General features: G+C 45.4%; 36 protein-coding genes. 14 read left to right on the forward strand and 22 right to left on the reverse strand.

Features of this window, described 5'->3' with window-relative positions; translation table 11 throughout:
- Positions 1-433: 433 nt before the first annotated feature.
- Entirely contained in the window at positions 434-1,861 is a 1,428-nt protein-coding gene (ccoG, locus tag L865_RS0116055; RefSeq protein ID WP_028774171.1) for a cytochrome c oxidase accessory protein CcoG, read from the reverse strand.
- 94 nt (positions 1,862-1,955) lie between these two features.
- Here ccoG and L865_RS0116060 point away from each other — a divergent pair, with 94 nt between their 5' ends.
- The 7 genes from L865_RS0116060 (at position 1,956) to pstB (ending at position 7,544) form a co-directional block, all read left to right on the forward strand.
- On the forward strand, positions 1,956-2,309 hold the full coding sequence (locus L865_RS0116060) for a hypothetical protein (protein WP_028774172.1): 354 nt from the start codon (positions 1,956-1,958) through the stop codon (positions 2,307-2,309).
- Positions 2,310-2,402: 93 nt separating this feature from the next.
- Positions 2,403-3,305: a 1,4-dihydroxy-2-naphthoyl-CoA synthase gene (locus tag L865_RS0116065; protein WP_028774173.1), complete on the forward strand. Its 903-nt coding sequence runs from the start codon at positions 2,403-2,405 to the stop codon at positions 3,303-3,305.
- A gap of 181 nt (positions 3,306-3,486) precedes the next feature.
- Positions 3,487-3,684, forward strand: coding sequence for a DUF2061 domain-containing protein (locus L865_RS0116070; protein ID WP_028774174.1), 198 nt, complete (start codon positions 3,487-3,489; stop codon positions 3,682-3,684).
- Between the two features lie 453 nt (positions 3,685-4,137).
- Entirely contained in the window at positions 4,138-4,947 is an 810-nt protein-coding gene (locus L865_RS0116075; RefSeq protein WP_028774175.1) for a phosphate ABC transporter substrate-binding protein, read from the forward strand.
- A gap of 82 nt (positions 4,948-5,029) precedes the next feature.
- The gene (gene pstC, locus L865_RS0116080) at positions 5,030-5,932 is read left to right on the forward strand and encodes a phosphate ABC transporter permease subunit PstC (protein ID WP_028774176.1); all 903 of its coding nucleotides are present in this window, start codon (positions 5,030-5,032) and stop codon (positions 5,930-5,932) included.
- 2 nt (positions 5,933-5,934) lie between these two features.
- A complete protein-coding gene (gene pstA / locus L865_RS0116085) occupies positions 5,935-6,783 on the forward strand; it encodes a phosphate ABC transporter permease PstA (RefSeq protein WP_037471380.1) in 849 nt (282 codons plus the stop codon).
- An 11-nt stretch (positions 6,784-6,794) separates the two neighbouring features.
- Positions 6,795-7,544, forward strand: a complete 750-nt coding sequence (gene pstB / locus L865_RS0116090; RefSeq protein WP_028774178.1) for a phosphate ABC transporter ATP-binding protein PstB — start codon at positions 6,795-6,797, stop codon at positions 7,542-7,544.
- On the opposite strand, the gene L865_RS0116095 is transcribed toward pstB, so the two are convergent.
- The 5 genes from L865_RS0116095 to cobA form a co-directional block, all read right to left on the reverse strand.
- Positions 7,541-9,280 (reverse strand): bifunctional protein-serine/threonine kinase/phosphatase, encoded by a 1,740-nt coding sequence (locus tag L865_RS0116095; protein ID WP_028774179.1) that lies wholly within the window; start codon positions 9,278-9,280, stop codon positions 7,541-7,543. The two genes, pstB and L865_RS0116095, sit on opposite strands and share 4 nt — an antisense overlap.
- Positions 9,281-9,292: 12 nt before the next feature.
- Entirely contained in the window at positions 9,293-10,768 is a 1,476-nt protein-coding gene (locus L865_RS0116100; protein WP_028774180.1) for a NarK family nitrate/nitrite MFS transporter, read from the reverse strand.
- A 122-nt stretch (positions 10,769-10,890) separates the two neighbouring features.
- Entirely contained in the window at positions 10,891-11,223 is a 333-nt protein-coding gene (nirD, locus tag L865_RS0116105) for a nitrite reductase small subunit NirD (RefSeq protein WP_028774181.1), read from the reverse strand.
- An 8-nt stretch (positions 11,224-11,231) separates the two neighbouring features.
- On the reverse strand, positions 11,232-13,772 hold the full coding sequence (gene nirB, locus L865_RS0116110; protein ID WP_028774182.1) for a nitrite reductase large subunit NirB: 2,541 nt from the start codon (positions 13,770-13,772) through the stop codon (positions 11,232-11,234).
- Positions 13,773-13,794: 22 nt separating this feature from the next.
- Positions 13,795-14,646: a uroporphyrinogen-III C-methyltransferase gene (gene cobA, locus L865_RS24040; protein ID WP_051484657.1), complete on the reverse strand. Its 852-nt coding sequence runs from the start codon at positions 14,644-14,646 to the stop codon at positions 13,795-13,797.
- Positions 14,647-15,048: 402 nt separating this feature from the next.
- Here cobA and L865_RS0116120 point away from each other — a divergent pair, with 402 nt between their 5' ends.
- On the forward strand, positions 15,049-17,760 hold the full coding sequence (locus L865_RS0116120; protein WP_028774183.1) for a nitrate reductase: 2,712 nt from the start codon (positions 15,049-15,051) through the stop codon (positions 17,758-17,760).
- 159 nt (positions 17,761-17,919) lie between these two features.
- Here L865_RS0116120 and yghU read toward each other — a convergent pair whose 3' ends face one another.
- From yghU to L865_RS0116145, 5 genes are all read right to left on the reverse strand, one after another.
- A complete protein-coding gene (gene yghU, locus L865_RS0116125; RefSeq protein ID WP_028774184.1) occupies positions 17,920-18,777 on the reverse strand; it encodes a glutathione-dependent disulfide-bond oxidoreductase in 858 nt (285 codons plus the stop codon).
- Between the two features lie 231 nt (positions 18,778-19,008).
- Positions 19,009-19,956 (reverse strand): NrfD/PsrC family molybdoenzyme membrane anchor subunit, encoded by a 948-nt coding sequence (gene nrfD, locus L865_RS0116130; RefSeq protein WP_028774185.1) that lies wholly within the window; start codon positions 19,954-19,956, stop codon positions 19,009-19,011.
- Positions 19,953-20,525, reverse strand: coding sequence for a 4Fe-4S dicluster domain-containing protein (locus L865_RS0116135; protein WP_028774186.1), 573 nt, complete (start codon positions 20,523-20,525; stop codon positions 19,953-19,955). The genes nrfD and L865_RS0116135 overlap by 4 nt, the downstream gene beginning before the upstream one ends.
- Before the next feature lie 12 nt (positions 20,526-20,537).
- Positions 20,538-22,814 (reverse strand): thiosulfate reductase PhsA, encoded by a 2,277-nt coding sequence (gene phsA / locus L865_RS0116140; RefSeq protein ID WP_028774187.1) that lies wholly within the window; start codon positions 22,812-22,814, stop codon positions 20,538-20,540.
- Positions 22,815-23,109: 295 nt separating this feature from the next.
- Positions 23,110-24,897, reverse strand: a complete 1,788-nt coding sequence (locus L865_RS0116145; RefSeq protein ID WP_157577625.1) for a sensor histidine kinase — start codon at positions 24,895-24,897, stop codon at positions 23,110-23,112.
- A gap of 149 nt (positions 24,898-25,046) precedes the next feature.
- On the opposite strand from L865_RS0116145, the gene L865_RS0116150 reads away from it, so the two are divergent.
- On the forward strand, positions 25,047-25,676 hold the full coding sequence (locus tag L865_RS0116150) for a response regulator transcription factor (RefSeq protein WP_028774189.1): 630 nt from the start codon (positions 25,047-25,049) through the stop codon (positions 25,674-25,676).
- A gap of 15 nt (positions 25,677-25,691) precedes the next feature.
- On the opposite strand, the gene L865_RS0116155 is transcribed toward L865_RS0116150, so the two are convergent.
- Positions 25,692-26,579: a LysR family transcriptional regulator gene (locus tag L865_RS0116155; protein ID WP_028774190.1), complete on the reverse strand. Its 888-nt coding sequence runs from the start codon at positions 26,577-26,579 to the stop codon at positions 25,692-25,694.
- Positions 26,580-26,736: 157 nt separating this feature from the next.
- On the opposite strand from L865_RS0116155, the gene L865_RS0116160 reads away from it, so the two are divergent.
- Positions 26,737-27,807, forward strand: a complete 1,071-nt coding sequence (locus L865_RS0116160; protein WP_028774191.1) for a linear amide C-N hydrolase — start codon at positions 26,737-26,739, stop codon at positions 27,805-27,807.
- A gap of 53 nt (positions 27,808-27,860) precedes the next feature.
- Here L865_RS0116160 and L865_RS0116165 read toward each other — a convergent pair whose 3' ends face one another.
- Positions 27,861-28,397 carry a GNAT family N-acetyltransferase gene (locus tag L865_RS0116165; RefSeq protein ID WP_028774192.1) on the reverse strand — a complete coding sequence of 179 codons (537 nt, stop codon included), beginning with the start codon at positions 28,395-28,397 and terminating at the stop codon, positions 27,861-27,863.
- 69 nt (positions 28,398-28,466) lie between these two features.
- Positions 28,467-29,165 carry a helix-turn-helix domain-containing protein gene (locus L865_RS0116170; RefSeq protein ID WP_028774193.1) on the reverse strand — a complete coding sequence of 233 codons (699 nt, stop codon included), beginning with the start codon at positions 29,163-29,165 and terminating at the stop codon, positions 28,467-28,469.
- Positions 29,166-29,432: 267 nt separating this feature from the next.
- Here L865_RS0116170 and L865_RS0116180 point away from each other — a divergent pair, with 267 nt between their 5' ends.
- The gene (locus tag L865_RS0116180) at positions 29,433-30,416 is read left to right on the forward strand and encodes a helix-turn-helix domain-containing protein (protein ID WP_028774194.1); all 984 of its coding nucleotides are present in this window, start codon (positions 29,433-29,435) and stop codon (positions 30,414-30,416) included.
- A 52-nt stretch (positions 30,417-30,468) separates the two neighbouring features.
- Here L865_RS0116180 and L865_RS0116185 read toward each other — a convergent pair whose 3' ends face one another.
- Positions 30,469-31,365 (reverse strand): LysR substrate-binding domain-containing protein, encoded by an 897-nt coding sequence (locus L865_RS0116185; RefSeq protein WP_028774195.1) that lies wholly within the window; start codon positions 31,363-31,365, stop codon positions 30,469-30,471.
- 139 nt (positions 31,366-31,504) lie between these two features.
- Here L865_RS0116185 and L865_RS0116190 point away from each other — a divergent pair, with 139 nt between their 5' ends.
- The 3 genes from L865_RS0116190 to L865_RS0116200 are packed head-to-tail and all read left to right on the forward strand — an operon-like array spanning position 31,505 to position 33,714.
- Positions 31,505-31,951 carry a DoxX family protein gene (locus L865_RS0116190; protein ID WP_051484658.1) on the forward strand — a complete coding sequence of 149 codons (447 nt, stop codon included), beginning with the start codon at positions 31,505-31,507 and terminating at the stop codon, positions 31,949-31,951.
- A 57-nt stretch (positions 31,952-32,008) separates the two neighbouring features.
- Positions 32,009-32,974 carry a glutathione S-transferase family protein gene (locus L865_RS0116195; protein ID WP_028774197.1) on the forward strand — a complete coding sequence of 322 codons (966 nt, stop codon included), beginning with the start codon at positions 32,009-32,011 and terminating at the stop codon, positions 32,972-32,974.
- Positions 32,975-33,003: 29 nt separating this feature from the next.
- The gene (locus tag L865_RS0116200; protein ID WP_028774198.1) at positions 33,004-33,714 is read left to right on the forward strand and encodes a pirin family protein; all 711 of its coding nucleotides are present in this window, start codon (positions 33,004-33,006) and stop codon (positions 33,712-33,714) included.
- Between the two features lie 45 nt (positions 33,715-33,759).
- Here L865_RS0116200 and L865_RS0116205 read toward each other — a convergent pair whose 3' ends face one another.
- The 7 genes from L865_RS0116205 to L865_RS0116235 all read right to left on the reverse strand — a co-directional run.
- Positions 33,760-34,584 carry an alpha/beta hydrolase gene (locus L865_RS0116205; protein WP_028774199.1) on the reverse strand — a complete coding sequence of 275 codons (825 nt, stop codon included), beginning with the start codon at positions 34,582-34,584 and terminating at the stop codon, positions 33,760-33,762.
- 92 nt (positions 34,585-34,676) lie between these two features.
- Positions 34,677-36,179: a DUF1254 domain-containing protein gene (locus tag L865_RS0116210; protein WP_051484659.1), complete on the reverse strand. Its 1,503-nt coding sequence runs from the start codon at positions 36,177-36,179 to the stop codon at positions 34,677-34,679.
- A gap of 612 nt (positions 36,180-36,791) precedes the next feature.
- Entirely contained in the window at positions 36,792-38,621 is a 1,830-nt protein-coding gene (gene glmS / locus L865_RS0116215) for a glutamine--fructose-6-phosphate transaminase (isomerizing) (RefSeq protein WP_028774201.1), read from the reverse strand.
- Positions 38,622-38,648: 27 nt separating this feature from the next.
- Positions 38,649-39,419 (reverse strand): DeoR/GlpR family DNA-binding transcription regulator, encoded by a 771-nt coding sequence (locus tag L865_RS0116220; protein WP_028774202.1) that lies wholly within the window; start codon positions 39,417-39,419, stop codon positions 38,649-38,651.
- A 142-nt stretch (positions 39,420-39,561) separates the two neighbouring features.
- Entirely contained in the window at positions 39,562-41,673 is a 2,112-nt protein-coding gene (locus tag L865_RS0116225; protein ID WP_028774203.1) for a TonB-dependent receptor, read from the reverse strand.
- Between the two features lie 242 nt (positions 41,674-41,915).
- Positions 41,916-43,280 carry a bifunctional UDP-N-acetylglucosamine diphosphorylase/glucosamine-1-phosphate N-acetyltransferase GlmU gene (gene glmU / locus L865_RS0116230; RefSeq protein WP_028774204.1) on the reverse strand — a complete coding sequence of 455 codons (1,365 nt, stop codon included), beginning with the start codon at positions 43,278-43,280 and terminating at the stop codon, positions 41,916-41,918.
- A 306-nt stretch (positions 43,281-43,586) separates the two neighbouring features.
- The coding region (locus L865_RS0116235) for an integrase core domain-containing protein (RefSeq protein ID WP_028774205.1) at positions 43,587-43,866 on the reverse strand (280 nt) is incomplete at its 5' end.

Consider the following 43,866-nt stretch of genomic DNA (forward strand, 5'->3'; position numbering starts at 1 on the left):
ACGAATAAAGAATGGTAATTTCGAATAACTCAACACCTGTGAGTGTCCACACAGATTTCTTGTTTCATCTTGTTAAAGAACGTTCGCCTCATACTGGAGTCCAGCGGGCTAGGGCTGCGTATTCTACGCTTTCCTTGGTTGGCGTCAAGTGATTTTTTAAAAAGTTTTTTAAGTGGTTACTTACTGCACATCAGTGCGTTAAGTCACAGCTAAAAACCTCATCTCACTTGCTGCCCTGACTCGTCTGTACATCGCTATGCAGCGCTGTTTGCCGTGTCAGTGGGAGCGCATTATAGGGAGCTGAACTTTTTACGCAAGTGCTTTTTGAAAGAAAATGACATTTTTATTACCGAGCGGCCATTTATCAGACGATACGCACAAAAAAGGGGCTAAAAGCCCCTTTTTTAGCGCTTTGCGCGCTGATACCAATGCACTACTGGCTGAAGAAACGTGACTCTTGGGTCGCTTCTATCGTTTTACCATCCGTTGTAGTCGATACTTTGAAGTTAACTTTCAGCATCGACCGAGACAGTTCGTATGGGTCGACCGCAACACTAATAGGTAACGTTAGAATCTCGCCACCTTTCATAGTGACTTGTTGCGGGCCATACCATTCATAGTTAGGTAACCCCTCAATCGTCAACTTATATTGGTGAGTCTGCTCGGTCTTGTTGAGCAGCTTTAACGTAAAGGTGTTCTCTACCAAACCTTGGTTATTTTCACGGAACAATTCATTACGGTCACGAATCACATCAATACGCACCGGAGCGATTGTTGCGCTGGCATAGATAAAGATAGTGATCATGGCTGCTAGCACTGCGCCATAGCCCACTAACTTAGGACGCAGTACTTTCTGCTTGATACCGTCGAGTTTGTTCTCGGTAGTATAAGCAATCAAGCCTTTGTCATACCCCATACGCTGCATCGTGGTATCACATGCGTCAATACAAGCACCACAGTTAATACATTCATATTGTAAGCCGTTACGAATATCGATACCCGTTGGACACACCTGAACACATAAGTCGCAGTCGATACAGTCACCGAGACCAAGGGCTTTAGGATCGGCTTTACGTGAACGTGGCCCGCGGGTTTCTCCGCGTTTGGCGTCGTAGCCCACAATAAAGGTGTTCTTATCAAACATCGCAGCTTGGAAACGTGCATAGGGGCACATATGGATGCACATAATTTCTCGCATCCATCCCGCGTTACCGTAAGTAGCAAAAGTAAACAGCACCACCCAGAAATAGATACCACCACTGGCATTGAGGGTGAACACGTCTCGATAAACTTCAGAAGTGGGCACGAAATACGACACAAAGGTCATGGCGGTTAACAAAGAGATGGCTATCCAGGCCGCGTGCTTTGCAGTTTTGCGCCATAACTTATTAAAACTCCATGGCATCTGGTCTAGCTTTATCCGTTTATTACGCGCACCTTCGAGTTTCTCTTCAAACCAAATAAAGATAAAGGTCCATACGGTTTGGGGACAGGTATAGCCACACCACACCCGACCTAAATAGGTGGTGACAAAAAAGAGCCCAAATGCGGCCACCATTAATAGTGCAGCGAGTAAAGTTAGATCTTGAGGCCAAATGGTCAACGCAAAAATATGAAACTTCTGCTCACCAAGGTTAAACCATACCGCTTGACGGTCTCCCCAGGGGATCCAAGGTAAGATAAGAAAGAACAACATCGCAACCCAACCTAAGCGTCTTCTTAGTTGAGTCCACACACCCTCTATCGCACGTACATATATTCGGTTTCGCGGGTTAAATCTATCTGCCTTACTCGCATCAGGCTGGTGAATCTTAATCCGTTCGGCCTTGGAAAAGTCTTTCTTGGAAGAATTTGAGGTCATCTTTATAGCCTTACAGCTTTAATAATGCATAAAAACTAGCTTATTATACTCACATATATCACATTTTGTTCACCAAAAACTGGGGTTAGATCACATGAAAGGCTGGATTATTTTAGCTATCGGAGTAGGCGTGCTCTATTACCTGGCAACCGAAACCAATGAGCTCGACAAGCCCATCGCGCAGACAGAAGCCTTATTGAGTCAAATCGAAACCAAAATCCATGCGATGACAGGAACACAAATCATCAAAGTCGACAATCGCATTAACAACCTCAAGGATGAAATTAGTGATCGTTTATCTAATGCAGAGCTTGTTGTATTAGATGCCATTCTCGCTTCAGAGCAAAGTGTCGCTGAGTACAAGCAGAGCTTTTGTGGTAGCAAAGCCCCAAGGCACGATGATCTCAGCCGAGATAATCAGCGTTTTATTTGCGATAAAATCAACTAAGCGCACTGCTTTTAGTTGAGACAATTGACCTAAGTAGAGAATAAGCCTAGCCTTTGCAGATTATGTTTTGATAATCATGTTAAGGGCTAGACTATGACTCAGCAGGTTTCCGATATATTTGATCCTACTTTATGGGAACAAGTATCTGAATTTGATTTTGAAGATATCACTTATCATAGAGCCAAAGATCAGGGCACGGTACGTATCGCCATTAACCGCCCTGACTGCCCCAACTCCTTTCGTCCCAAAACCGTTGATGAGTTGTACACAGCATTAGATCATGCAAGGCAATGGTCGGATGTAGGTTGTGTGCTGTTAACCGGTAATGGTCCTTCGGCAAAGGGGCAACATTCATTCTGTGCCGGCGGCGATCAACGCATTCGCGGTAAAGATGGCTATAAATATGAAGCTGAAGAAGCGGGTAAGCCTGATATCGCGCGTATGGGCCGATTACATATTTTGGAAGTACAACGTCTGATCCGCTTTATGCCCAAAGTCGTGATTGCGGTAGTACCTGGCTGGGCAGTGGGTGGAGGTCATAGCTTACATGTAGTGTGTGATTTGACTCTTGCCTCAAAGGAGCATGCGGTATTTAAGCAAACCGATCCAGATGTAGGTAGTTTCGACTCTGGCTATGGCAGTGCTTACTTAGCTAAGATGATCGGTCAAAAACGCGCTCGCGAGATTTTCTTCCTTGGCTTTAATTACAGTGCTGAAGAAGCATTTGATATGGGTATGGTTAATCGTGCCATTCCTCATGCTGATCTAGAAACTGAAGCGCTTGCTTGGGCAAAAGAGATTAATAGCAAGTCACCTACCGCGATGCGTATGCTCAAATATGGCTTTAATTTGCCTGATGATGGTTTAGTCGGACAACAACTGTTTGCCGGCGAAGCGACTCGACTAGCTTATGGCACCGATGAAGCCCAGGAAGGTCGGGATGCATTTCTAGAGAAGCGCGATCAAGACTTTGGAAAATTCCCTTGGCACTACTAAGCCATTAGTTCGCCACCATAGAAAGTCAAATACGCCTGCCAATGCAGGCGTATTTATTTCATCGACCTGAGCCAATCGAATCTATCTATTAATGCTATCGGCACGCTATTAGTCTTTGCCTATTTACAACCCAAATGATAATGATTATCATTTGCAGCATATTCATTAGGAGATAACGGTCATGGCTAAAACACTTACCTTTGCTATATTACATTTCGGTGTTGCATTCACCATCACTTATTTATTAACTGGTAGCGTTGTGATCGGCGGTGCAGTGGCGCTAATTGAGCCCGCTATCAATACCGTTGTATTCTATTTCCATGAAAAAGTATGGAAGCGGTTTGAGAACAAACAAAAACTAAAGCCGTTAGCCGCCTAAATGTGTGCTTGTGCTTGCTGCACATAAGTGTTCAAAAAACAATCAACCACACTTATGTCATAAAAGGTTCATAAAAGGTTTGCTTTCACAATAATAAACTGACTTATTCACAGCCCACCAACGCGTGAGCTTAAGTGAAGATTAATTTGAAATGAACTGCATCGCCAAACACCTAAACCCATTAAACAGCATTAGCCAATAAGTCGCTATTGTACTTATATCAGCGGCTATCCGACTTGTTTTAAGAAATCTTTACTTGCATTTCTAGCAGAAACTCCACCTTTTTGAGTTATCCACATCCTGTAAATCTTTTGCGCTAACTTCATCACACTAGTCACGCGACAACAAAAAACCATCGTAACCAAACTGTCATATTCATCTGTCTTAATGCGCTGGCTTTCAAATTGTTGAAGCAGATAACACCCTCTATAACCATTTTAAGTGGAACTTGTAATGAAGAAAGTAATTGGTTTACTTACAGCTGTTGGTTTAATGGCAACCCCGCTTGTACAAGCAAGCACTGTAACAGTATCTGGCTCAACTTCTGTAGCACATGTGATGGAAGTATTAGCTGAAAATTATCAAAACAGCGCCAACAAGAATGTGGAAGTGCAAAGCACTGGCTCATCAGCAGGCATCCGCGCAGCTAAAGATGGCACCAGCATGCTTGGTATGTCATCACGTAATGTAAAAGATAACGAACTCACTAGCGATATCAAAGAAGTCGTCATCGCTCGTGATGGTATTGCAGCAGCAGTTAACAATGCCAACCCAGTTAAGAACCTAACTCAAGAACAAATCGCCAAGATTTACCGTGGTGAGATTAAAAACTGGAGCGAAGTAGGCGGTGAAGCACGCCCTATCGTTGTAGTAACTCGTGAAGCAGGTTCTGGTACTCGCGGTGCATTTGAAGAGATTATGAAGCTACAACGCACTGTAAACGGCCATAAAGTGACAGCAATTTCACCTACGGCACAAGTGGGTAACGGTAACGGCATGATCAAAACTATCGTAGCTAACAACCCTTACGCTATTGGCTATATCTCACTAGGTAGTGTTGATGATTCACTGCGCGCCATCGATGTAGACGGTGTTGCAGCAAGCGATACCAACATTGCAGCCGGTGACTATAAAATTGCACGTCCATTTATTGTATTAATGGATAAGTCAGCACCAGACAGTGCCAAGCAATTCATCGACTACATCATGTCTAACGACGGTCAAAGCATTGTCGCAGCTGAAGGCTACATTCGCGTTCAGTAATAGGCTTTTCCAGAACGGCAGTGATTGCTCCATCACTGCCGTTTTGCACTTTTTATAATCGGTAAGACATTGAGGCACAGTGATGGATACGGCAACAAAGATCCGCACAGCAAATATTAAAATTAAACCCAATAAAAGCTTTGACCCTATCGGCATGGCTTTTCATGCGTTATTCCTATGTAGCGCGATGGTTGGGGTGATCTCGGTCGCCACAATCGGTTGGTTTGTTTTTCAAGAAGGTTTACCTGCATTTTCAGAAGCAGGCGTCGTTAATTTAATCACCGGACGCGAGTGGCTACCACCAGCACTATACGGCATCTTCCCGATGATTGTTGCATCACTCATATCGACCTTAGGTGCGGTTATGATTGGTGTGCCCATTGCTATATTAACAGCAGTGTTCCTTGCAGAGCTGGCCCCAAAGTGGTTGGCAAATATTGTTAGACCTGCCGTAGAACTACTTGCAGGCATTCCCTCTGTTGTCTATGGCTTCTTTGGCTTGGTCATTATCGTACCCGCCATCGAGACACTATTTAATATCCCCGCTGGTAACACAGTACTGGCGGGTATCATCGTATTGGCAATTATGATTTTGCCAACCGTAATTACGATTTCAGAAACTTCCATTCGCGCACTACCGGCCACTTACAAAGAAGGCGCGTTAGCACTGGGTGCATCGCATATTTACAGTATTTTTAAGGTACTGGTTCCGGCAGCGAAAAGCGGTATTTTAACAGGTGTTGCGCTGGGTATTGCCCGCGCCATTGGTGAAACCATGGCCATTATTATGGTAATGGGTAACGCGCCAGCTATGCCTGGGTCACTACTTGAACCGGCACGTACCTTAACCGCCAATATTGCAATGGAAATGGCCTACGCAACGGGCATTCACGCAAGCGCGCTTTATTCTACTGGCATAGTGTTACTGGCTTTCATTGTATTGCTGAATGCTAGCCTACTGTATGTGAACAGAACACGAGCATAATCATGAGATTAACTAGAGATAATCAAGACAGGCTAATGCTTGTCGCCATCTGGGGCGCTGCCGCAACAACGATTATGTTTTTGCTGTGGGTTGTCTGGCATATTTTAAGTAATGGCCTAGCCCATGTGACTTGGGACTTTATTACTGGTGCCTATACACGTATTGGTGAAGCTTCAGGTATTTGGGCGATGATTGTATCGACTGTGTACATGGTACTGTTGTCGCTGGCAATTGCTGCACCTATTGGCATCATGACCGCCATCTACCTGACCGAGTACGCCAAGCCTGGCAGCAGCGTTGTAAAGATGATTCGCTTCTGCATTGAGTCATTAGCGGGTATTCCATCTATCGTCTATGGCTTATTTGGTATGACTTTCTTCGTCACTACCTTGGGATTGGGCTTTTCAATATTGTCAGGCTCGTTAACCCTAGCCATGTTGATATTACCTGTACTTATCCGTACCACCGAAGAAGCCCTGCTTGCAGTACCACTGAGCTACCGTGAAGGTGGTTATGCACTTGGCGCCTCAAAAATCTATACCATTTGGCGTCTAATTTTACCCAGCGCCATGCCTGGCATCGTAACGTCCGTCATCTTAAGTACCGGGCGAGTGATTGGTGAATCTGCCCCAGTATTCTTAACTGCAGGTATGGTGACCCAAATACCAGAATCGGTACTGGAATCAGGTCGAACCCTAACGGTCCACCTATACAAACTTACACAAGAGCTATTTACCCAATATGAATGGGATCAAGCCTACGCAACTGCAACTGTATTGATTGTGTTAGTGCTAGTGCTCAACATGGCAACGAAATTCATTGCCAGTAAATTTAACAAAGCCTCTCATTAAGGTCAGTAACCATGAATAAATTAGCCGTTAATAATCTCAATCTTTTTTATGGTGACAACCACGCCCTAAAAGATATCTCTTTGCCTATCCCAGCCAAACAGGTCACTGCTTTAATTGGCCCTTCTGGGTGTGGTAAGTCGACGCTATTGCGTACACTGAACCGCATGAACGACCTAGTTGAAGGCGTGAAAATTACCGGTGAAGTGGCCTTTGAAGGTGACGATATCTATCGTGACGTCGATGTGAAGCAACTACGGATGCGGGTTGGCATGGTGTTTCAAAAACCAAACCCATTTCCAATGAGCATCTATGAAAATGTTGCTTTCGGCCTGAAAGCACAAGGGATCAAAGATAAAAAAGTGCTCGACGCCGCCGTTGAAGAATCTCTACGCAGCGCCGCATTATGGGATGAAGTTAAAGACCGCCTTGATGCACCGGGCCAAGGCCTATCTGGTGGTCAACAACAACGTTTATGTATCGCACGTACCATCGCCATGAAGCCAGAAGTCATCTTGATGGATGAGCCTACAAGCGCGTTGGATCCCATTGCGACCCATAAGATTGAAGATCTAATGGATGAACTGCGTAAGAAGTTCACTATTGTTATTGTGACTCACTCAATGAATCAGGCGAAGCGTATTTCAGATAAGACAGCATTTTTCTGGATGGGAGAGCTTGTAGAACATGGTGAAACCACACAAATATTCAATCAACCACAAGATCAGCGCACGCAAGGTTATGTCAGTGGTGAGTTTGGTTAACTAAACGCTATAAGCAGTTGTAGTATCACTATCACCAATAGGATGCCACTAACGCCCTGCCAAAAACGAACCGGATCACGCACCAGCAATGGTGCGTTTTCTGTTTCTGTCAGTACCGCTTGATTTGGCGTCGACAGATCAGCCACCAGCTCTGACATACTGGTATACCGCTCTCTATTGTCTGGATGACAAGCCCGCTTGATAACCTGATCAACCCAAAAAGGGACATCTTGACGATGTCTGCTGAGCGGTTGATATTGCCAGTCATAGGCTTGGCGACTGGATTGGTAAGTCACACTGCGCTTTTTAAATGGCCGCTCACCACTAAGCATTTCATACAGTATCACCCCCATAGAGAAAATATCTGACTGGTGATCGGCACGGCCATCAATGTACTCAGGTGCAATATAGCCTAAATCACCCAGTGGAATAGCATCTGCCGGAGATTCACTATCTGCAAGCCCTTGCGCATCGGCTGCACCATAATCAAGCAACACGATCTCGCCGCTGGGCGTCAGCATCATGTTTTCTGGTTTCAGATCCCGATGAGTGACCCCAATTCGCTGCAAGGCTCGCACGGCTGCCGCCATCGCAGAAAAGACGTTTCTAACTTCAGTTAACGTGGGTTTAGGGTGGTCAAACATCCATTGCCGCAAGGTAATACCAGGCACAAACTGACATAAATGATAAAGAAAACGAGATTCTTGCGGATAAATACGCATTAGCAAAGGTGAACTGGTTCGCTCACCAATCCACTGCTCGCGAATAAATGCTTTGCGATAATCAAGATCATCTTGATAACTGAGTGACGGCACTTTCATCAAATAGGTTTGTTGATACCGCGGAGATTTAACCGCATAAATATGACTTCGACTGCCGCTGTAGAGTATTTTTTCAACCCGCCATTGATCGATACTTTGTCCCTGCTCCAGAACAGGCGGAATAACTCGATGTAACAGTTGCTGATTTAGCTCGCTAATGTCTGCATAAGGTAGCGTATTAACTTTAACCAATAGGCAACTAAGGTTGTCATTGCTGCCGGCCATGGCCGCTTGCGCAACAATGTCGTTGGCGCACTGTTCAAGATCGGTTTGTTGCGACAATAACTCACCAAGCTGAGTATTAGATAGCCAATCATGTACACCATCGGTACTTAACAGGTAAATATCATCACGCTGCAGCTCATGGGTTTGATAGTCGACCTCAACTTGACTATCAATCCCCAGCGCTCGGGTAAGAAAACCTTTATCACCCAATCCCTGGCGGCAATGGTCTTTGGTTATTTGCAACAACTTACCCTGGCGATAACGATATATTCGCGAATCGCCTACATGTAAAAAATGTGCTGTGGCCGACTTGAATACCACAGCACTAAACGTTGATACGAAGCCATTATGACGTAACTGTGATTGTTGAGAATGATGATACAGCCAACGGTTGAGCGAGCTTAACACTCGCGATACCGCCTGCTTAACTCCCCAAGTATCTGGCGTTGCATAATAGTCTTCAATAAATTGGGTAACACAAGTTTGGCTTGCTTGCTGGCCATGCTGACTGCAGCTGACACCATCGGCAATACAAGCACTGGCGCCTTTATGATTAAGCTGCGCAACACGGGTGGGTTTATGAGCCGCAAAAGCATCCTGGTTGTGCTCACGTACACCGGCACGAGAGCAGCCACCAAAACTGACATCTAGCTGATTTTCACTGACTAAACTCGGCTGCTTTTGCGTCATCATTAACCTTCACTAGTGATGTGAAACTTGAATCAGTTCAACACTACCATCTTCATTCACTTCTGCAATTTGACCTTTAGGCTCTTCCATAAACAGTAAGATAATAAAGCCAAGTACAGCGGTCGCTGAAATCACATAGAAGAAAGTACTGTAGTCGACAAATGACAACACCGTTAGGTAACATACCGCTCCCACGTTACCGTAAGCACCTGTCATGCCAGCAATTTGCCCAGTCATACGGCGTTTAATTAATGGTACCGTGGCAAACACCGCGCCCTCTCCAGATTGCACGAAGAATGAACACACCATTGCTGCAGCGACTGCGACCCAAACAGGCCATTCACTGTTAACTTGTCCCATCAAGAAATAACCTGCCGCCAATCCTGCTGTGAGAATCAATAGCGTCGGCTTACGACCAAATTTATCAGAAATCCAACCACCGCCAGGACGAGACATGAGGTTCATAAAGGCATAGGCCGACGCGACCATACCGGCTAACACAGGCGATAAGGTAAAGGTTTCGGCGAAAAACAACGGTAACATCGACACCACTGCCAGCTCTGAACCAAACGTGGCAAAGTACAACACATTAAGTACCGCAACCTGCTTAAACTTGTAACGATGAACTTCAGGCACCGGCTGGGTAAAGATGTACTTATTCACTTTCCACACTTGTGACACTTCGTACAAATAAAGTAAGGCTAAGCCAAGGTAGATGAAGTTAACTGCCATCTCACTAAGCATCGAAACGCCACTCGGAGACAGCTTCCATGCTAACAATGCCAAAGCGCCGTACATTGGTAATTTCATCAGTAACAATAGGTAAAAATCACCTTTAGAAGTGACTTCCATTGCAGTTAAGTTTTTAGGCTTGAAATAGGTCGCGCCTTTAAGGGTATCTTCAACATTGGCATAAAACACAAACGAGAACACTAGGCTCACTAGACCGGTAATCGCCATCGCATAGCGCCAGCCATCATCACCGCCAAACATCAAGGCTACAGTGGGCAGTGTAAAAGCGGCTGCCGCAGAACCGAAGTTACCCCAGCCCCCGTATATACCCTCAGCAGTACCTAGCTGGTTGTGGGGAAACCACTCTGAAACCAGACGAATACCAATGACAAAACCCGCACCAATAAAGCCCAGTAAGAAACGAGCTATAGCAGCTTGGGTAAAGGTGTCGGCCAGTGCAAAAGCAAAACAGGGTAAGGAACAGATGGCCAATAATGCCGAATACACAACACGTGGACCAAACCGGTCAGTTAGCATGCCGATGATCACCCGCGCCGGAATAGTAAAAGCGACGTTAAGGATCAACAGGGTTTTTATTTCTGCCGTTGTTAAGCCTAAGGTCTCTTTGACCGATTGCAGCAAAGGTGCAAAGTTAAACCACACCACAAAAGTGATGAAGAAAGCCATCCAGCTAAGGTGTAACACCTTCATTTTTCCACTGAATGACAGCAGGTTAAAGCGGTTATCCGTGCTCATAAGTTCTCCGTTAGATGCCAAGTTACCTACTCAATAGGCCGCAAGAAGCTAGGCCGCTTGCGTAGCAGCATTAAATTAATAAAAGGGTTAACTAGGGCTGCCAGTAGGCAACCCACATCAATCTAGGCTGCGCTTAGCAGCTGTATCTGTTCACCTGCGTACCGCACAGGGTAGGTTTTCAGTTTGTATTGCGGTAATTGCAAACAACTGCCGGTATCTAAACAAAAATGCTGTTTATAAAGTGGCGACGCGACAACCACTTGTCCGGCAACGCACCCCATAATGCCCCGCGATAGCACATTGGCTTGGCCGATGGGGTCGTAGTTAGATACGGCATAGAGCTCATCGGTGCTACGGCAGCGAAATATCGCCACTTGCTCGTTGTCTACTAACGCACACACACCTGTTCCGGCTACCACGTCATTGCGATGACACACATCAATCCAATTACTCATATCGCCTCCTAATCAACCAGCTCTACTATTTTAATCTGCTCCGCTTGGGGCTTCTCTCTCGGTACCCGTTGCTCACGCTCTCGAGAAAATGCCAAGCCATCATCGCCTAATTCACTATTAATAAAGTGTTGGAAACGCTTGAGCTTTTCAGGACTTTCTAAGGTAGTTTTCCACTCGCACTGATATTGCGCGATACAGTGAGCCATTTCCGACTCTAGCTCAGCCGCTAAGCCCAGTTTGTCGTCAATCACCACCTCTTTAAGGTAATCCAGACCGCCAGGTAAATTTTCCAACCACACCGAGGTACGCTGTAAGCGCTCGGCACTGCGGATATAGAACATCAAGAAGCGATCGACATATTGAATCAGCGTTTGGTCATCAAGATCAGATGCAAACAGATCGGCATGGCGAGGACGCATGCCGCCATTACCGCCGACATATAAATTCCAACCATTTTCGGTGGCGATAATTCCCACATCTTTTGACTGTGCTTCGGCGCATTCACGGGTACAACCAGATACCGCAAACTTCAATTTGTGAGGTGAGCGTAACCCTTTATATCGGTTCTCTATATTAATCGCGAAACCTAGGCTGTCATTGACACCATAACGACACCAGCTATCACCCACACACGACTTAACAGTACGCACAGACTTACCGTAGGCGTGGCCAGTTTCAAAGCCAGCATCAACAAGGCGGCGCCATATTTGTGGTAACTCATGCAGTTGTGCCCCAAACAGGTCAATACGTTGACCGCCGGTAATTTTGGTATAAAGGTCAAAATCCTTAGCCACTTCACCGAGTACAATCAGCTTGTCTGGCGTCACTTCGCCACCAGCAATTCTTGGCACAACCGAGTAAGTCCCGTCTTTTTGCATGTTGCCTAGGTACACATCATTAGTATCTTGCAGACCAATGTGCGGTTCCTCTAACACATAGTCATTCCAGAACGAAGCCAGAATCGATCCAATGGTGGGTTTACAGACCTCACAACCTAAACCTTTACCATGGCTGGCCAGCAGCTCATCAAAGGTTTTTATCTTTTTAATGCGGACGATATCAGCAAGCTCTGGGCGAGTATAAGCAAAGTGTTCACATAAGCTGTTATCAACTTCGTGCCCCAGTGCGGCTAACTCACAATCCATCACCTGTTTCACCAATGCACTACAGCCACCGCAGCCGGTAGACGCTTTGGTACAACTTTTAATGGCGGCCATATCGGTCGCCCCATCAGCGACCGCAGCAACAATGTCGCCTTTAGTGACGTCAAAACATGAACACAACTGCGCTGATTCAGGCAAAGCCTCTACACCAACACCTTGGCTCGCCTCACCGTCAACATTAGGCAAAATCAAGGCCGATGGATGATCGGGTAGCGGCATGTCATTGAGCATCATTTGCAGTAATTGACCATAGGCATCAACATCACCCACTAACACTGCACCTAAGACTCTATCGCCGGCCTCATTAACGATAAGGCGTTTATATACTTGGGCAACTTCATCATGAAAAGTATAAGACTGGGCGCCTGGAGTTTGGCCATGCGCGTCACCAATACTGGCTACATCTAACCCAAGTAGCTTTAGCTTGGTACTCATATCGGCACCGGTAAATTGCTGTGACTCGCCACAAATGTGACTGGCTGCAGCCGCTGCCATGGCATACCCTGGTGCCACTAAACCAAAAATTCGTCCTTGCCATAATGCGCATTCACCAATGGCATAAATATCTTCATCACTCGTTTGGCAAGTATCATTAATCACAATACCGCCACGCTCACCCACGGTAATACCGCACTGACGCGCTAGCTCGTCTTGAGGTCGAATGCCGGCAGAGAAAACAATCATGTCGGTTTCTAAGTGGCTACCATCAGCAAAATTCAAGCGATAACGACTTTGACTACCAGCAACAATTTCCGTGGTGGCTTTTTCGGTATGAACGCTAACCCCTAAATCTTCGATTTGGTGGCGCAGTAAATTAGCGCCACCCTCGTCAAGTTGCACCGCCATCAGCCTAGGGGCAAACTCAACGACATGGGTTTCTAAACCTAAATTTTTAAGAGCATTAGCCGCTTCCAGACCTAGTAACCCCCCACCAATAACAACCCCTTTATCACTGTGACAACTCGATTCTGTGATGGCTTCTAAATCATCAATAGTGCGATACACCAAACAATGTTCCGCATCACCACCAGGAATAGGTGGCACAAAGGGGTAAGAGCCTGTCGCAAGCACCAATTTGTCGTAGCGTACCTGTTGACCACTGGCTGTCATCACAAGGTGCCCGTCGCAATCAATGTCGGTGACTTTGTCACTCAGTAAAAACTTAACGCCATGTTGCTGATAGTAACTTTCATCGGTCAAGGCCAAGTCTTCAGCGGTTTTGCCACTAAAATAAGCACTAAGCTGCACTCGATCATATGCCAGTCTCGACTCTTCTGAAAACGTCATTAAATCAAATTGATCAATCTTGCTCTGCGCTAACATGTTGTCGATAAATTTGTGACCAACCATGCCGTTGCCCACCACTAAAATTGAAGTTTTTTGCATCTTTATTCTCCCCAGAATAAGGTTAAGCGCTAAGGCGCGTGGTGGTGGAAGCTGTGGTTTGATTAATTTGTTGTTCAAACCAGCTGAGCTGCTGGGCAAGGTCAACAACCTTACCCACCACAATCAAGGTGGGTGACTGCAATTGATGCTGCGTCACCAATTGCGGCAACTGTGATAATTGGCCGCTGACAATTCGCTGCTGCGTGGTACAGCCTCGCTCAATTAACGCAACTGGCGTTTGACCATCAAGCCCTGCGCTTTGCAGCTCTGTACTGATCATCTCGCTTTTGCTTAATCCCATATAGAACACTAAGGTGTGGTCGAGCAACGCCAGCCCCTGCCAGTTGACCTGCAGATCGGTTTCGGCATGAGCGGTGACAAAGGTGCAGCCTTGAGAAACGCCGCGATGTGTCAAGGGAATCCCCGCATAGGCGGTGCAACCAGCACCGGCGGTGATACCCGGAATAATCTGTACGTCGATGCCTTGCTGTTTTAAACTCAGCACTTCTTCGCCACCACGGCCAAAAACAAAAGCATCGCCACCTTTTAAGCGGCAGATATTCTTACCTTGTAAGGCTTTTTCAACCAGCAGCTCATTGATACGAGACTGCTCGACACTGTGCCTATTTTTCGCCTTGCCCACGTATAAGGCCGGAGTGGTACTTGGAAACAGGGCGCAGATTTCAGCACTGACCAATCTGTCGTAGATAATCAGGTCTGCTTGTTCAATGCAGCGCAGTGCTTTTACCGTCAATAAATCCGGATCTCCCGGCCCTGCACCCACTAAACTGACACAGCCTTTAGCCGTTGATGTTGTCTCTTTACTACTGAATCTGAGTACACTCTGTTTTGCTTGGTTCGCTGACTTGGCCATATTGAGCGCCTCTACATTACTGAATTAATTGTCTGAACAAAATTCAGCAAAGGTGGTGCCAATCTTTACAAAAGCGCAACAAGAATATTTTAAAAACATTTAATATTAAGAACTTAACAACAAACAACGCAAAGTAAAAAAATAAAAGTGTTGATTTTAGCCAGCTAGAGATACCAAGTAGTCGCACCTTGTTAGTGCAAACAAAGATCAAAACAGGGCGCCGAAGCTATATTGCTGAAATTAAACGATTACACCGTATACCTATAAAGAGGTATATTGAAAAACCTAAAAAAATAAACCGCTGTTTTTTAAGGGTTTAAATCAGACTTACAACAACAAAAACGCCTCTGGCCTAAACCTTGCTAAATAACCTAAACCTAGACAAGAAAGGCTGTAATTGCGATGAGTCAAAACCCAAGTAGTCCATGGATAAAATCAACCTGTGCTTATTGCGGCGTTGGTTGCGGTATTGAAGCTAAACCACAACGTGATGGCACACTTAGTGTCCGTGGTGACAATGACCATCCTGCAAATTGGGGAAAGCTATGCTCGAAAGGAATGGCTTTAGGCGAAACAGTGACAACTACCGGCAGATTGCTACAGCCACACATAGCCGGAAATCAATGTGATTGGTCTCAGGCAATCGCAACAGTCGCAAATCAATTTACCAAGACCATTGCTGAACATGGTCCTGACTCTGTGGCTTTTTATCTGTCAGGACAATTACTCACTGAAGACTATTACGTCGCCAATAAACTCATGAAGGGCTTTATTGGCAGCGGTAATGTGGATACCAACTCACGCCTATGTATGTCATCTAGTGTTGCAGGTCATAAACGCGCATTTGGCAATGATAGTGTTCCTGGTTGTTATCAAGATCTAGAAAGCGCCGATGCAATTGTGCTGGTGGGCTCAAACCTAGCTTGGTGTCATCCCATTTTATTTCAGCGTATAAAACAAGCCAAACAGCAACATCCCAACAAAAAGCTGATTATTATCGACCCACGCGCCACCGCAAGTAGCGCGGATGCAGACTTACACTTGGCCATAAAACCGGGTAGCGATGTTTTACTATTTAACGGACTTTTTAAGTATTTACATGACCATGGCCACACAAACAGTGACTATATCAACCAGCATACTCAAGGTTTTGCTGCAAACTTAGCATCAGTGGCAGATCTGGGCGATCTACAAGCGCTTAGTCAACAGCTGCAAATTAGCCAAGCCGACCTACTGACATTTTACCAAACCTTTGCCAATACAGATAAGGTCACGACGCTGTATTCTCAGGGGGTCAATCAATCCAGCCAAGGGACAGATAAGGTTAATAGCATCATTAACTGCCATTTGATCACCGCAAAGGTTGGCCGTAGCGGCGCCAACCCTTTTTCTATTACCGGCCAACCCAATGCGATGGGCGGACGGGAAGTGGGCGGGTTAGCCAATACCCTTGCGGCACACCTTGAGTTTAACAATGACAAGCACCAGCAACTGGTCAGTGAGTTTTGGCAAACAGACAACCTGGCAACACGGCCAGGACTGAAAGCGGTAGAGATGTTTGATGCCATCGCTAAGGGCAAAATAAAAGCGGTATGGATAATGGCGACCAACCCAGCTGTCAGCTTGCCCGATAGCGACTTTATCCAACAAGCATTGGCTCAGTGTCCGTTTGTTGTCGTCTCCGATTGCATTGCCAATACCGATACCGGCAAACTTGCAGATGTGCAATTGCCCGCCCAAGGGTGGTCAGAAAAGTCTGGTACGGTCACCAATTCTGAACGACGTATTTCCAGACAGCGACGCCTAACAGTATCCCCCGGTGAAGCACGACCAGATTGGTGGATAATAACTGAAGTAGCAAAAAAGATGGGCTTTGCTCAGGCTTTCAGTTATCGCCATGAAGCCGATATTTTTAGAGAGTATGCCGCACTCACAGCTGCTGCTCACCGAGCATTTAATACCGACTTAAACCTATCGGGGCTTGCTGAAATCAATGACCATCAATACAGCAACATGCCACCACAGCAATGGCCTGTAACCCACCTACAAACAGAAGTGAGCCATCAACACTTGCTTAGCGACGGCCAATTCTACACCGCCAATGGCAAAGCCAATATCATTCCCGTGCGCCATATCCCCTCACCTCAAGCTGTGACTAAACGCTATCCACTGTTACTGAACAATGGTCGAATTCGCGATCAATGGCATACAATGACCCGCACTGGTTTATCGGTTACCTTGAGTAGCCATCAAGCTGAACCTTTGTTGTTAATCAACCCCGCTGATGCGGCAAGCTATCACTTAACTGAGGGCATGATCGCCCAAATTAACAGCCACCAAAGCCAACGTGCAGTCATGATGCGCGTCAGCCTTAGCAATCAAGTTAGTCCGGGACAGGTTTTTGCCCCCATTCACTGGAACAACAGTAATTCGGCGGCCGCAAAGATCGCCACATTGGGTCAATCAATTACCGACCCAGTTTCTGGCCAACCGGAAATGAAGCACACACCGGTGGCCATTACACCCTTTGTAAGTCGCAGTCAGGCCATATTGATCTCTCGACAACCGCTAGTCTTTGCCAACTTGCCCGACAGTCCCGAATATTGGATTCAACAAACCATTGCCGGCGGCTATCGCTACATGATGGCCAGCAGTGTTGATGTGGCAGCCCTGTGTGAGAATTTACGCCAGCTGCAGCCGCAAAGCAGCAGTGCGCAACAAAGCATGCAACAAAGTGAGCAACAGGTTCGCTTTATTATGACCGATCAACAGCGTATCGAATTCGCCTTTACTTGCGCCACGGACCTTGATGTCAGTCAATACGATTGGTTTAGCCTGTTATTAACACAAACATCAACTGCACCAGAAAAGCTGCAGCAATCGCTAAGCAGTGTGTTGAGCGACCAGCCGCAGGGTGAACTTTGCCATGGCAAGATTGTGTGTGCTTGTAAGCAGGTAGGGATTAATCAAATTCATGATGCCATAGCCGATCAGCAACTTAGCGATGTGGCAGGTATCAGTCGCTGCACCCAAGCTGGCACGGGTTGTGGTAGCTGCGTGTCAGAACTGCAACAAATATTGGCAGAGCAACACAGCAAAGTAAGTGCTTACTAATCGCGAGACACCCACTTGATGTAAAAAAAATAGATAGAATTAAAATCGACTACGCTGCAGACTCACTGATATTTACAACCAAAAAATATTGGCAAGCGCAGAAAACATATCAATAAGCGAGCTAACCTCGCTCGCTTATTGGCGCTAACATAGCCAGGGTTAAGCTTTAAGTGCCAGCACTTGGTCTATATCGGCCGCACTATGGCGCTCAACCAATTGCTCCCATTCTTCACCCCAACCACGATTAACAATGCGGCCGCGTTGCACAGCTTCACGTTGCTCAATTTCTTTGGCCCAGCGCAGTACATTCTGATAACTCGCGACATCTAAAAACTCAGCGGCTTCATACAAGTAACCCAGCACTAAATTGCCATACCAAGGCCAAATAGCCATATCAGCAATACTGTATTGCTCACCGGCAACATATCGGTGCTGCGCAAGCTGCTTATCTAGCACATCAAGTTGACGTTTCGCTTCCATGGCAAAACGGTTAATCGGGTATTCTTGCTTAACATCGGCATAAGCGTAGAAATGGCCAAAGCCACCCCCTAAGAATGGTGCCGAGCCTTGTGCCCAAAACAGCCAGTTTAAAGTTTGCGTTCTTGCTGCACCATTTGCAGGTAAAAACTGGCCAAATTTTTCTGCCAAGTGCAGTAAAATTGAAGCAGACTCAAATACGTTAACAGGCTCATCGCCTGAGCGATCCACTAACGCTGGAATCTTTGAGTTGGGATTCACCCCAACAAAACCTGAGGAAAATTGCTCTGACTCACTAATATTGATCAAATAAGCATCATACTCAGCTTCTTTTATGCCTAGCGCGAGTAGCTCCTCAAGCAAAATCGTTACCTTTTGGCCGTTCGGCGTAGCTAACGAGTAGAGTTGCAGCGCGTGATCACCCGCTGGCAATGCTTTTTCAAACCTTGCCCCCGACACTGGACTGTTAATATTGGCCCATTTATTAGCGCCGTTAGTATCGTTTACCCAAACTTTGGGCGGAGTATATTCATTTGTCATTGCCAATCCTTACCGTGAGAAATTCGCTCAATACAACTAATTAGTATCTGCCAACTCGTATAAAAGAGATATCTGGCCATTTTTTTCAGTTACAAGGGCAAAACTAATAATCGTTGAGTTATTTAGTCAACTTTCGATTTTTAGCATTAAAACATTTATTACTCGACAGTTTAGAATAAATATTAAATAGCCCGAGCTAAAGCTCGGGCTATTTAACAACGCGCCATATTGTTAACTGATATAGCTTTGTCCTGCGTAGACAACAAAATGCCTAAGGGCGAGCACTCCCAATATCGTGCTGCAAGACACTGTCACTAAGAAACCTTTAGTGTGCTTCCAAGCACTTGGGGCGAATGTACTTGCAAGTACCGGCACGCCCAAACCAAGGCCCACAACACCAAACCAAAAGACACTCGCCCAGGTACCACTGGTAATGGCCGCGGTTGCTGCTTGCGCGGCAGGACCAGAGAAGTTAAGTCCAACAAACAGTAGTACTAAGCATAAGGCTTCGTTGAAGGCGACAGGGTATTCGATACGATGCACTTGTTCGATACAATCTGACTCTTTTTTGCTGAAGAACAGTGTCGCGACCAAAATGTTGCCTGCTGATCCCGCTGACAATGCCGAGGCTAAAAACAGCGCAGGTAAAACCGCAGTATTGAGGATTGGGTAGCTAATCATCGCCGACAGTAAAAAGCCAGTGTAGACACCCACCCCTAATGCTAAGGCGAAAATCAGCTTGTTTAGGCTGCCTTCTAGTTTACGGCAGACCTTAAGTACACCCGCTAACCATGGGGCATAGTGCAGTACTTGTTTTTCAAAAACTAATGCCGAGAATACAAACACTAAGGGTATGTAGACCAGCAGCGCGAGTACCCCCCATGCCATCACCGAGGTGAAGTTGTAGTTGATGAGAATAAGATAAAACTCAAATGGCTTGGTTAAGTCGAGCACCAATAACGCCATTCCCAGGCAGATGGCCAGCGGCCCCAGCACCGCCGCCGCTTTAATCACAGGTAAGCCTTCGCTCGGTAAGCCGCGGCTTTGTTTGTACCATTTCAAGCCAATGGCGACTAACATTGAGCCAGCGGAGAGGCCGGCCATAAATAGGTAAACAGCGATAATCCAGTTCCACACAACAGGATCATATTGCTCCATAGAGCCCCAGATATTGTTCATGCTTTGATCCCTCCTTTACGGCTAGGAATACGGTAAACCCTAGGTTCTGTACCAAGGTTCACTTTCTGCTGATAGTTCGCTTTGGTATCTAATACTTGGCGCACTTCAGAGTTAACATCGTTGGCATCGCCAAATACCAAGGCTTGTGTTGGGCACACAGTCACGCACGCCGGATCTTCTCCTCGGGCTAGGCGAGTACTCTTACAAAAATCACACTTGTCCGGAACGCGAGTTTCGGGGTTGATAAAGCGCACTTTGTACGGGCAGGCCGCGACACAATACAAACAACCCACACACTTATTTTCGTTGATAGACACAATGCCATCATCGTTAACGTAAGCAGCACCCGTTGGGCAAACCTTGACGCAAGGGGCGTTTTCGCACTGCTCACACGACACCCTGTTGTACTTAAAATGCAGATTGGGGAAGTTGCCATAAGGCCCTTCAATGCGTACCTGTAGTCGCGTCACCGACTCAGGGACATTATTTTCACTGCGGCAAGCAACATTACATGCCTGACAGCCAATGCACTTATTTTCGTCGTGCACAAGAACATAACGTTTAGTCATAATGAACTCCGATTACAGCTTGGCAATTTTGACCCCGGTGGTATGCAAGTTCATACCTGTCACCGGTGATGTCACGTGAGGAAGTAAGTTGCCACAATGCACACCTTTGCCGGTTGCACGTGCTAACTCTTTGTTTTTCGAACCGCAACCCATATAAGCAAAGACAGTGTCGGGACGAATGCCTGGGGTAACCAACGCATGACCTTCTTCACTGCCAGTCGCGTTGTAAATACGAATTTTGTCGCCGCTACTGATATTAAATAGCCCCGCTGTGACAGGGTCGATCCACACGGCATTGTCTGACATCAAATTGGCGAGCATGGGCACGTTTTGAGTAGCTGCATTAGTATGTACCGCCACTTTGCCTTGAATAAAAAACAGCTCATCGGCTTTCTTAAGCGCGACTTCACGGTACTTAATGACTCCGCGGCCAGGCGCGAAACCTTCTACCTTTTTCGAGCTTAGCTCGATTTTTCCAGACGGTGTTTTAAAGCTCAACCGACTGGCGTAAGTCTCATCAGCATCCGGTTCGATGGCGTTGGGATATTGCGCGACAAAATCCTTAACCATGGAGGTTTCACGCAGCATTAAAGGTTTGCCGTAGCTTAACCACCCCCGCTGCTTAATATCTGCAAGCAAGCGGGTATCTTTATCTACTTGGAAAAGCCTTAAGGTATCCATGTTTTGCCAAGGGAAATATTCACCTAGCGCTAAGCTGTCAGCCAACTCTTTCCAAATTTGCCAACTAGGTTTGGTATCACCGATAACATCAACAACTTGCTGACGTACATAATATGCTGGGCTCTTACCAGACTTATCGACAATCTCTTCATCTCGCTCTAGGTAGGTCGACTCAGGTAGGAAAATATCGGCATAGGCGGCACCTTCACTGATATAGATGTCACAAGCGACCACAAAATCGAGCTTTTTCATGGTTTCTACAATGCGGGCTCTATCTGTCATGGTTTGCATCGGATTGGTTCTGCTCATCACCCATGCGTGCAGCTGATACGGCTGTGCACTGAGGGTCGCATCAAGAATCGACTGGTAAACCCCACCCGATGACCACAACAATGAGAACTGTTCATCGACCATATCAATGCGCTTGGCATCAATTTTAGGCATATTATCTACACCCGGTTTGGCCAGTGTTGGGGCAACTTTTTCGCCGGCAAACTTGTTGTACTTTGATGCTTTTTTGCCGAAATACAGTCCGCCTTTTCGCTCGATATTACCAATCAACACATTGGCAGCATAAAGCGCGCGGCGCATTTCAAATTCTTCGGTGGTGAATGATGCTCGGTGGCCAAAATCCACTACGGCATGGGGCGCAGCAGCCGCATATTCATGGCTAATACGACGAATATCTTCTGCTGGCACATCACTGACAGACTCAGCCCATTCAGGGGTATACGCTTTAACTTCTTTGGCAAACTCGGCGAAACCTTCAACATAGCGAGCCACAAACTCACGGTCATAAAGGTCATCGTTAATCAGGACATGGCAGATAGCGAGCGCCACGGCAACATCGGTACCCGGCTTAATGGCGTACCACTCGTCGGCTTTATCTGCCACGATAGAAAAGCGTGGCTCAAACACCACCAACTTGGCACCTTTTTCCATTTGCGCATTCATCATGCCTCGAGTTTCAGACATATTGATGCCTTCATAGAGGTTATGACCAAAGTTAATGATGTATTTTGAATTACCTAAATCACGCTTAATTTTGCCACCAAACATTGCTTTAGCTGCAACCACATAACCTGCCGGGCACGTTGATGCGTGAGTAAAAGTGTTTGGGCTACCAAATGCCTTGGCGAGATGAAATAGATGTCCGGATAACGAACCTGACTTGGACGAGAAAGCCACACTCTGTGCACCATGTTGCGCCTTAATACGATTCAGGTTTTCTGCAATAGTGGCGTAGGCTTCATCCCACTCAATTTCCTGCCAGTTGCCTTCACCACGTTCACCGACTCGCTTCAATGGCTTTACAATACGCTGCTTGTCATATAACTGGCTATGGCCGGCGCCGCCACGAGCACACACCGCACCACCAAATGATTTAGCTTGTTTATTGCCAAGAATTGAGACATTTTTGCCGTCAACAACCCGCGCAGAGATGGGGCAGCGAGTTGAACACATTTCACAAATACTGGCGATAGACTGTTCACTACCGCTAATAGAGGTTTTGCCTAATGCCGCGATGGATCCCGGCAACGTTGCTAGCATGCAGCCTGCAGTGCCGGCCCCTGCGCCTTTGATAAAGGTACGCCGATCTAGTTTCATGGTAACTCTCCCAATTGACTGAAATCCTTATAGGCGGTTAGCGAAAGTGGACGCTTGGCCAGATGCCCTTGATAGCGCTATATGCCGTAAGGTTTGCTCAATTGTGAGAGAGGAAGGGACGATTGAATATTGTGGTAAACCACATATCGAAATAAACAGTTAACGCTTTGTGATGTCATTCACAGTTCAGATTTCATCCAGCATAAGGAGTAAATTTTGGCTATTGTGGTTTACCACATATTTGCTAAACACTAGCGAAAAAACCAATACCCACCCTTAAGCGGCTGATTAATAACTAAATGACTATTTCTTTATCACTGCCACGTTTTTTTAAGACCACTTTCGCCAAACAACCGCACTGATTGTCATCGCGCGACGTGAGACGAAGCCCGCCTTGATGCTCTTTAATCACCTCTTTGCAGATGGCCAAGCCCAAGCCTAGACCTTGAGACTTTGTGGTAAAGAAGGTGGCCGTTAAGGTGTCGCTATCTTGAGATAAGCCCGGTCCGTTATCAATCACGCTAAGCACAACTTGATGATCTAGAAAGTCCAAGTCGAGGTGAATATACCCTGGCTGAATATGGGCTTCGGTGATTGCATCAATGCTGTTTTTGACTAAATTGACCAGCACCTGCAATAGGCCGACTCGGTCTGCGGTGATAAAGAAAGGCTCACCTTTAATCGAACGCTCGATTTGAATATCGTGTCGCTGTAGCTCTAAGCGCAACAAAGACACCGTTTCATCCACTAAGGTCAGAATATTCACATCACTCATCACCGCTTCACGGCGCTTCAACAGGCCACGAATACGATGCACCACTTCGCCGGCGCGAGTGGATTGTTTATGAATCTTTTCCAATAAAGCGATAGCGGTTTGCTGCGCTTGGCGGGGATCACTTTGTAAACGCATGATGCCGCCTTCGCTGTAACTGGTAATCGCCGCGATAGGTTGATTAATTTCATGGGCTAAGCCAGCACCAATTTCTCCAACAATCGATGCACTTTGTAAGCGCTCAAGCGCAATAGCCTGCTGCTTTAGTTGACGCTCTGACTCCACCAATGACTCACTTTTTTGGTGAAAGCGATACTCAATCCACAGATGATATACCGTGGCGATGATAAAAATAACGATCGCTAACATACCCCAATGGCGATTTTCTTTAAGCCAAAACTGAACATCTTCCCAGCGGCTATTTTTGGGCGACTGCACATGCAGTTCACTAAAGAGCTGGATTACCGCTAACTGGCTAATGGGAGAGGTCCAGCCCATCAACTGCGCTTGCACTGCAGCCGGTGCATCAGCATCAAGATCCATCAGTGCTTGAGTGATTTTTTTACTCATACCAATGGCGACACTTTCACTGGCAGCAAAAGACCAGTTTGGATATAAATTGGTACTACATTGGCACTCGAAACCATCAGGCCGACTAGGGTTAAGTACCCGATAGTCTTTGGAATCGATCATGCCTCGCGCAACCATATCCTCGAAGGTACACAGAGGCGTAATCGCGGCATCGACGTTACCATCACGCACTTGGTACAACAGCGGATCGAGGGGAAAGCCAAGAAACTTGGTTTCAGCGAAATAGGTTTTAGCATCCATCCCCAATTTGTGCATTAATCCCACGGTAGCTTGATACCCACCCAATGCATGGGGGTCACTGGCAGCAACGACCTTAGCTTTTAAATCGTAAACCGTGCGGTATTCGCTATCAGCACGCACTATGATTGCCGAGCCAATCGCCGATGTGGCGCCATTGTGTCGCCGCGAACGCATGGTCGCCAGCCAAGACAACGGATACTGATTAGAAAGAAACAGGTACTGACCGGGATTGGTGATAATAAACTGAATTTTGCCAGACTCCATGGCTTGATTCAGTGCGGTAAAATTGCCGGGATAGACATGAAACTGGGTATTGGGCACAGCTTGCTCTAAATAGCTCATCATCGGCGTCCAGCGTTCGATGGCCTGCTGGTGGCCCCAATTGGCCAATACCCCTACGTAAAATTGTTGCGGCTGAGTTTGTGCGCTTGCCTGTAGCGACAAGGCGAGAAATATAAGCCCAAGCAAACGTAATATCATTGATTTAACCCCTAAATCACTCCTCACTAAGCTTACGCTAATGTAATGCCATATCAACGTGACAGGTTTCAAGGTTTATCAAGCTAAGATGGTTTAATCTGATGTTATGCGAGATAGGTCAAACACCACGACGACTGCAAGGATATTCCATGTCTATAAGCACCACAGGCCCCGTCTACTTAGTTGATGATGATGAAGCCATTGTTGATGCCATTGTTTTTTTGATGGAGGGCTACGGTTATGCCTTAACAAGCTTTCAGTGCGGACATGACTTTCTCGCAAACATCGATTTGTCCCAAGCAGGTTGCGTGATTTTAGATGCACGTATGCCAGGCTTAAGTGGGCCGGAGGTGCATCAGGCCTTAACCCAAGCTAATAGTCCGTTGGCAGTGATTTTCTTAACTGGCCATGGCGATGTGCCAATGGCGGTGGATGCCTTTAAAAATGGCGCTTTTGATTTTTTCCAAAAACCAGTACAAGGCGCAGCACTATCAAGTGCGATTGCAAAAGGCCTTGAATACAGTCATCGTCAGCACTGGAAATTAACCCACCAGCAGCTAATCAACCAATTGTCGACTCGAGAGAAACAAATTTTTGAATTGGTGATTGGCGGCCATACCAATAAACAGATGGCAGACCAGCTCTGTGTGGCTATTCGCACCATTGAAGTACATCGTGCCAAAATGATGACCAAATTAAGGGTGGCTAACCTTGCAGAGTTAGTTAAACTCGCCCCTTTGCTGCAATTACACTCCAATCAAACAGAGTCAAATTCCTGAGCGTATCGGCAGCGACTAACTGTAATTTAAATCATTAACTTGATTAATAAAGTACTCAATGACTGCATCTTTGGGTTTATTGTTGTGCCAAATAAGCTCAGAAGACCACGTGTTGGCTCGCTGGTGTTTTTCTTCAGAGACATAAAAACGATCAACCTGCTGACTATCAATACTCTCTTGCAGCATGAATAGTGGCATCCAGGCCCATACGGGAGCGGATTTTAGCAATGATAATGTCTCATGAAATGAATTGCTGTATATCACTCGGTTACTGTAGTCATGGGTATTTTCTTGCCCGAGCTGCTTCATAAAATAAGCGGAAACCTGAGTTTTACCACGCAGTTCATCTAAGCTAATTTTTTGCTCTTTTAGACCCAATAGCGGCGAAGCTACCGCCACAACATCATAGCGGAACCCTTCCACTGCTTTTAACTCTTGGTGACGATGAAAGGTGTTTACAGTAAGTGCAATATCAGCCTGATGCGACAATACCCAACTGCGTATTTGTAACGGATCGCCACTTAACAGCTTTAACGAAACACTAGGATATTTATCGATAATAGCGGCAAAAATATCACTCAGCTGCGGTGAACTTAACATACTGTCAAAGGCTATCGTCATGCTGCTGGGTGCATTTTGATAAAGACTATCAACCTTAAGGTCAAAAAATTCACTTTCGCGAACCACCGCTTGCGCGGCTTGGAATAGTTCATCGCCTTTGGTCGTTAACAATAACGAGCGGGGCTTGCGGACAAATAGCTCGATGCCCACTTCTGACTCTAATGCCGCCACCAACCCACTGACGGTCGATGTATGTTTACCGAGCCGGTAGCTAGCTTGCTTAAAACTTCCCGTTTTAACGGTTTCAACAAATGCATTTAATTGCTCAAGAGTTACCGCCATCAGCTTATCCTTATATTATCAACCAATCTTTAGGAAGGGTAAAACCCTCTCTTGACGTTGTTCAACAATGACAATATACCTTCGATAATAGGTCTCAAGCAATCAAGCTTTGCAATTGATAACCAGTTACTCATTTGATGACCGAGAGGGTATTACCATGAAAAAATCTATTATCGCTTTAACTATGATAGCCAGCATTGCATCTGTCGCCAGCGGCACCGCAAGTGCCTGTTCACGTATTATTCAGGACACCGGTGATGCTCACGGCATTTCCATTGCCCGTTCTTATGACTGGGGCGGTACAGAGCTAAAATCAATCGCTCGCGTGCAAGTTAACGGTACTGAACGCACAAGCAAGCCCGTACCTGAATACCAGCATGCTGCGAGTTGGCAGGTGAAATACAACACAGTGTCTTTTGAAGAGGTAGAAACCTTCCACAATACCACTGGTGAGGCGATTAATACCGAGGGACTTTCTGCATCTATGCTTTATATGGACGATTCCAAATATTTTATTAAAGATATCAAAGATGATGGTAAACCCGCCGTACACTTAAGCGATATCGTACCGTTTATTGTAGAAAGCTACGCCAATGTAGAAGAAGCAGTACAAGCATTTGAAGACGGCCAATGGCAAATCGCTTTCAAAACAGGTATTGGCGGCCATCAGCATGGCTTTCATGTCTCCGTGCAAGATAAGTCAGGCGACATCGCCTTATTTCAGCTAAATGCAGGTGGAAAAATGGTGGTGCATCGCGGCGATGTGAGTACCGATCTGCGGGTAATGGCTAACTCACCTCTACAACAAGACCATCGTGCATACGCAGCACAGTTCGATACAACTCAAACTGTTGGTTTGCCTAGCTCTATTAGCTCAGCGGATCGCAACGTACGAGGCTTAGCTGCGACCCATGCAGCCAACTGGAACGACGACAGTATTGGCACTGAGTGGATGAACATTCGTGGCAAAATAAAGTCAATCTTCGACTACGGCAACAAAGTGCCAGCAGATATGATTGACCCTACTAATGATGTGGGCTACCGCACTTGGGAAACCTTTGTTTACTCACTTGAAACCGGCGGTATCACCTATTACAACGAAGGCAATGCCAGCCAGTTATCTTTGCACATCAATGACATCAAAACCATGCAAACTGAAATGTGTGCTGATATCTTTAATCAAGCGCACCAAACAGGAAAAATCTCTTGGGGAGCATGCACTAAGTAAGCAACTCTCATACTAGCGAGTCACCACCAAGTTATTGGTGGTGACGCTTAAGCTTACCAATATTGGGGTTGATTTAACGCCGCAACACATTGCACCGGTTCAGCTAATGCTTCAATAGTTTGACCGTTTAATGATTGGCCAATCCAGCCATGTGGATGCGACAAAGGAAACGGCGCAGCGATTACCTGCTCGCTAATCGGCTCAAAACCGACTTTGCCATAAAAGTTAGGATCGCCATAGGTCAACAATACATCGGCGCCTTGGGTTTTCAGTTGCTCAATAGCAAATCGAATCAATTGTTGGCCAACTCCTTGTCCTTGCATCGATGTCGCAACTGCCATCGGCGATAAAATAAAGCCCTGCTGTTCATTACTCATTTTAAGCCGCGTCAATAAGGTAGCAGCCACAATGGCATCGTCTTGAATTGCAATACAAGTGACAATATCATCGGCAGCGGTCGTCCCGAGCATTTCAGAGACGAGCTGACCGATAACCTGGCCTTCACTTTCCCCTTCTGCATCGGCAAAAACAGTGCGGAACAGCGAGACCACTTCGGTGTCATCAACCCCATTTAGTATAGAATATTGCATAGCTTACTCCACGGTATTGCCGCACCTTAGGCAACAACAAATCGATTTATAGGCACCAGCGTAGCGACATTAATCATCAAGGTGAACCAGTAGCTTACTTTTTAGTGGCCGAAGTAACATTTCACTGCCTATTACCGCGTATAAAAACGGCAAAATTAACACCGGAATAGAATAGGCAAATACCTGCTGTAAGTGGTGTAAATCAAACTGCTGACCGATTTCAACCACCACCGCCACAAGGCCAACTAACCACACCAGTACGGCACTGGCATACACATAAGTGATCTGTTGCTGATATACATTTGCCAAGCGTCTAATGGGCTCACCACCTTGAATATCTTCAGCAAATAGATATTTAACCCCTCTAACACTCATCAGTAATCCTTCAACCCCCACACTCAGACAGGTTAATAAGCTAGTAAAGCAGAATATTAAAATAGCGATAGGCAAATCTATGTAGGTGCTGATTTCGGCGACAACCGAAAACAAACTCAACATTAACCCGATAACTAATGCAATGATGACTATTGCTCGCATGATCTTGCTCCTCGTCCAGTCGGCTTCAATGACTGCGTTAGCCCCTTGTAGATCGATAGGTGAAACTTGATAAGCTGATGCCAATGCCAGAACAGACTCAGCAGAAGCGCGTCCCTCAGACTCAATGCGTTGCACGGTTCGAAGTGATAAACCACATGCCTTAGCTAATAACTCTTGCGACCAGCCCTGCCTACGACGTAACTGCTTTAATTTTTCTACACTGAGCTGCATAAATGAATTCTCATAACTTCAATTATTTTCGACGCTATTAGCATGGTTTAATGGCTAACATTAGGCAATAAATACCCGTCGACAGTTTTACGACAGTGATGATAATGCTAATAACTCATGACTTGATAACTAAGAAAAAACTGGATATTTTTAATAAGATAGCGAAAAAGCAACCAGCAGTTGACAAAATAACAACTGGACTTGCTAGTCTGCAACCAACCGATTTTTTACGCTAGGCTCACATCACTATACGAAGGAATGCACATTATGATTTTAGCGGAAAAGATTACTAAATTAAGAAAACAAATCGGCTGGTCTCAAGAAGAACTCGCGGAAAAAATGGACGTATCGAGGCGGTCAGTTTCTAAATGGGAAAGTGCCAATAGCATTCCCGATCTCAACAAGATAATTCGCTTGGCCGACATTTTTGAAGTCTCAACGGATTTCCTGCTTAAAGATGAGTATGAAAACGTCAGCGAGCATGATGAGGTCAAACCCTCAGGCTTAACTCAGGTGAGCTTAGAACAAGCTAGCCAATATGTAGACAGTAAAATGCAAGCGGCAGCGTTAACCACCAAAGGGGTGATATTATGTGTTTGCTCTGCAATACCGCTGTTTTTCTTATTAGCACTGGCCGAGACTCAACGGCTTAATATGACCGACGATATTGCCACTGCAATCGGTATCATTTGTATTTTAGTGCTGGTAACGATCGCAGTGAGTTTTTTCATCAAAACCAATCAATATGAAGCAGACACTGACATTATCGACAACCAAAAGTTTGAGCTAGCTTATGGCGTACATAGTGTGTTTAGCGAACGTTTGCAGACTTTCCGCCCCAGTTACAATACTCGCCTGTCTGTCGCAGTGGGCCTATTTATTTTTAGTTTTGTGCCGCTAGTCGTTGTTAGCATGCTATTTGATTACGCTGGTAGCGCGCTAATGATGTTGATTGTATTACTGTTTATGATTGCGATAGGGCTCGCTATTATTATTCCTGCCTCAACGCGGTTTGACGCCTATACCCATATACTCGAAGAAAGCGGTTTAGGTTCGGTAAAGTCTAAGCGCACCAAGCGCGCTGAAAAACTCGCCGCTTTTTATTGGCCGTTAGTCACCGCGATATTCCTTGGCTGGAGTTTGTGGACCATGGACTGGGGCGTCACTTGGATAGTTTGGCCCGTTGGTGCGGTATTGTTTGGCGCCTTAGTCGGGTTAATGGAACTGTTCAGTAAAGATGATGATGAGTAAATAACGGCTTCACAATGAATATCTCGGGACGACCACTTCAGCCCCACTTGGCTTACTGCGCTATTTGCGTGATCAGTGTCCGTAGTTGCTGTAAGCCTTTACCTTTATTGACCATTTTCCAAGCCATGTAAATATCTTCAGCTTGATCGTTAGCATCAATCACATCAACTGCCACCAGCTCACCACTAGCAAGTTGGTTTTGTACCCGAACAAGCGGTAAAAAGCCGACCCCAACACCCGCACTGATAGCGGCAATTTTATGTTCAATACTGCTAACGTAAAACCGCTGTGATTGTTCAATGACGTTGGTAGACCATGGCACCGCTTTTTCGGCTGAGTCATGTACAACGACAGTCCGATACTGGGCAATATCTGCTTTGATGATCGCTGAATTTGGATTCGCTAACGGGTGCGATTTGGCCACTATCAGTTTTTGCACAAATTGAAACACCTTAGTTGCACGAATACCTTGCTGGCTAGGAATGGGGGCTGGCGCCCCGACTAAAAGGTCGATTCGGTCTTCAATTAACGCCTCCCAGCCACCGTGCATCACCTCTTCACTCAGATCAATTTCAATATTGGGGTGATGATGTAAAAAATCGGCCAGTACAGGCAGCAATAGTTTCACATCAAAAATAGTATCAAAGGCGATACGGATCCGAGGTTCCCAGCCGTGAGAAATGGTTTGTGTTTGTTGAGCAATATTACCAACAACGCCCAGTACTTTACGCCCCTCTTCAAGCAAATAGCGCCCAGCAGGAGTCAATACTGACCGCCGACCTTGACGAACAAACAAGGTTACCGACAGCTGCTCTTCCAGTTTTTGCACTATGTATGACACCGCTGATGGCACTTTATCGAGTTGCTCTGCCGCCGCAGCAAAACTGCCCCGGCTTTCAATGGCATCTAAAACAAGCAGTGCTTCTAGGGTGATAGGTGAATGCTGCATATCTGCTTACTCAATTGTTCAAATATTTTGAACATATTAAGCAAATAATTACGGTTATTCCAATAACTGCGCTTATTTACAATAAGTTCATATTCAAGACTACAGCAGTCGATGGCCAAAAAATTTTAGGAAATACGTTATGAAAAGCTCGGCATTAAAAATGATTTTTAACTCAAACCCAAGCCTATCCACCCTACCACTGCGACTTATCGCAGGTACTATTTTTGCTGCACATGGTGCCCAGAAACTGTTTGCTTGGTTTGGTGGTTATGGCCTAGAAGGCACCGGGCAATGGATGGAGTCGATTGGTCTGGCACCCGGTTTTTTAATGGCGTTGCTTGCAGGGAGCGCGGAGTTCTTCGGTGGACTGTTATTACTTGTGGGTTTACTGACTCGCCCTACCGCTGTCGTGCTGGCCGTTACCATGCTGGTGGCCATTTTTAGTGTCCATTTTGAAAATGGCTTATTTATGTCGAACAACGGCTATGAATTTGGTTTAGCACTGTTTGCTATCAGCCTAGCACTAGCGCTGCAGGGTGCGGGTCGATTTGCACTCGATAACTCAATAAGCCGCAAGCTGTCTTAAGCACACTAAAGCGACACCTAAACCAACATTAATCAATAGATTTTAAGGAGCATCATCATGGGACTAATCGTAGGCGGTAAGTGGGTTGATAACTGGTATGAAACCAAATCCAACAAAGGTGAATTTCAACGTCAGGAAAGTCGTTTTCGCCATAGTATTTCAAATGACAAGGACAGTATTTACCCGGTAGAAGCGGGTCGCTATCACCTTTATGTCTCTTTGGCTTGCCCATGGGCGCACCGAACTTTGATATTTAGACAACTAAAACAACTTGAAGAGATTATCTCTGTGAGTGTCGTGCAGCCAGAAATGCGCGAAAACGGCTGGCAGTTTGCTGATGATAACAGTGACTTTAATGATGATTTGTACCAGCAACAGTATATGTATCAACTGTACCTGCGCGCCGCTAGCGACTATGAAGGCAGAGTTACTGTGCCAGTATTGTGGGATAAAAAGACCCAAACCATCGTCAATAATGAATCCAGTGAGATCATTCGCATCTTTAACAGTGCCTTTAACGATCTAACTGGCAACCATGATGACTATTATCCCGTTGCACTGCGTAACGAGATAGATGCTGTTAACGAGCGTATTTACCACACGATCAATAATGGGGTATATCGCGCAGGTTTTGCGACCACTCAAGCAGCTTACGACAAAGCTTATGATGAGTTGTTTGACAGTTTAGATTGGCTAGAGCAGCATCTAAGCACTCAACGCTATTTAGTCGGTGACACATTAACAGAAGCAGACTGGCGTTTATTCACCACCTTGATCCGCTTTGATGCCGTTTACCATGGTCACTTTAAGTGTAACCGTAATAAGCTTAGCGAATTTCATCACATCAGCAATTATGTGCGCGAGCTATATCAGTTTGGCAGCGTCGCCAAAACCGTCGATTTGGATTACACAAAAATCCACTACTACGCGAGTCATGAAACCATTAACCCAACGTTGATAGTGCCTAAAGGACCAACACAGGATTTTGGCTTGCCCCATGATAGAGCGGCAATCTTAAAGTAAACCTTCATCAACCAACGGGGAGATAAATGATGATCAACCACATTGCATTTGCACAATTAGGTAAAGCCAACCACGGTTGGTTGCGGGCTAATCATCATTTTAGTTTTGCCCACTATTACAACCCCCAGCGTATGGGCTTTGGCACCCTGCGAGTGATTAATGATGATTGGGTTCAAGCGGGAGCCGGATTTCCGTCTCACCCGCACCAAAATATGGAAATTATCAGCTTTGTGCGTAGCGGGGCGATCACTCATCAAGACAGTATGGGCAATACGGGGATTACGCCAGCCGGTGAGGTACAAGTAATGAGTGCGGGGACAGGCATTATGCACTCTGAATATAATCGCTCAACGCAGCCACTGACTTTATACCAAATTTGGATAGAACCTAAACAACAAGGTGTCGCACCGCGTTGGGACAGCAAAAAATTCGCCACCACCTCAAGTAAAGACAGCTTACCTTTGCTGGTATCAGGTTATAAACAAGACGCTGAACAAGCACTGTTTATTCATCAAGATGCGCGTATTTACGGGGGTAAAGTGACTGCAGGTAGTAAAATCACTCTGCCTATCATTCATCAGGCTTATGTGCTTGCCTCCAGCGGCAGTTTTACGATTTTCGATGAACAAGGCCAAGCGATTAATCTACACCAAGGTGATGGAGCTGAAGTGACAGCGCAAAGCACATTAAAAATAGAGGCGACTGCAGAAGCAGAGATAATTGTGATTGATGCGCCGTAGCGTGACATGTTGTGAGCGGCATGCTTGAGTATGATGCCGTGAAAACTAGTTCACTCCGTATAACCAGTCTAAACCTTGAATAAGTGTGGTGGGAAATGCCGTTGAATGGCTAGCACCATCAATCACAGAAAATTTGAGTAAGATATTGTTATCTGGTTGCATGCTTATCTTTGCAGCTAGTTGTTTCGCCCCGGCGACCATATCTTCGCGTTCACCAAACTTAGGTTGCTCCAGCTGACCAACAGACAAATAGACTTTGGTAGCCTTATTCGGTTTCGCTATTTTAGCAGTAAGTATGGCGTGGTTATTAAACCAAACCGAAGGGCTTCCCAGAATGTAACTGCTGAACATATTAGGCTGAGTAAACAACATATAGGCACCAAACAGTCCACCAAGTGAGTTACCGACAAACGTTCGTTGCAATTGATTTACTCGATAGTGAGTTTCAATATAAGTAAACACCGTTTCACGTATGAACAGCGCATGCCCTTTGGCGCTACCAGTGGGTAGCTGCCAATCACTAGCGAGACTTGGGGTATAATCTCGTACACGGCTAGACGGACCTTTTGCTCCCTTTGAATAAGAAATACCAACAATAATAGCTTCTGCCATGGCGCCGGTATTCATCGGAAAACGCGTAGCACCTGACGCTAACTGAAAACTGTAATTGGCATCAGTTAAATATATCACAGGATAATGTTTATCTTGATTGGCTAAGTATGATCGCGGTAATTTGATATATAGCGGATAAACTCTGCCACTTTGCGGATCTGTCAGCTCAACCACTTTACTGCGCGGAATTTCAAAGCCCTGCTTTGCAGACGCCCACGGGCAGATAAACACCAGCACCAACCAAGCGACATACTTCACTTTCCAGCTCCCACCAAATCAAGCACACAAGTTACGACATATCGAAGGCCTGAATCAGTCGCATGGTAACTGACTCAAGCCCTCTCACCAAGTTACTTTACTAGCTCAACTTCGCCTGGTCGCCAAGTCTGATCAATCCATGGTTGCAGTGGTGAGTACATACGTAAAATCACAAACCAACTCTTTCCAGGAATGGTCTCAATCCAGTTATTTTCAAAGCCTTTTGGTGCCTTAGGGCCAAAAAACACCGAAAATGAACCGTCTTTATTCTTGATTAAACCGTCTGTATTACCACCAACTGTTGGACTGGCTTGATGAGTTTGCAGCATCGAACGTGTTTGAGTGTCGTAAACCGTCACCGCCCAAAAGTTGCCCGTAGGCGGGTTGGCTGGAATGTTAAGTTTGTAGGTCTCAGCGCCATCAAATGTCTGTTTGTTAGCATCGACATAGCTTATTGCGTAGTCCGAGCCCTTACCAAGGCGTGGTGCCGCCATCGCTGGCGTCACTGCGGTATAGGGATAGTGGAACATAACTCGTGCGTCGGTGTTCATGGTTTGGCCATTGTCACCATTAAAATGCACATTACGATCCGTGTACGCCATGATCCAATTACTATCTGTATCAGGATAAACTCGCACACCGGCTAAATTTTTATCATCTCGTGGATACCAAACAATCGATCGCGACGCCGCATTACCCAGTGCAACACCATCGGCAAGAATTTTCTTCATCCGAGCATCCGGATTAAACGGCTTGCCTTTTTCTATACCTATTGAAGCAAACAGCCCGCGAGTTTCAGCATCAACAACCGATAACGGTTCATATTGAATGATTTCATCAAGGTGATGATAGAACTCACTGTTATTGGGATGAATGGTGTTAAACGCCTTACCCGTTGCGCTGACAAATTTCATTTCTGGCTGTTCGGCAAATTTCGACAGTGGGTAAACTTTTACGTTATCAGTCACCAGTGATGCCGCAGCAGCGACATCGCCATTTTTAACTGAAGAACGTAAGAATACCCACACTTTATAGGTTTTAGGACGGTACACCGCAAAGCCATCAGGAATAGGTCCATCATACCCAGGCGGTACATATAAATATTTGCCAGCAGTTGGCAAGTTATTGATATAGCGGAACCACGCGTCGTTGGCAGCCCCAAGCAAACCATCAGGTACTTCGACTACGGTGGGGCCATCTCGTTTTAGATCAAGATCGGGAATAGCGTAAACAGTTGAGCTATTGCCTGTCAGAAACAGCGACTCCGGCCCCATTAATTTATCAAAAATCATCACCTCATGGGCTTCAACCGCACCAAGCGAATGAGCACCATCAATCAATGCTTTAACTGAGGCGCCCGGCATACCTTTTAGAAAGCTGTCCATCGCCCGTGTGGTGTCGAGGTAATCATATACTCGGCGAGCTGTATCGGCGGTTGGCGCACCATCATTGAAACGCAAAGTACCAATCGAGGTTTTTACTTCATCGGGTGTTTTAATTGAATTGAGTACTTCTTCTGGCACGTCAGCTAAGGCGCTGCTGCTAGCCAATAGTAAACCTGCAGATAACCAGGTGTGCGCGCGTTTTATTTGCATGAATCCTTTCTCCTAATGCTCATATCCATTGTGAACGGCTTCCCCTAGCGCTGGTATTTTGCCTGTAAGCGACGACACCAGTGCTATATTCCACCTCAATTTACAAGGTTATTTTATTTTAAAATTTAGTAATATAAGCAAGTTAACATGTTATACCAACTAGTATAAATATTTAATCACTCAGCGAGAGTTTAGCGATTCTGAGGCAAGGCAACGAGTGAAGAGCATAGTTATTCTACGGTTAAGCTCGTTAACACCGCATCAGAATCGCTAGAACTCGCCATTCTGGTGCGTTTTAGGCTGCCTACTTCTGCGTTGAATAATTTCACAAGGGAACAACCATTGTTTCAATTATTCGCCTTGAATTAGTTTGCCTAAAGCGCACTGAGTAGATCAAATTCTTATACTGATTGGTATTAATTGCCGTTCCGGAAACGCTATGAGTTTCCCCTCAAAAATTGATTGAAATTGGCAAATATCGCTACCGACAAGTAAAGGCACTCCTGTAGGCATAATTATCGCCGCTTTCCTCTCCAATAATGACCCACAAAAAAACGGCCACATACCTGTAAGCCGTTTTAATCTAGTTTTTAAAGGTTCACTGAAAAATGATTATTCAACCGTCACCGATTTAGCCAAATTGCGCGGCTGATCCACATCGGTGCCTTTTATTAAAGCCACGTGATAAGACAATAGCTGCATGGGGATGGTGTAAATCAATGCCGCCATAAACTCATCACAATGGGGCACCGGAATAACCTTCATGGTGTCATCGGATTCAAATTGGGCATCTCGATCAGCAAATACATACATCAAACCACCACGAGCGCGTACTTCTTCGACGTTCGATTTAAGCTTCTCAAGCAACTCATTGTTTGGCGCAACCACGATCACTGGCATATCAGCATCAATCAAGGCTAACGGACCATGTTTAAGCTCACCAGAAGCATAAGCCTCGGCATGGATGTATGAAATTTCTTTTAGCTTTAATGCACCTTCCATTGCAATCGGGTATTGATCCCCGCGGCCTAAGAATAGCGCATGATGTTTATCAGCAAAATCTTCTGCAAGTTCAGCAATAGCATCATCTAAACCCAAGGCTTGCTCAACTTTTGCTGGCATAGACTGCAAACTTTGAGTGATCTGAGCTTGCAGTCCCTCATCCATACCATTGTTACGTCCAACAACTGCGGTAAGCATTAACAGACCCGCGAGCTGTACGGTAAAGGCTTTAGTTGAAGCAACACCAATTTCAGCCCCTGCCTTCATCATGTAAGCCATATCTGACTCACGCACTAATGATGAACCAGGTGCATTACAAATCGTCATGGTGGCTTTATAGCCCATCTCTTTGGCAAGGCGCAGGGCTGCTAACGTGTCAGCGGTCTCGCCTGACTGAGAGATAGTCACCAGCAAGCTGTTTGGAAACAGGTGTGATTTACGATAGCGAAATTCTGACGCAATCTCGACATTACAAGACACACCTGCCCAGTCTTCTAACCAATAACGTGCTGCCATGCCAGCATGATAGCTGGTACCACAGGCAATAATTTGCACATGCTTGATATCTTTAAGCAACTTCGTAGCATTGTCACCAAAGGCGCTATCCAATACTTGCCCAGCGGCAATTCTTCCGTCTAAAGTATGGGCTAATGCACGTGGTTGCTCGTAAATCTCTTTTAGCATGTAGTGACGATATTCACCTTTATCGCCAGCATCATGAGTCACTTCTGATTCTTTAATTTCACGAGTGACCGCATTACCATCGACATCAAAAATATTGACCTCACGACGGGTGACTTCAGCCACATCACCTTCTTCTAAAAAGGCAAATGAGCGGGTAACAGGTAGCAAAGCTAGCTGATCAGAAGCAACAAAGTGTTCACCAAGACCATAGCCAATCACCAGTGGACTACCACTACGCGCTACGATCATCCGCTCATTGTCAGTCTTATCAATAACGACGGTGCCGTAAGCGCCTTCGAGCTGCTTAACTGTGGCCTGCACCGCAGCAAGTAAACTGCTATGGCTTTTAAGCTCGTGATGCACTAAATGGCAAATCACTTCGGTATCGGTATCTGAGCTAAAGCAATAACCTAACCCTTTGAGCATTTCCCGTAATTTCACATGATTTTCAATAATACCATTATGAACAACGGCGATCGTATCAGTTGAGATGTGTGGGTGTGCATTAGACTGATTAGGCTCACCGTGGGTTGCCCAGCGGGTATGAGCGATACCGGTGCCGCCAGCTAAAGGCTCGCTCTCTATTGCTGCAGACAACTCTTGCACTTTACCTACACGGCGGGTGCGTTGTAGCTCGCCTCCGTTAATCACTGCCACCCCAGCGGAGTCATAACCGCGATATTCTAAACGGCGCAAACCTTCAATTAATATCTCAGCGACGTCACGCTGCGCAACAGCGCCTGCTATTCCACACATATCTATCTACCTATATAAAATAAAAACTTAACTTGCATAGGGCGCGGTAATGACTTGCACCCCCTGCGCTATAATTTGGTTAACCACTGCCTGACTAATACGATCATCGGTCACTAAGGTGTTAATTTGTTGCCAATCGAGCTCTAGATTAGGAATACGCTTGCCTATTTTGTCGGACTCAACCATCACAATCACTTCACGTGACACTTCCGCCATAACGCGGCTCAACGCTGTTAGCTCATTAAAGGTCGTGGTGCCACGACTTAAATCAATACCATCCGCCCCAATAAACAACTGATCAAAATCGTAAGACCGTAATACTTGCTCAGCCACTTGGCCTTGGAACGACTCTGAACGTGGATCCCAGGTACCACCGGTCATAAGCAATGTGGGTTCATGCTCAAGTTCATGGATTGCGCTGGCTAGCTGTAGTGAATTGGTCATCACCACTAATCCACGCTTATTATTTAATAATTGAATAAGTCCAGAAGTTGTACTGCCGCTATCAATGATAATGCGGTTGTGGTCACGAATAAGCTCAGCTGCGCTGGTGGCTATGGCTAACTTGTTATTATTAAGATTATCGCTGCTATGCTGAGCCATCTCTTGCGGCACTAGCACAGCGCCGCCATAACGTCGCAGTAGTAGGCCATTGGCTTCTAACGCGGCAAGGTCTTTACGAATGGTAACTTCTGAGGTATCGAAACGACGGGCTAGTTCATCGACATGTACTTCGCTATGTTCATTAACTAAGCTGACAATAGTATGTCGACGTTGTTGGGTGTTTCTCTTAGCCATTGATATTCACTTATATTTCGTTTCGAAAGATAATTATATTCATTCGAAACTTTATAGCAAATAAATTAACCATTATCTTAGTTTCAAACAAAAAAAAGCGCCTATCAAAAGATAGACGCTTTTACTCAAGAATGGAGTTAACTTAGAATTTTGCTTGTAGTGCTAAGCTAACATGACGACCTTCACCTACCGTTACGTCGGTATTGGTGCCACCGGCAAGATAGTCGGTATCAAATAGGTTCTTGACGTTCATGCGAACGCTAACATCGCTGCCCATGATATCCATGGTGTAAGCAGCACCTAAGTCAAAGCGCACGTAGTCATCTTTAACGATGGTGTTATCTGTATTTGCAAAACGCTCACCAACATAAACCGCGCCAAAGTTAAATGCGAGATTGTCGGTCATTTCATAACGTGTCCAGATATTCGCTGACCACTCAGGTGCGTCAACTGGCGTTTTACCATTTAAGCTATCTTCTTGTGGGCGAATATATTCCGCATCAAGGAACATCATCGAACCAGTCATGAACCATTTCTCACTTAGCTGACCTTGAGCGCCCATTTCAAAACCTTTATGGCGTTGCTCACCCGATTGGGTTGTGATTGTTTCATCACCACCTTCAATAGGGTTATCTAGCTGCTCAGTGACTGTCACATTAGAAACAGTAATATCAAATACAGCTCCAGTTAGTAGCAAGCTGCCATCAAATAGCTCCCACTTAGTACCAATTTCATACTGCTCACCATACTCTGGCTCTAAGTTCATTTTATCGTTTACATCTTGCTCATCGTTTACCATACCTTGTGGGGTAAAGCTCTTTGAGTAGTTGACGTAAATGCTACCGTTTGAGGCTGGAGAATAGATCACACCAAACTTTGGTGACACCGCGTAGCTGTTATTACCTTCGCCATCTTTTTTTTGCTCGTCATAACGAACACCAGCAAGTACTTGCCAGCTATCATTGATGGTGATCAAATCTTGAATGTAGAAACCATAGTGCTTGTAATCACTTTCATACTTAGTGTCGTCATTATGGTAATCAACATCGGGTTTAGGCACAGGCTGACCTGGCATAACCAATTGCTTTTCACCTTTTTCACGCAGCTGGCCATAGTAGTAATCAAGCATGTTGGCGCCAATAAGTAACTGATGGTCTAAACTGCCAGTGCTAAAGGTACCCGTAAAGTCAACAAAACCCGTTTTATGTTGCCAATCATCGTAGCGATCAAACGGGCTAATATAGTAGCCATTTTCCATCGCATCTTCTGTATAAGATGGCGATGAATCTAGACGCTGACGATTAAACTGCTGATCGTTATAGCCCGCTTTTACTTTCCAATCATCCGATAGGTGATAAGTTAGCTCTGCGCCCATATTAGTAATGGTATTATCAGTGAAGGCCCATGGCTGATCCCAAATGATATCTTTACCACCAATAAGCTCACCATCGCTGTCTAACCATCCACCGCGGTCGATACCGGTTTTATCTTGGGTGTGGTCATACTTAAGTGACAACATCAAATCATCAGTAATATCAAACTCAAGATTTAAATAGCCTAACCAACGGTCACGCTCTTGGTTGCTACCATCTTGATATTCACGCCAATATTGATCATCTTGTTTAACTAATACGGTACGATAACGAATCGTTTCCGATTCATTTAATGCGCCACCCGCATCAAGTTGAAAACGTGTTGAGCCGTATTCATCTGTATCAAAACCTAACTCAAACATATTTTCGTAAGTTGGCTTTTTGGTCACCATGTTGATCAAGCCACCAGGACCTGATTGACCATAAAGCATGCTTGATGGGCCTTTTAGCACTTCTACTTGTTGCAGCGTTTCAGTCGGCTGTACATAGTGAGACCACTGTTGCTGGCCATTAATTAAATAGCCTGAACCAGATGAAAGCTCAAAACCACGAATGTTAAATACTTGACGGTTCCACTTTTCACTACCACTGGTCACACTAGAGTCGTTAACTAGTACTTCAGAAAGGTTAGTGGCTAATTGCTCGTCGGTAACAAAATCTGGAATGACTGCGACAGATTGAGGTGTATCCATTAAATCAATATCGCCACGCATCGCACCCGATGAACTACCCACTTTATAATCGTTAAAGGTACGTCCAGTAACGGTAATACGCTCAATATTGGTTTCTTTAATAGAACTTTGTTGATCTTCTGCGACAGCTGAAAAACTTGCAATTGCTGAAACAACGGCAAGACCAATTGCCGAATATTTAAATGACATATACAACCCCAAAATGATCTGAAACAATCTAAGTTGGCAGCAATATAAATGAGAATTGTTTTTATTTAAGTTTCTTTACGGAAATTTACAAACTGGTGTGATCTACTACTAATTTACTAAATAAAAACTAAATTGTACGAATAAAACCGCATCGAACTAACACTTTGCAACGGATACACAACAAACAAAAAAAGCGATGTGTAGTCACATCGCTTTGTTGAATTTTACCGATAAAATAAGCTTTATATCTTGTTTTTTACTGGGCGAGGCCAGCCGCTAATATGACGCTGTTTAGTACGGGTGATCACTAACTCATCTTGGCCAACATCTTTAGTGATGGTTGAGCCAGCGCCTAAAGTCGCCCCTTTACCAATAGTCACTGGTGCGACAAGTTGAGTATCACTGCCGACAAATACATTATCTTCAATGACCGTAAGGTGTTTATTAGCGCCATCATAGTTACAAGTAATCGTTCCTGCACCAATGTTCACACCGGCACCCACTTGCGCATCACCAATATAAGCTAAATGGCCTGCTTTAGAACCTTCTCCTAACACTGCCTTTTTCATCTCAACGAAATTACCAATATGGGCATCTTGTTTTAGCTCGGCACCAGGGCGTAAACGCGCAAACGGGCCTGCACTGGCATCAACGCCCACTTTTGCGCTTTCGATGATCGAATAGGGCTTAATAACTGCATTGTCTGCAATATCGCAATCAATCAAAATCGCGCCTGCACCAATAGTTACGTTATTACCGATAGTCACAGTGCCTTCGATAACCACGTTTACATCAATCATAACGTCCATACCGACACTGACATCGCCGCGAATATCAATACGAGCAGGGTCCCTTAGATTCGCGCCGTCTAGCATAAGCTGCTCTGCTGCCCGTGCTTGATAAGCTCGCTCAAGTTGTGCCAATTGTACCCGGTTATTGGCTCCTTCAACTTCAACCGCTGACTGCGGCTGAGCAGTGGTAATTGCAACTCCATCTTTGTGAGCCATGGCTACGATGTCTGTTAAATAGTATTCGCCTTGAGCATTATCAGATGATAGTTGTCCTAGCCAGTTTTTAAGTTGCTTACCCGGCGCCGCCATAATACCGGTATTGATCTCGCTAATCGCAAGTTGCTCAGGGGTGGCATCTTTTTGCTCAATAATACCCACTACACTACCTTGCTCACGCACTATACGGCCGTAACCTGTCGGATTAGGTAAGTTTACCGTAAGAATTGCCAAGCCATTGGCTTCGCGAGCTGCTAACAAAGATTCAAGCGTAGCAGCTTGAATAAGTGGTACATCACCATAAAGGATCAATACCGTATCATCGTCAGCGATATTATCATTGGCCTGTGCAACAGCATGACCTGTACCTAATTGTTCGGCTTGTAGTACCCAATTGAGTTGCTGTTCGCCTAATCTTGCCTTTAACTGCTCGGCACCATATCCGTATACTAATTGAATGGCATCGCTTCCGACTTGATGCGCAGTATCGATAACATGTTGCACCATGCTCTTGTGGGCAATAGGGTGCAATACTTTGGGAAGATCTGAACGCATGCGGGTTCCTTTACCTGCGGCCAAAATCACTACATTCAATGCCATGGAGATATCCTTGAGCTGGTGCTAATTAACATATACGAGAACCCCAATAATATAGGGATTATTTTATCGGCTGATTTTAACGGAATTAGTCTGGAAAAGCGAAGCAGATAGCGGTCAAAGGCGACTTAACGAATTAGTATTCACACGCCGCTTGAGGGAGAGTACTCGTACACAAGCTGCTAGAATTTATAATTAGTTAGCTGTTATAGGTATTGATCACTCAACATATACAAATACTAAAACTGACCCCATGACTTTTAATCAATATGTGGCATGTCTAGTCCTAAAATAGGTTGACGGTTTTTATTAAGCCAGTTGGTATTCCCAACTGGCTTTTTCATGCACCTCATTTGGGGTTTTCATTCCTAAACTAAGGTGCGGCCGTAATTGATTATAAATCTCTATCGATTCCTTGATTAAAACGCCAAGCTCTTTCATCGTTCTGCAGCGACTAAGCAAAAACTCTTGCTTCAAAATACCATTCACACGCTCTGCTTGTGCATTTTGGTAGCAGTCATATCCATCTGTCATTGATGGGGTCATTCCATAGGCGGCTAGTGCCGCTTGGTATTCAGATGAGCAGTAC

It is taken from the genome of Shewanella waksmanii ATCC BAA-643 (genome assembly GCF_000518805.1).
Lineage (GTDB): Bacteria > Pseudomonadota > Gammaproteobacteria > Enterobacterales > Shewanellaceae > Shewanella > Shewanella waksmanii.

Excerpts from the sequence above, each read along its gene's own strand:
- L865_RS0116170 (WP_028774193.1), bottom strand. The coding sequence starts at position 29,165 with ATGCAGCTCAGTGTAGAAAAATTAAAGCAGTTACGTCGTAGGCAGGGC.
- L865_RS0116155 (WP_028774190.1), bottom strand. The coding sequence starts at position 26,579 with ATGGCGGTAACTCTTGAGCAATTAAATGCATTTGTTGAAACCGTTAAA.
- nirB (WP_028774182.1), bottom strand. The coding sequence starts at position 13,772 with ATGCAAAAAACTTCAATTTTAGTGGTGGGCAACGGCATGGTTGGTCAC.
- L865_RS0116200 (WP_028774198.1), top strand. The coding sequence starts at position 33,004 with ATGATCAACCACATTGCATTTGCACAATTAGGTAAAGCCAACCACGGT.
- L865_RS0116100 (WP_028774180.1), bottom strand. The coding sequence starts at position 10,768 with ATGAGCACGGATAACCGCTTTAACCTGCTGTCATTCAGTGGAAAAATG.
- L865_RS0116060 (WP_028774172.1), top strand. The coding sequence starts at position 1,956 with ATGAAAGGCTGGATTATTTTAGCTATCGGAGTAGGCGTGCTCTATTAC.
- L865_RS0116180 (WP_028774194.1), top strand. The coding sequence starts at position 29,433 with ATGATTTTAGCGGAAAAGATTACTAAATTAAGAAAACAAATCGGCTGG.
- L865_RS0116210 (WP_051484659.1), bottom strand. The coding sequence starts at position 36,179 with ATGCAAATAAAACGCGCGCACACCTGGTTATCTGCAGGTTTACTATTG.
- L865_RS0116160 (WP_028774191.1), top strand. The coding sequence starts at position 26,737 with ATGAAAAAATCTATTATCGCTTTAACTATGATAGCCAGCATTGCATCT.
- L865_RS0116135 (WP_028774186.1), bottom strand. The coding sequence starts at position 20,525 with ATGACTAAACGTTATGTTCTTGTGCACGACGAAAATAAGTGCATTGGC.
- pstA (WP_037471380.1), top strand. The coding sequence starts at position 5,935 with ATGAGATTAACTAGAGATAATCAAGACAGGCTAATGCTTGTCGCCATC.
- L865_RS0116120 (WP_028774183.1), top strand. The coding sequence starts at position 15,049 with ATGAGTCAAAACCCAAGTAGTCCATGGATAAAATCAACCTGTGCTTAT.
- nrfD (WP_028774185.1), bottom strand. The coding sequence starts at position 19,956 with ATGAACAATATCTGGGGCTCTATGGAGCAATATGATCCTGTTGTGTGG.
- L865_RS0116165 (WP_028774192.1), bottom strand. The coding sequence starts at position 28,397 with ATGCAATATTCTATACTAAATGGGGTTGATGACACCGAAGTGGTCTCG.
- L865_RS0116145 (WP_157577625.1), bottom strand. The coding sequence starts at position 24,897 with ATGATATTACGTTTGCTTGGGCTTATATTTCTCGCCTTGTCGCTACAG.
- glmU (WP_028774204.1), bottom strand. The coding sequence starts at position 43,280 with ATGGCATTGAATGTAGTGATTTTGGCCGCAGGTAAAGGAACCCGCATG.
- L865_RS0116185 (WP_028774195.1), bottom strand. The coding sequence starts at position 31,365 with ATGCAGCATTCACCTATCACCCTAGAAGCACTGCTTGTTTTAGATGCC.
- pstC (WP_028774176.1), top strand. The coding sequence starts at position 5,030 with ATGGATACGGCAACAAAGATCCGCACAGCAAATATTAAAATTAAACCC.
- yghU (WP_028774184.1), bottom strand. The coding sequence starts at position 18,777 with ATGACAAATGAATATACTCCGCCCAAAGTTTGGGTAAACGATACTAAC.
- nirD (WP_028774181.1), bottom strand. The coding sequence starts at position 11,223 with ATGAGTAATTGGATTGATGTGTGTCATCGCAATGACGTGGTAGCCGGA.
- L865_RS0116075 (WP_028774175.1), top strand. The coding sequence starts at position 4,138 with ATGAAGAAAGTAATTGGTTTACTTACAGCTGTTGGTTTAATGGCAACC.
- L865_RS0116190 (WP_051484658.1), top strand. The coding sequence starts at position 31,505 with ATGAAAAGCTCGGCATTAAAAATGATTTTTAACTCAAACCCAAGCCTA.
- L865_RS0116225 (WP_028774203.1), bottom strand. The coding sequence starts at position 41,673 with ATGTCATTTAAATATTCGGCAATTGGTCTTGCCGTTGTTTCAGCAATT.
- ccoG (WP_028774171.1), bottom strand. The coding sequence starts at position 1,861 with ATGACCTCAAATTCTTCCAAGAAAGACTTTTCCAAGGCCGAACGGATT.
- L865_RS0116220 (WP_028774202.1), bottom strand. The coding sequence starts at position 39,419 with ATGGCTAAGAGAAACACCCAACAACGTCGACATACTATTGTCAGCTTA.
- L865_RS0116150 (WP_028774189.1), top strand. The coding sequence starts at position 25,047 with ATGTCTATAAGCACCACAGGCCCCGTCTACTTAGTTGATGATGATGAA.
- phsA (WP_028774187.1), bottom strand. The coding sequence starts at position 22,814 with ATGAAACTAGATCGGCGTACCTTTATCAAAGGCGCAGGGGCCGGCACT.
- L865_RS0116065 (WP_028774173.1), top strand. The coding sequence starts at position 2,403 with ATGACTCAGCAGGTTTCCGATATATTTGATCCTACTTTATGGGAACAA.
- L865_RS0116070 (WP_028774174.1), top strand. The coding sequence starts at position 3,487 with ATGGCTAAAACACTTACCTTTGCTATATTACATTTCGGTGTTGCATTC.
- L865_RS0116195 (WP_028774197.1), top strand. The coding sequence starts at position 32,009 with ATGGGACTAATCGTAGGCGGTAAGTGGGTTGATAACTGGTATGAAACC.
- L865_RS0116095 (WP_028774179.1), bottom strand. The coding sequence starts at position 9,280 with ATGACGCAAAAGCAGCCGAGTTTAGTCAGTGAAAATCAGCTAGATGTC.
- pstB (WP_028774178.1), top strand. The coding sequence starts at position 6,795 with ATGAATAAATTAGCCGTTAATAATCTCAATCTTTTTTATGGTGACAAC.
- glmS (WP_028774201.1), bottom strand. The coding sequence starts at position 38,621 with ATGTGTGGAATAGCAGGCGCTGTTGCGCAGCGTGACGTCGCTGAGATA.
- cobA (WP_051484657.1), bottom strand. The coding sequence starts at position 14,646 with ATGGCCAAGTCAGCGAACCAAGCAAAACAGAGTGTACTCAGATTCAGT.